The organism is Paenibacillus phoenicis, from assembly GCF_034718895.1.
In the GTDB taxonomy this organism is placed as follows: Bacteria; Bacillota; Bacilli; order Paenibacillales; family Paenibacillaceae; genus Fontibacillus; species Fontibacillus phoenicis.
The window spans coordinates 1-57671 of the sequence record NZ_JAYERP010000003.1 but is presented as its reverse complement, the minus strand read 5'-3'; the positions used below and the strand labels follow the sequence as shown (position 1 = coordinate 57671).

Sequence of the window (57671 nt, the reverse complement as noted above, 5' to 3'; positions counted from 1 at the left end):
CGTTGTAGATGGAGTGAAGCAAGTGATCAAGTTTGCCGATATCCAGCCTTCTAGCGAAATTGTTTCCGGAGTTGACGGCAGTTATTTTGAAGGGATTGGCCAGTCGGAAGAGGGGCTGATCGGCATCTTAAATTTAGAACATGTTCTTGTAGGGTAAGGGGGGAACCCGTATGAATCGTTCGGAAATGATGGGAGTCTTCCTGTCTGAAGCGGAAGAATTGCTCCAATTGCTGGAGATCGAGTTTCTGAATTTGGAACAGCAAGGCGAGTCGCCGCAAATCATACAAAACATTTTTCGGATTGCTCATACATTAAAAGGTTCGTCCGCGGCGATGGGTTTCGAGGAAATGAAGCAACTGACCCATGAAATGGAAAATATTTTAGACAAGATCCGAAATCAGCTTCTGCCGGTGACGCAGCAGGTTGTGGATGTGTTATTTCAATGCTTGGATTATTTAAACGGGTTGAAAAGGGAAATTGAACAGGAAGGGGCTACAAAAACCAATATCGATGCGATCGTGCAGCAATTGCGGCTATTGGGCAATGGGACGGAAGAGACCTTCGAATCGAAAAGCGGGATGTTGGAAAGCAAAAAACAGAGCTTAAAAAAGTGGATTTGCAAAGTTCGTTTATCCGAGCATTGCGAGATGAAGCTTCCTCGGGCACACCTTGTGCTGCATCATCTTAAGAAATGGGGAGACGTTATTTCGACGGAACCGGAATTGGACAGCGTCATCGAGGAAAGTAATCTCCATGAAGTTTCCTATATCGTCGAGACGAACGGGGATTCCGAATACCTAGAGCATTCGTTGAGCCAGCTTATGGATGTGGAAGCTGCTGAAGTGGCGCCTTTTTCAGATGAGAACTTGGCCTTGGCCGATGCTTTCATGCCACGGACAGATGCCGACAAGGAGGCGGGGCAACAAAACCCGATCCCCGGCCCGAACAGCAAAGAAGAGAAGAAAATAGGACAAACGATTCGCGTCGATGTGGAACATTTGGATAGCATTATGAATCTGGTCGGCGAATTGGTCATCGACCAGACAAGAATCGCCCAAGTCGGAAATTTGTTGCGCGATCGTTACGCTTCGGATGAAACGATCGATGATTTGGAGCTGATTTCCAATCATGTCGGCCGACTAATCGGAGAACTTCAAGAATCCGTGATGAAGACGCGAATGCTTCCCGTCGAGCGGTTATTCAACCGGTTTCCAAGGATGGTGCGCGATTTATCCCGAACGTTGCACAAGGAAGTGAATCTGCTGCTTGAAGGGAAAGAAACCGAACTGGATCGGACTGTCATCGAGGAAATTAGCGATCCGTTGATTCACCTGATCCGAAATGCCGTAGACCACGGTATCGAAGAAGCGGAAGTTAGAAAAAAACTAGGGAAATCCCTTAAAGGGATGATCAAAATTAGGGCATCCCATCAAGAAAATCAAGTGGTGCTGACGGTAGAGGATGACGGGGCGGGAATCAACGCGGAGAAAGTAAAAGAATCCGCCATACGCAAACAATTGATTACTGCGCAAGAAGCCGAAACGATGTCTCAGCAGGAATTGATTCAACTTATTTTTCTTCCCGGTTTTTCGACAGCCGCCTCTGTCAGTGATATATCCGGCCGCGGAGTCGGGATGGATATTGTCCGCAATCATATCGAGAAATTAAACGGATTAATCGATGTGGAAACCCGTTTAGGCGAAGGGACGAAATTCACGATTAAGCTGCCTCTCACTTTAGCTATTCTTCGGGGACTGCTCATTAAGCTGCAGGAAACGACTTTTGCCTTGCCTATGAACAGTGTGATCGAAATCGTTCGTATATCGCACAAAGAAATCCACTCCGTTAAGGGACAAGCTGTTGTCAAAATCAGAGAAAAAATTGTTCCGCTCATCGCTCTGCACGATCTGTTTGGCATGCCCGGCGGCAGAAGAAAAACAAAACATGTATTTATCGTCGTTGTCGGACTGGCGGAAAAACGGCTCGGCTTGGTTGTTGATGAATTGATCGGCAGCCAAGAAATTGTAGTCAAATCGATCGGTTCTTATGTCGGACAGGTCGAGGGCGTTTCGGGGGCAACGGTGCTGGGCGACGGAAGCGTAGCGTTGATCCTGGATGTAACCGGCATATTCAAAGCGGCAAATAACCTTAAGTCTATCGAATCCAAACTTTTGAATGTGCGGGAGGGATGATCCGTTGACAGCTCCCCAACAAATCCAGCAATTGGTTACCTTTCGAATCGAAACGGAGGAATTCGGGCTTCCTATTGCGGATGTATATGAAATCATTTTTGTCCCTGCCATCACCCCGATTTCGCAAGCGCCAAAATCGATCGTCGGAGTGATTAATCTCCGCGGGGAAGTCATACCGGTCGTCGATCTTAGAATTCAATTTTTGAAAGAACCGGTGAAGTCGAAAAAACAGCGCATTATGATAACCCGCTTCCAAGAAAGAGCGATCGGGTTATTGGTCGATGAAGTGAAAGAGGTGCTGCGGATCGATGAAAACAGCTTGGAGCCGGTTCCCGACACGCTTGTGACCGCACAAACGGCTTATATGCGAGCCATCTGCAAAATGGATCATCGTCTCATCGTTTTGCTTCATCTGGAACATTTGATAGATATCATGGAAATGAATTCTATCATCCGTGAAATTGATCATAAGGAGGAGAACGTTCTATGAGCACTTTGAAGAAAAACATGGCTTACAAATTTATGAGAGCCGCAGGCGTTTCCGAAACGATTGAAGCGGCTATCGCCGATTCCAAAAGGTTAGAACAAAATTTGCAGGATCTGGCCGCAATTGCGGAACAGATCTCTTATGGGACCAGCCAGCAGGCGTCAGGCATGGAATCCACATCCGGCGTTATTGTGGGGATATCGACATCCATTCAAGGGGTAAGTAACCATTCAGATCGTCTGGCGGCTTCCGCCAGTGAAATCTCGGAGGCTATCCAAGAGATGGTCGCTTCCGTACAGCAGGTAGCCGGGAACAGCGAGAGTACGGCAAGCTCGGTAGAGCAAATTTCCGCGTCGATTGAAGAAATGGGGCAATCGATCAAAGGCGTGGCCGGCAATGCGGCGAGCCTGACCGCTTCAGCGGAAGAAACATCGAATGCCATTCAGGAGATGGTCGCCTCCATTCAGCAAGTAGCCGGGAACAGCGAGAGTACGGCAAGCTCGGTAGAGCAAATTTCCGCATCGATTGAAGAAATGGGGCAATCGATCAAAGGCGTGGCCGGCAATGCAGCGAGCCTGACCGCTTCGGCAGAGGAAACATCGAACGTCATTCAGGAGATAGTCGCTTCCATTCAGCAAGTAGCCGGGAACAGCGAGAGTACGGCAAGCTCGGTAGAGCAGATTTCCGCGTCGATTGAAGAAATGGGGCAATCGATTAAAGGCGTGGCCGATAATGCGGTGAGCTTGACCGCTTCGGCGGAAGAAACTTCGAATGCGATCCAGGAGATGGTCGCTTCCATTCAGCAGGTTGCCGGAAATGCTGCAAGCACGGCAAGTTCGGTTGAACAAATCTCCGTCTCCATTGAGCAGATGGGTAAATCGATTCGCGGCATTGCTGCCAATGCAGATGAGTTGGAGCAAATCGCCGGTGATACCTCCGCTTCGATTCAGCAAATCGCGGCCTCGATTGAACAGGTGGCTCAAAATGCGCAAAACGTGAATTCACTGACAAGCCAGGTTCAAACGGATGCCCAAAATGGCCAAAAGGCGGTTAGTCAGTCCCTCGCGGGAATGAAAGAAATTGCGAGCGTCGTTAAGCAGGCCTCCGGCGTCATGAGCAATTTGGGAAAAAGTTCGGAAGAAATCGGAAGCATCATTGAAGTGATCGATGATATTGCCGAGCAGACCAACCTTCTGGCGCTTAACGCCGCAATTGAAGCTGCGAGGGCGGGCGAACACGGAAAAGGGTTCGCAGTTGTGGCCGATGAAGTGAGAAAACTCGCTGAAAGGAGCGCAAAAGCCACCAAGGAAATTGCCCAATTAATTAAAGGGATCCAAAGCGAAACAACCGATGCCATTAAAGCGATCGAAATCGGCATGGTCAAAGTCGAACAAGGAAATAAATTGGCGGATGAAACAGGCATAGCCATCGAAAAAATCGTAACCGGAGTCGAGAAAATTACGAACGAAATCAGACAAATTACGACGGCCACCGTTGAACAGGCTAAAGGAAGCGAACAGATTGTTAAAGCCGTAGGCGCATTAACCAATCAAGCGGAGATGATGACGCAGGCGACGAAGGAACAAGCCGCCGGCGTCGAAGAAATCGTGAAAGGCGTTGTGAACGCCCGTGAACAGGTGCGCCAGATCACCGTAGCGACCGGCGAACAGGCCAGACAAGGTGAAAATATCGTAAGAGCGGTGGAAAATGTAGCAAGTCAAGCAGCGATGGTGACGCAGGCGACGAAGGAGCAGGCCATCGGCGTCGAAGAGATCATCAAGGGAGTCGTGAACGCCCGTGAACAAGTGCATCAAATTACCGTAGCGACGGGCGAACAAGCTAAGCAAGGTGAAAATATCGTAAGAGCGGTGGAAAATGTAGCAAGTCAAGCAGCGATGGTGACGCAGGCGACGAAGGAGCAGGCCGCTGCCGTCGAAGAAGTCGTTAAAGGTGTCGTGAACGCTCGCGAACAGGTGCGGCAAATCACTGTAGCGACGGGCGAACAGGCTAAGCAAGGTGAAAATATCGTAAGAGCGGTGGAAAATGTAGCAAGTCAGGCCGCGATGGTGACGCAGGCGGCGAAGGAGCAGGCCATCGGCGTTGAAGAGATCATCAAGGGAGTCGTGAATGCCCGCGAACAAGTGCGTCAGATTACTGCAGCTACAGTGGAACAAGCAAAACACGGACAGGATATTGTAAAAGTTGTCGGTAACCTTACAAAACAGGCTGCCGAAATTACGGAAGCGGCGAAATTTCAAACGAAAGAAACAAACAACCTTGAAAAGGCGATATCCGAAGCAAAGCGCGCTGCTGAGCGGAATATTCAAGATGTGGGAAGAATGGTTGCAGTGGCGAGAGAATTGGCAGACCAATCTTCCACAATAAAAAATTCACTTCGTATTTTAATATGAACCATGGAGAGGACGCTAAAGGCTTAGTCCAAGAGCTGCTCATATAGGAGTTGCAAGATGAAATGAATATGGAGTACTTAAGCGAAATTCAGGATCATAAGATGCGCCTCAAAGATTTGGCGCAAATGATTTATGATCTTTGCGGACTGAATTACTTGGACAATCTTCCGCTACTGGCCTCGAAAGTCTCAAAGAGACTATCCGGTCTGAATATGACGTTCGGGGAGTACATCGAATGCTTAACAAGGAACCCGCAAGAATGGGATCACCTTGTTGAACTCATTACGAACAACGAAACCTATTTTTTTCGTGAAGAGAGTCAGCTCAATGAATTGAGCCATGTGATTCTTCCCCAATTCCGTGATAAAAAATGTATTCGGATTTGGAGCGCCGCGTGCTCCACGGGAGAAGAACCTTACAGCTTGGCGATGACCATCGCAGAATCAGGCATTGTACCGCTAAAGTCTGTACATATCATTGCAACCGACATTAATCGAAAGGTTCTGCAAATCGCAAGACGCGGGTGGTACCCTAAGAATTCGTTATGCTTCCGCCGGACTCCTAAGGAGATGTTGGACAGGTATTTTATTCCGCAAGATGATGGATTTCAAATCAAGGGCTTCATCAAAGACAGGATTGAATTCCGGTATGCGAATCTCTTAAATGACCAGGATTTGGCGCCGGTCGAAAAAGTCGATATCCTTTTTTGCAGAAATGTGCTCATTTATTTCGATTCGGAAGCCACGCGACGGGTCATAGCGAAGTTTGACCGTTTATTAAATCCGGGGGGCTATTTATTTCTGGGACATGCCGAAACGCTCACAGGCATGAACACCAATTTCGAGACGATTCATGCTCATTCGACATTTTACTACCGAAAGCGGAGCAATGATTCGGGAGTTCATCATTTGGACGAGACTTTATCACAGGGAGGCAAAGCGAATTGAGTCGGTACGGTGTGCTCATCGTCGATGATTCCGCCTTTATGAGGAAGGCGATCAGCACCTTGTTCGAGAAGGATCCTGATTTTTTTATCGTGGGAATCGCCCGCAACGGCCTTGAAGCCATCGAAAAGATAGAGCGTTTCAAACCGGACGTCGTTACGATGGATGTGGAAATGCCGGAGATGGACGGAATCACCGCCTTGGAATTCATCATGAAGCATCATCCGGTATCGGTCGTGATGCTGAGCGAACTGACCAGCAAAGGAGCAGAAGCAACGCTAACGGCGTTGCAATTGGGCGCGGTAGATTTTTTCCCGAAAAGCTCTTTGATCAAGGACCCGATCGATCCGAAAATGATAGACGATTTTCTGATGAGGGTAAAGGCCGCCGCCAGCGCGAAATTGCCGATCAGAAACCATATTGCGTCTGCGAAAGAAATAGCGGCAGAAAAAAAGAGAAAGGGGGCCGCTGCCGTTGAACTGCTTATGATCGGATGCTCTACAGGCGGACCGTCGGCTATCCAATCCATTCTGCCCCGGTTTACAACCGACTTTCCTGCGGGAATTGTCGTTATCCAGCATATGCCGCCGGGATTTACCAAACCGTTGGCGGACCGTTTCAACACCATTTGTAATTTGCAGGTGAAAGAAGCGGAGGATGGCGATGTTGTGAAGCCAGGGGTTATCTATATTGCGCCTGCGGGGTATCAAGCCTTGTTTCAAAAAACAAATGACGGAAAGACGATTCTCAAAATCGTAGAGGATGACGGCAGATTGTACAAGCCGTCGATTGATGTTTCGCTTCAGTCCGCAGCTCCGATTTACCGCGATCGCTTGTTGGCCGTTATTCTTACCGGAATGGGGTCGGACGGGTTAATCGGCTGCGGTGAAGTGAAGCGGCAACAAGGTCATGTGATCGTTGAATCCGAAGAATCGTGTATCGTCTATGGGATGCCTAAAGTGGTTTATGAGGCGGGATACGCCGACCGGCAAGTCGCTTTGCCTCATATTTATCAAGAGATCCTATCTTTTATTTAGGACGATTTCTGTTCATGACTCGGTAACATTGCAAGGAGGTTCTAAATATGGAAAAAGAAAAGGAAATCCTCACACCTGAAGAAATCGAGGAAATCATCCGCAAATTGGAGCAAATCGATACATCAGATTCGGCGGGAGTGGAGTGAAATCGTTCAAGATCAACGTTGATCGGTACGTATAAAAATGTGATTTTTCGCCCGCCGGGATTTCCGGCGGACGAAAACAATCGCATCAATTCCGTTTGCTTAAAACATCCACGGCCAAAATGGCGTTGGCCACTTGTTCTGCCGTGATTTCACGGGAAAGGTTGTTCATCGTTTCATTCGGCGCCGTGGCGGCCTCGCCGACTTTCAGCAGCTCCTTAAAAGTCACATTCTCCAAATGCAGTTCCTCTAAAGTTGTCGGTAGACCGAGCTCCCGGTAAAAGTTAATGTACTTAACGATCTCCTCTTCGGGGTGAAGCTCAAGCACCAACTGAACAAGCGTTCCGTAAGCTACTTTTTCGCCGTGCGTTAAATGATGGATTTCGCCGGACAACACCGTCAATCCGTTATGAATCGCATGCGCGCCCGCTAGGCCGCCGCTTTCAAACCCAAGACCAGATAGCAGCGTATTGGCTTCGATCACCGCTTCGACGTGCTTGGTCACCAACCCTTTTTGCACGGCTTTATAGGCGGGAATTCCGTATTGGAACAATGTTTCTTCGCATGCCTTGGCGATGGCTTGCGCGGCGATGCTAGGTTTCCCGCCGGACATCGCGGTGCCGCCGCTTTTGACCGTAGCGCGCACTTCAATCCATGTCGCCATCGCGTCGGCAATGCCGGAAGCGAACAAGCGGGCCGGAGCTTTGGCCACGATGGCGGTGTCGACCAGGACGAGATCGGGATTTTTGTTGAAGAACCGGTAGGACTCGAACACGCCTTCGTCGCTGTAAATGACGGAGAGAGCGCTGGTCGGCGCGTCGGTCGAAGCCGTTGTCGGGACAATCACCACTTTAGTCTTAAGCTCATCCGCCACGACTTTGGAGGTATCCAGCGTTTTGCCTCCGCCTATCCCGATGACAAAATCAACCGATTGCGCTTGTCCTTCCTCGGCAATACGGCGTATTTCATTAACGGAGGCTTCGCCGTTGAATAAAACAAAATGATGTTCAATCTGCTCCGACGATAAGCTTTGGGTCACCGTTTCTTGGGTAATGCGCCAAACGACATCATCGGCGATCACGAGCGGTTTACGTCCCAACGCTTTGACGTATTTCCCCAAATCCCGCAAAGCGCCTTGACCTTGGATATACTTGTTGGGTGAAACAAAAACGATGTTTGCCATGTAGCTCTCCTCCTGCAACATTATAAATTCATCTTTCATTAATATCGCCTGCGCTTGGAAGAATATGCATTTTTAACATAATAACATAACAGACGGGGAAAGGCGCCCTTTAGAAAAGAGTTTATAAAATTTTAAATAAATTGCTTGAAAAATCTCCCTTCTCCCATTACAATCCTAATTGATAATGAGTTTCAATATCATTTAGGACAAACAATAGGGGGAGAAGGGGAATTATGTTGAAATTCAACAAAACGTTTCTAAGTATGATCCTTATTTTGATGATCGCCGCTTTGGTCGGCTGCGCAGCCGGCGGACCGGCAAAAGGGACTTCCGATACCGGCAGCCAGGCTGGCGCAGCCGTCGATTCGAATCAAGCGAAGAGCGGCGGAACGGACGCGGCTGGGGAAGAGATCCGGGTCGTCAAGCACGCCATGGGCGAAACGGAGATCAAAGGAACGCCTAAAAGGATCGTAACCTTGTTCCAGGGAGCCACCGATGTGGCCGTTTCGCTTGGAGTGAAGCCGGTCGGCGTGGTGGAATCCTGGGTGCAGCAGCCTATCTACGAATATTTGCGGGCCGATCTGGAGGGCGTAGCGATCGTCGGTCAAGAGACGCAGCCGAATCTGGAAGAGATACATAAACTTCAGCCTGATCTGATCATCGCCACGAAGACGCGGCACGAGGATGTTTACGAACAGTTGTCGCAAATCGCACCGACGGTCATGACGGAAACGCTTTTTGACTGGAAAGAAACGCTGAAGACGGCAGGTGAGGCGTTGAATCTCAAGGACAAATCCGATCAGTTGCTCGCCGATTGGGATGCGAGAGTAGCCGACTTCAAGCAGAAGATGGGCGACCGCTTGCCGATCGAGGTAACGATCACCAATTTCAGAGCTGATCAGGTACGGATTTTCTATATGGGCTACGCGGGGAAAATTCTCAAAGAGCTTGGCTTTACAAGACCTCCCGGACATGATCAAGACATCTGGGGCGTTCAACTCGCTTCCAAAGAGAGCATCCCGGATATGAATGCCGACATCATCTTCAACTTCAATTCCGGCACCGATACCGAAGCGATTCAGAAAAACTATGAGGAATGGACGAAGAGCAAGCTATGGGCCAATCTGGACGCAGTTAAGAACGGCAAGCTCGTTCAGGTGGACGAAGTGGTGTGGAACAGCGCCGGCGGCTACAAGACGGCCAATATGCTGCTCGACGATCTGTACGAATATTTCAAGCTGAATTAATCGCAAGCAGGAAGGCCTGCCTTGAGCAGGCTTTTTGCCGCATTTTAAATGACGAAGACGAAAGAGTGAGGAAATGTTTCCGCTGTTTGTACGGGAGAAATCGAAGCTGTTGGGGCTGGCGGCGCTGCTCGTTCTGCTTGTTGCGTCATGTGCCGCCAGCATGATCTTCGGCCGCACGGAAATTACGATTTCCACGGCGGTGGAGGCGTTCAGGAATTACGACGAAGAATCCGTCGAACATATCGTACTGCATACCGAGCGGCTGCCGCGGACGGTTATTGCCGCCGTCGTAGGGGCCGGCCTGGCGGTTGCCGGAGCGCTCATGCAGGCATTGACCCGCAATTCACTGGCGTCGCCGAGTGTGTTCGGGATTAACGCCGGAGCGATTTTTTTCATCGTGCTGGCGGTCGTGCTGCTGTCGGTGTCCTCGTTAAAAGCGATGATGTGGTTCGGCTTTGCCGGAGCGGCGATTGCGGCGGTGATCGTCTATGCGCTCGGCTCGATCGGGCGGGACGGCTTAACGCCGATCAAAATCGTGCTGGCGGGCACGGCGATTACGGCTTTGTTCTCATCCTTCACGCAGGCCGTGCTCGTTCTGGACGGGACGGGGCTAGAGGATGTGCTGTTCTGGCTGGCCGGCTCCGTCAGCGGGCGGACGCTGGAGATGCTCTATCCGGTTCTGCCGTATATGGCTTTGGCGGTGCTAACTGCTCTCTTCATGGGCCGGGCGATCAACCTGATGTTGACCGGCGATGATATTGCCAAAGGCATGGGGCAGAACGTCGTGCTGGTCAAAACGCTGATGGGGGCCGTCATTGTGCTTCTTGCCGGAGGTTCGGTGGCCGTCGCCGGCTCGATCGGTCTCGTCGGACTCATCGTGCCCCATATGATGCGCGCCCTGGTCGGGAACGACTATCGCTGGCTCATTCCTTACTCGCTCGCAGGGGGAGCGGTGCTGCTGCTATGGTCCGATGTAGCCGCCCGGTTGGTCATTCTGCCGGACGAACTTCCGCTTGGCGTCGTGACCGCCTTGATTGGCGGGCCGTTCTTCATCTATATCGCCCGCAAGGGGGTGACGAAGATATGAAGGAAACGATCATGGTTCGCAGCAAAAAAGATACCGTATCTTTCCTGATCGAGCGCAAGGCGGCGCTCGCCATTGCCGTGCTAGCCGTCCTGGTTCTGCTCGCCGCTGTGGCCGGACCAAGCCTAGGCGGCGACATCCTGTCTCCGCTGGAAGTGCTCCGGACGATCTTGAGGCTAAACGCCGGGGAGCATGATTTCGTCGTGCTCACGCTGAGACTGCCGCGGGTGCTGCTGTCCCTGCTTGTCGGCGCGGCGCTGGGCATGTCCGGCGCCATCCTGCAGGGGGTCATCCGCAACCCGCTCGCATCTCCGGATGTCATCGGCATCACCGGAGGCGCGGCGGTGGCGGCGGTCGGTTTCGTCTCGCTGCTGGGAGGCGCGCTCAGCATCAAGCTGCTGCCGGCGTTCGCGGTTGCCGGCGCCATTACGGCTTCGCTGGTCATTTATGCGCTGGCTTGGAAAGAGGGGGTCACGCCGATTCGCCTGGTGTTGATCGGGATTGGCATATCGGCCATCACCGGCGCCGGCACCACGTTTATGCTGATCCTAAGCCCGTTCTACACCGCCGGGCAAGCTTACATTTGGCTAACCGGCAGCGTATACGGCGCTTCCTGGGCGGATGTTTACACCATTCTGCCGGTGATCGTGCTTATCGTGCCGCCGGCCCTTTGGCTTGCGCGCAGCCTGAATGCGCAGGCGTTCGGCGACGACCTGGCCGCCGGGCTTGGCGTTGCCGTTCAGCGCCACCGTCTGGCGCTGCTATTTTGCAGCGTGCTGCTCGCCGGATTTGCGGTATCCGTGGCCGGCACCCTCGGATTCGTCGGCCTGATCGCACCGCATATCGCCAGAAAGCTGGCGGGCCGCATGTTCGGCAGCGTGCTGCTCGTGTCGGCGCTGCTCGGGGCTCTGCTTGTGTTCAGCGCCGATTTGATCGGACGGACCGTATTTGTGCCGCTGGATGTTCCGGCCGGGGTGTTCACGGCGGGAGTGGGCGCGCCTTTCTTTTTGTACTTGCTGTTTAAGAACAGAAACCAATTTTGAATAGGGGGAGAACCGTGAGTATTTTGGAAGCGAAAGACCTTACTATCTCCTATGGAGCGGAGCCTGTGATCGAAAATTTGAACTTGACGATACCGAAAGGCCAAATCTCGGTCCAGATCGGCAGCAACGGCTGCGGTAAGTCCACGCTGCTGCGCACCATTGCGCGCCTGCAGAAGCCCCGTTCGGGCACGGTGCTGCTGAGCGGGGAAGAGATCGCCAAGCTGCCGAGCAAGGAAATCGCCAAGCGGATGTCCATTTTGCCGCAAGGTCCTTCCTCCCCGGAAGGCTTGACGGTGAGCCAGCTCGTCAGGCAGGGAAGATACCCGCACCAGAGCTGGCTGAAGCAATGGTCGCGCGAGGATGAACGGATGGTTCGCCTGGCGCTTCAGGCCACACGCCTGACGGAACTCGCGGACCGACCGGTGGACGCGCTGTCGGGAGGGCAGCGCCAACGCGCCTGGATCGCCATGACGCTCGCCCAGGGAGCGGAAACGTTGCTGCTCGACGAACCGACGACCTACCTCGATATGAGCCATCAGATCGAAATCCTCGATTTGCTGTTCGAATTAAACGAGAAGGAGCGTCGCACGATTGTGATGGTTCTGCACGATCTGAATTTGGCCTGCCGCTACGCCCATCATATCGTCGCGGTCCACGGAGGGTCCATTTACGCCCAGGGACGGCCAGAGGAGATCGTGACCCGCGAGATGGTCCGCACCGTCTTTCGGATGGACTGCGAAATTGCTGTCGATCCGCTGTTTGGCACACCGCTGTGCATTCCACATGGAAGGGGCAGGAATGTTCATGAAGAACAACGCTATGGCCACCTGGCTTGAGCCGGAGGAATTTCAGGTGCTGTCCGACGAGTACCGCTTAACCCGAGAGCCTTCCGCCGACCGGACGTTCTCCATTCCGTTTACCGACCTTTTAAATCCGGAGAGAAGCGAGGCTTATTTTCGCGGCGTAAGCGGCATTTTCGAGACCGACTCGCAGTCGGCGGCCGTCTCGCTTTTCGCCAAGCGGTATGCCTTTCTCGTTATCGCTTCCAATTTATACGCGATGTCTTGCTTCAATAAGGGATTGAACCTGGAACTGGAGAACGGCTGGATCGAGTCGTGCTATCAGGGGCAGGCCTGGCTGCCCAAGGCGCGGCTGAAAGACTGGCAGGCCAGCGAGCCGCAAGCGGATCAGCGCAGCGAATGGCGCGATCTGATCCTTGAACGGATGTTTGCCGGTAATCTGTCCCGGGTATGGAACGGCGTTTCCAAAACGGCGCGGATCTCCAAAGCGCTGTTATGGGAAAACACGGCCATTTATGTCTATTGGTTGTATGAGAAAAAATTTGCGGAAGGAGCGGGGCCCGAGCAACAGCGGCGGATGAAAGAGGATTATCATTATTTGCTTCACGACGCGCCGCCCCGCCTGTTCGGCGAATCCCGCAATCCGCTCAAGCGGTTCGACAGTCCGAAAGTGTTCAGGGACGGTTACGACAAGCCGCTAAGAGTGCGTAAAACCTGCTGCCTTTATTATTTGACGTCGGATGAGCCGGGCGATTACTGTTCGACGTGCCCCAAACGGACTTAATACGCCTTCTCCATCAAAGATAACCGCTACATCACTGCCACGCCGACGATATCGGTACCCGCTTAGAATCCCCTTGTCAGAATATGAATATCGGCTTTCCTGCCGCCATATCAAAAAGCATGTTCTGCCGTTTCCGCGCCGTCGGTCTAGCGCAACCCGCATGGCCGATGGCTTTCGCTTCCGCATTCCTTTTCTGTGCAAAAGATGAATATTTTCCCTTTAAATATAAATATTGACAATTTTAAATCAGGTCACGTAAGATAGTTTTATAAATGATAGTGATTATCATTATCATCAAAACAATCCGACGGGCTTTCACAAACCCTCCTTAAGTCAACAAAGGCAAAGCTCGCCGGATAGGAAGGAGGGGTTATCATTGACGTATCCGACCGGGAGCCGAAATGCGCTTAACCGGCTGCTGATCAACAAAGCCAGAGAAATGGGCATCGGCTGCCGGCTGCTCCTTGCGGGGTGCGAGGATTTTTTGGAGCTGAGCTATCAGGGCAGGAGCATCGTGATCAACAAAACGAGATCGCATCGGCTGTCCTTGATTGCCGGGCTGCTGGCCAAGAATAAAGAGGCTACAAATTTGCTGCTCTCGCAACGGGGGCTTCCCGTGCCGCCTTATATGGTCGTTTCGGAAACGGGGGCGGAAGCGGTCCGGTTCCTGCAAACTCATTTGTCCGTTGCGGTCAAGCCGCTCGACGCAAGCGGCAGCGCCGGCGTCACGTTGGACGTCCGGACCGTGCCGCAGCTTGAAACGGCTATCCAAAGGGCGGGAAGCTATGGCGGTAAGGTTATGCTCCAGCGGTTTGTGCCGGGGGCGGATTATCGCGTCCTGGTGATCAACTACCGCATCGCGGCGGTTACCGAGTATCGCCCTGCCTTTGTGACCGGCGACGGCGCTTCATCGCTCAGGGAGCTGATCCGGCGTCTGAACGAAACCCGAATCCGCCAAAGCGAGATCGGCGAGATCGAGGCGTTTGCCGAAATCAAAACCGATTCAAAGCGCTTGCTGGCGGCGCTGGACCAGCAAGGCGTGGCGCTAGACGATATCGTTCCGGCGGGATGTCTGGTAAAGCTGCAAGATATTCGCAACGCTCCGGCCGGGGAAATCAGCGAAATTTATGCCGACCGCACGGATTTGATCTGTCCGGCTAACGCGGCTATGGCCGTTGAAGCCGCCAAGGCGCTGCAGATTGACGTCGCCGGCATCGATATTCGCTGCCCGGATATCGCCGTTCCTGTCACCGAGGCGTCCGGCGGCATCCTGGAAGTCAATGCGCTGCCCGACATGATCCACCATGTTGTTCCGTATGAGGGCGTTTCGCGCGATGTCATCCGCATCTATTTGGAATACCTGTTTGAAGAGGCGCTTACTTGGAATCGATAGACGAGAATAAAGGAGCGTAGGCCCGATATGTCAGCAAAGGTCCGCAATGTACAAAACGAATATTTAAGGCGGCAGGAAGCAAAAGAGTCCAATGCCCGCACGTATCCCCGGCATTTTCCGCTGGTTATCAGCAGCGCGAAGGGCATCACGGTGACGGATACGGAAGGCCGGACGTACTATGACTGCCTGGCCGGCGCCGGCACGCTGGCGCTGGGGCATAATCATGAAGTGGCGCTGGAGGCGATCCGCAGCGCGCTTGAGCGGCAAATCCCGCTGCACACCCTCGATCTCGCCACTCCGCTCAAGGTGGATTTTATGGAGGAAGTGTTCTCGTTATTGCCCGAGGAATTAAAGGATCGCAGCAAAATCCAATTTTGCGGCCCGACCGGGGCCGACGCGGTAGAAGCGGCGATTAAGCTGGTCAAACATGCAACCAAAGGCAAATCCGTGCTTGCCTTCCATGGCGGCTATCACGGTTCGACGCAGGCGGCCTTTTCCTTATGAATACCGCTGTCCGTTCGGGATGGGCGGAGGGATGACCGCGAAGCTGAGCGCACGGTATATCGAAAACTTGCTCGACGACTGCGAAAGCGGCATCGCCGCGCCTTGCGGCGTTATCGTGGAGACGGTGCAGGGCGAGGGAGGAGCGATTCCCGCCGATCTGGAATGGCTGCGGGAGCTAAGACGCATTACGGCCGAACGAAACTTGCCGCTGATCATCGACGAGGTGCAGACGGGGATCGGCCGCACGGGGCGGATGTTTTCGTTCGAGCATGCCGGGATCGTCCCGGATGTCATCGTTTGCTCCAAAGCGATCGGCGGCGGCCTGCCGATGTCCCTGGTGATCTACAAGGAGGAGCTGGATGTGTGGCAGCCGGGCGCGCATACCGGAACCTTCCGCGGCAACCAGCTTGCCATGGCCGCGGGATTGGCGACGCTTCGCTATATCCGGGAGCATGACGTGCTCCTTAACGTGCAAAAACGCGGCGAGCAGTTCATGGCAAGGCTTGGCGCCCTGAAAGAAAAATACGCGGCGATCGGCGACGTTCGCGGCCGCGGGCTGATGATCGGGGTGGAAATGGTCGACACCGCCGGCCCGAAGGACCGTCTCGGCCACTATCCGCCGCATGGAGAACTGGCTGCAGCCATCCAACGAAGCTGCTTTCAAAACGGCTTGATCGTGGAGGTTGGCGACCGCCGCTCCGCCGTTATCCGCTTTCTTCCTCCGCTTACGATCACCCAGCGGGAGACGGAGGAAGTGCTGGACATCTTCGAGCGGTCGGTAGCGGAGGCTTTGGCCTCAGCCGCCGTAGCGTCCGCTCCATGCTGAGCGCGGTTAATATGTGAAGCAGTTGGACTATTTTATTTTTCCAGGAAAGAAGGTTGGCATCATTGTTGGGGACGGAAAGCAAGCTTCGGCCGGAAAGCCTGAAGCAAGCGAACGAGCATACGTGCAAGCTGTTGCTGAACTGTTATATCCGCGAGCTGGGACGCGAAAGACGCAGGCACATCGATCTGAATGCCCGCACGCTGGACTATGCCGTAGTATTTCCGGCAAGCGGGGTTACCGTTTTCGGCAAGCTTGCTTATTATTCCGCCGCAGGAGAGCATGAATATCACAGTATGCGCTGGCTCGGCGGGAGCGGGGAGGAAGGCGCCGTCGGGTACGAAGAGCTGGTGCGCTGGATCGTCGGCGAGCTTACGGAGAACGAAGGCCCGTTAACGGGCGGGCTATGGATTACGGCGGAGAAGAAACGCAGCTTTGTGGAACAAGTCGGAAATAGCTGCCGCAACCTGGCGTTATTTATCGAACGGGCGGCAGAGCATGGCGTGTTCGACTACCGTTCGTCGGAGCAGGCGCTGATTTACGGGCATCCGTTTCATCCTTTTCCCAAGAACATGTCCGGATTTACCGAGCGGGATGTGCTGCTTTACAGTCCGGAGCTGCGCTCCTCGTTCCGGCTAAGCTATTTTGCCGTAAGGAGGGATGTGTACCGGGAGGAATGGGTGTCAGAGGGCGGAAAAGTGCCGCCGCATGAAAGCGTGCAGGACCATCTGCGGCACGTCCTTGGCGGCCAAAGCGGCGAATACGCCCCGCTGCCTGTACATCCTTGGCAATACCGGCACGTGCTGGGCCTCGCCAAGGTTCGCGAATATATCCGCGACGGGAAATTGATCCCCTTAGGCAGCCTGGGGCCGCTCGCTTATCCGACCACTTCGGTGCGCACGGTCTATATCCCCGAGATGAACTGCAATATCAAGCTGCCTTTGAATATGCAAATTACCAATTTAGTCCGCACCAACAGCGGCGAGCAAATGCGCAGAACGCTAGATGCTTCCCGCTATTTGCTGCGGCGGGGCGGATTCGGCCCGGACTCGCCCGCGGGTATCGCTTACGAAACGGGCATTGGCACGTGCCGCTTCGAGGAGGAGGAGCTGACCCGGCAGTTTACGGTTGTCTACCGTCCGATCGAGTTCGATCCATCTTGCACCTATGTGCTGGCCAGCCTGGTGGAAGCGCCGCGGCCGGGAAAACCGTCGCGCCTCATGACGCTGCTCGGCGGCGGCGAGGTTCCCATCGAGCGCTGGTTTGAGCGCTATCTGGAGCTGTCGATGCTGCCGATCGTGCGCCTCGCCGGGGAGCAAGGCATTCATTTCGAGGCCCATCTGCAGAACACGCTGCTCACCGTGCAAGGCGGCATGCCGGCCGCCTTCATCATCCGCGATCTGGAAGGCGTCAGCGTCGAAATCGACAAGGCGCATGCGAACGAGGAGGAGGCTCCGTCCCCGCCCGGTCCCCTGTTCTATCCGAGGGAAGAGGCTTGGAAGAGGACGGGGTATTATTTTTTCGTAAACCATTTGGGCTTGCTCATTCATTCCATAGCTCGGGACGTGAACGCTTCGGAAGAGCAGTTCTGGGGAATCGCCCGCGACATGCTAATGCGGGAATACACTAGAAGCGCTAATCCTTTCGCCAAGCATTTGCTGACGGCCGAAACGTTTCGGGCCAAGCGGAATATGCTGAGCTGTCTTGCGGGTAACGGCGAAACGCCGTCTTATGTGGAAGTGAACAATTTGCTTAGAAGAGAGGGTGAGCCATGTGGAGACTACGATCCGTTTGCCTGACCACAAACCGGCGGGCTATGCCGACGTGCAGGAGAGAATGATGCGCCAGACGCTTGAGGCGTTATGGTTCGAAGGCATCCTGGACTACGCGAAAAACGGGGGGATTTGGCGCACGCACGGCATCGGCGCGGACGGACAGCCGGTCGTCTATACCTGCGAGGCGGAGGAGAAATATTCGTTCGGCCGGGTGAAAATCGCTAAGGGATCCATCCGAAGAGCAGGGGAGCCCTGCGCCGATCTGCATCTATTTCTGGAGGAGCTGGTGCTTAACCGCCTGCAGGGAGAGCGGATCGGCTCGTTTGTCCGCGAACTGCTGGAAACGCTGGCCAAGGACAGCCAGTGCAGGGCCGTGCTGCCGGAGCGCATCCCGGACGGCGACAAGCACTACGATGCGCTGGAAAGCCATATGACAGACGGGCATCCTTACCACCCCAGCTACAAGTCCAGAATCGGCTTTACGCTGAAGGACAATTTGGCGTACGGTCCCGAATTCAATCAGCCCATCCGCCTGTTCTGGGTCGCCGTCAAACGGGAGCTGACCGATACGGCGCTGGCTGCGGGCTCTACGGCGGAAGATTTGTACCGGCCGCATTTGACGGAACAAGATATGGACCGGTTCGGCCGGATTTTGCGGGAAGAGGGCGACGGAAGCTTGTATACGTTCATCCCCGTCCATCCCTGGCAGTGGGAGCATCGGCTCGAATCCGTTTTCACCCGCCAGCGGCAAAGCCGCGAGCTTATTCCGCTCGGGTTGTCAGACGGAGTATACCGGGCGCAGCAATCGATCCGCACGCTGTCGCACAGAGAGCACCCGCAGGCTCCCTATCTCAAATTGTCGCTTGGCATCACCAACACCTCGACCGGCCGCATTTTGGCGCACCATACGACGCAAAACGCCCCGTTGATCAGCGACTGGCTGGATGGCCTGATCCGCGAGGACGAGCTGCTGCAGCGTGAGCGATTCGGCATCCTTAAAGAAATTATGGGGGTGTCCTTCCGGTACGATAGGCTGCCCGCGGTTCAGTACGGCAGCGCCTACGGCTCGCTCGGAGCGATCTGGCGGGAGAACGTATCCGTTCATTTGCGGGACAAAGAGGAGGCTTGGCCGCTAAACGCGCTGACGCTGGTGCAACAAAACGGCGTGCCTTTCATCCAAGACGCCGTTCGGCGGCACGGGATCGGAACCTGGAGCGAAGCGCTCGTCCGAACGCTGACGCTGCCGATGATCCATCTGCTGTATGCGCACGGCATCGCCTTGGAATCTCACGCGCAGAACATCATTCTCGTGCTGAAGGACGGGCTGCCGAAGCGGATCATCGTCAAGGATCTGCACGACGGGGTGCGTTTTGTCCCGGGCAGGCTGCGGCATCCGAAGCGGGCGCCGAAGCTGCATCCCGAGCCGGAAGCGCACCGCAAATTCAACCGGTATTCGTTCATCCACGCCGAGACGATGCCGGAAGTGCGGGATTATGTGTATGACGCGTTCTTTTTCATCTGCATGAGCGAGATCGCCTGGACCCTGGAGACGTTCGGGCTTGCGGAGCGGAAGTTCTGGAGCCTGTGCGCGGCGGTCATCTTGGAATACCAGCGGCAATATCCCGAGTATGGGGAAAGTTTTCAAGGCTATGACCTGTTTAGCACCGACGCGTTGGTGGAGGAGATGACCAAGCGGAGGCTGTACGGCGACGGCGAGCTGTATTTCCGCAAACCGCTCAACCCGCTGCGGCTGGCGAGGGAGAGTCTAGCGGCGTTATGAGACCCAATGCGCTTAAGCTGAAAATAAACCGTAAACAGCCGGTGTTCGGCCTGTTCGTCTCCATTCCGCATCCCGTGATCGTGGAAATGATCGGCCATGCCGAATACGATTTCGTCATTATCGATTGCGAGCACGCTTCTACGAACATGGAAAGCGTCGAGGAGCTGATCCGCGCCGCCGAATTGATGGGCGTGACTCCGCTGGTCCGCGTTTCGGGTGTGAACCGCTCCGAAATCTTGAAGGTGCTGGACTGCGGAGCGCAGGGCATCGTCATCCCTCATGTCGAGCGGCGGGAGCAGGTCGAGGAAGCCGTCCGCTGGGCGTATTACCACCCGCTTGGAAGCCGCAGCCTCAATAGCGGCCGGCCGGGTGCGTTCGCCAAATATTCGCTGACGGAGTATATCCGGGAGGCCAACGAAGCGGTCATGGTGGTGCCGATGATCGAAAACATGGAAGGTATTAGGCAATGCGAGGACATTTTAGCCCATCCGCAGATCGGGTTTGTGCTGGAAGGCGCGGCGGACCTGTCGCAATCCCTCGGCTTGCCGTGGCAAACCGGGCATCCGGAGGTGCGGCGGGAGTTGGAGCGGCTGCATGCGGCCGCGCAGCGTCTCGGGGTTCCGTACGCCGCGGTTGCGAGAAGCAGGGAGGAAATGCGGATGTGGGCGGAGCGCGGGGTGCGCATTTATGTGCTGGGAGATGACCGAAATACGGCGTTTCGCGCCTATATGCAAAAGCGAAACGACTACCGGGATATGGGAGATTGGACATGAAAGCATACGTGCGGGAAGCGATCAACAGGCTGCAAGCGGAAAGCCGGGAGCCGTTTTGCGCTTATCTGTATGACCTGGGCGGCATTCGCGCGCATGTGCGAAGGATGCGGCGGTATATGCCGGAACGGACGGGGCTGTTTTACGCGATTAAAGCCAACCCGGACCGGCGCATTATCGAAGCGCTGCTGCCGCTGATCGACGGATTTGAGGTAGCCTCCGCCGGCGAGCTGCTCAAGGTCAGGGAGGTGAGCGGCAGCGTTCCGGTTCTGTTTGGCGGCCCCGGCAAAAAGGAAGCGGAGCTGGAGGCGGCCATCCGGCATAATGTTTCCTATATTCATGTGGAAAGCCTGCTGGAGCTGAGAAGGCTGATCCGGCTTACACAAGGGCGGAGCGAGCCGGTCCGGATTTTGCTGCGCATGAACCTGAGAACGAGCGCGTTGCCGCAGACCCAAATTACGATGGGCGGCCGTCCGACCCCCTTCGGGCTGGACGAGGAGCTGCTTGATGAAGCGATCGCCGTTATACGGGAAGAAGGGCGGGGCGCGGTTAGGTTATGCGGCTTTCATTTTCACTCGCTCTCGAACAACTTGCGGGCGGAGCTGCATGCCGAAATGATCGAGCTGTATTTGCGAAAAGCGGAAGAGTGGATGGAACGCTACCGTCTGGACATTGAGATCGTCAACGCGGGAGGTGGCTTTGGCGTCCCTTACGATGACGCTCCGGCGTTCGACTGGGCCTTGTTCACTTCCCTGATCGCACGAAGCGAAGCTAGAAAAAGGCTAGCCAGAGTTCAGTTGTGGTTCGAGCCGGGCCGGTTTCTCGTAGCAGACCACGGTTATTACGCCGCGGAGGTGATCGATATCAAGCCTTCGCATGATCGGCATTTTGCTGTGCTGAGGGGAGGGACCCACCACAACCGGCTGCCCGCTTCCTGGGGGCATAATCATCCATTTGCTATCTTGCCGGCGGAGCGTTGGGCGTATCCTTTCGCCAGGCCAGAGATCAGGCGGGGCAAGGTGACGCTAGTCGGCGAGCTTTGCACGCCCAAGGACCGGCTGCATGCGGATGCCGAAGTCGAGCTGCTGCGCGTCGGCGACATCGTTGTGTTCGAGAAGTCGGGCGCTTATTGCTGGACGATCTCGCACCACGATTTTTTGGGGCACCCGCACCCGAAATTTTATTATTTAGCGGAAGGAAATGATCATGCATACCATGCGAACATGGACAATTGAATCAGGACGGCAGGCGGCGGAGTTACGGATTATCGGCGATTTGATGAACGCCTTTTTGACGGAGCGGTTTTTCCGGCTGGATGAGGGGACTTTCGGGACGCTGTCGGCCGCGCCCGAGCAGATCCGGCGGTTATACGGCGGGTATGGCGATAATGGAGCGATTCGCATTTTTGCCGGGGAAATCGCGTTTTTGGTTGAAGACAGCCCCAGGCTTGGCGTTCAGTGGGTGCAGGATTCTCCGATTTTTAAACGCGCGTCCGACGGAAGCTGGGCTTTCATCAACTCTTCGGCGGAGCTGGCGAAAACGGTGCTGCGTGCGGTGTTGTCGGAGGAAGCCTACAGCCATCCGGGGGTTACAGACTTTTTGACCGGCGTGGAGGTGGCGGCCCGGCAGCTTGCGTTGAGCCTGAGCCCGGAATGCGCGGAGGGGCTGCTGGCGTTTGCTCCGTCCTCGGCTTACGAGTGGTTTATCAAAGGAGAACGAATCGCTGCGCTGCGCGATCGCCCGTTCCATCCGTCGGCCAAAGCGAAAATCGGGTTTACCGAGCAGGACTGCCTGAAGTATTCGGCGGAGTTCGGGGAGCCGATCCGCCTGCGCTGGGTAGCGGTGCGCGCCGATTCGGTCGTACGGGGGTGCCCGGAAGGGCCGTTGTCCTGCCTGGATCTGCTTGCGGCTGAGCAGCGGGCCGCCGTGGAGGACGAGATGCAGCGGCGGGGGCTTAGGCCGGACGAATACGTGCCTCTGCCTGTGCACCCGTGGCAGCTTCAGCAGGTGATTTTGTCCCGCTTTATCCGGGAAATCGAGGAGGGGACGATCGTGGTGCTGGATGCGGAGGCTGGTGAATTTCTAGCCACCTCCTCCTTGCGTTCTCTTGCTCCGCCATCCATCGTGGAGGTGGGGAGCGGAGCGGACGTTAACGCTGTGGCCGCTGTGGCGATGCTCAAGCTGCCGGTCAGCGTGCTGTCGCTGGGCGCCGCCCGCTATTTGCCGGTCGTGAAGCTGCTGAACGGCTTGGCCGGGGAGAAGCTGCTGCGTCAGGCCATAGCTTGCGACGACACACTGCCGGGCCGGGTTTTCCTATGCGAGGAGCGGCACTGGTGGGGATACATGCCGGCATCGATGGGGCTGTTCGACGACCATCCGCGCCATTTGGCCGCCCAGCTTCGCCTATACCCGCCGGAGCTTTTTGAGGCGGAACGCAAGGTGATTCCGATGTCCGCGTTTGGCGTCCATTTGGGAGGCCGGCATATTTTGTCGGAAATCCTGGGCAAGGAGCTTTCCCGCGAAGAGGTGTTCAGCTTCTATAGCGACCTTGCGCACCTGTTCTATGACGTGGTGATGCGGCTGTTCAAGATCGGAATCGTCCCGGAAATTCACGGGCAGAACTGCTGCCTGGTTCTGGAGCGCAATCAAGTGAAGGGGCTGCTGCTCCGCGACCACGATTCGGTGCGCCTGCATCAGCCGTATCTCGATAAGCACGGCATCGGCGATCCCGGGTACCGCATACGGCCCGGCTATTCCAACAGCCTGTACAACGAGACGATTCACAAGCTGATTTTTTACGTTCAATCGCTGGGGACGCAGGTCAATCTGGCTTCGATCATGGAAGCTTTGTCCTGCGCGTACGATCTGCCGGAGTCCCGGTTGTGGACGATCACGGAGCAGGCCTGGAAAGAAGCGCTGCAAGGGGCGGGGCTGCCGGAAAGCGACCGCGCCGAGCTATACCGGGCGATCTTCGAGAGCGGAGAGTGGCCGGTGAAGCTGGTCGTTCGACCGCTGCTGGAAGCGGACGGGGTGCCCGGTGCGATGCCGTCGGGAAAAGGAACCGGGCATAATCCTTTCCTTAGAGGACGGTTGTAGGAACAAAGTTTTTAGACTGCAAGGAAGTAATTTTCTTGCAGTTCCATTTAAGGCGAAGACCCATGCGGAGGGATAATGATACTTCCGTCCAGCCACAGTTCAGCGCAATGGGGGCGGCTTGCAGCGATCCTGGAAGAGGTTTGAAGCCTATGAGGACGGCTAACCACTGTCCGCCGGATAGGGTTAATGGAGGAGAAGCAACCAAAACAGAGGCGGAAACAGAGATGCGCACACGTGATAATGTTTGTTGCGCATCTCTGTTTTTCAGCTTTTCTGGATTATTGGGAGGTTTTTATGAACCATAAACTCATCCGGTACAGCATGCAAATCGCTATGATAAAACAATTACTGGCAGTATCTTTGATTACCGGGACAACATCATGGCTCTCGAAGTAGAAGTAATTAAAGCAAGTAGGAAAATATCCGATCGCAACGCCGGAAAGTTATCGGATGTTTTTCGCGTCGCCCCTTACGCTCGCGTAAGTACCGACACCGAGGAGCAATTGAGCAGCTACAAGTCGCAAGTCGCCTATTACACCGATCTCGTTAGCAAACGAAGCGACTGGGTGCTGGTTGATATTTATGCAGATGAAGCCATAACCGGTACTCAGGTTACAAAGCGCGAGGATTTCCAGCGCATGATTAACGATACCTAAATTAAAGCCTTGATGTAAAACTGATATAAAAATTGATCGGAAATAAGCTCAAATGAACGTAAGACGCCTTAGAATTCCTAGGCGTCTTTATTATTGTCCCTTAGCTGTTTTAGGGTTTATGGAATGTTTCGAAATTATCAGTTACTTCCGGTTACGACCAGACTGTTTTCCAAAAAATCAAAGTTATGAAATATGAGTGTTATTTTCCTTACGAGGTATTAATAACATAACCATTAAGACGGCAAAGCTCCGAAAAAAATTGGAAGTAAGAGAGTAAGAGTCAAGGACTTCGAAAGAGTGACTCCAGCTATGCTAGATCCGATTGGGCTGCCTAACGACATTAACATTCCTCCTAAAGAAACGACGCGTCCATACATTTGAGGATCCGTTCGCCTTTGGCGGAGCGAATGGAGATTAATATCGACAAGCCCCTGCTGACTACCGATGATCAATAAGCCACAAATGATCAGGATTAAATTCGTGGAGATCGCGACCAATGCGAAACCGCCTAAACTAATGAACATTCCAAGTGCTAAATTGTTTCTTTCACGTCCTTGCGAATTGTATCGTCCGAAGAAGAGGTTAGACGCCAAGGAAGCACAACCAAGAATTGTCCAAAGCCCACCGACGGCTGCCGCTTCCCAATGAAGTCTTTCTTCTACTAGAATGGGAAGGCCCACATAGAAAACCCCAAAAGTCATTGTGTAAAATGGCATAGCAAAAGAAAGACCTCTCAAGGAAGGGTTTTTCAAAAGGAAACGTAAACCTGACCAAGCACCTTGTAGCAATTTAGTTTGTTCGTTACTTGAGTTCTGCGGTGCATTTTTTATGCCAGTTCCACCGATGGCACCCAACATCCAGAATAGAGATATTCCAAACATCGCGTCATCGGCACTAAGAAAACCGGTTAAGAGACCAATAATTGCTGGTCCCATAATCACGGCTGTTTCTTGGATAATGCCGTCCAGGGCATTGGCTTGATCCCAGTGGTTGGCGGGAACGAGAGCGGGCAACAAAGCTCGATAAGCGGTAGTTACTAACGGTCGAATCAAACTTAACAATGTGACGATTACCATCAGAATCCCAAAATGAAGAACACCAAGAAGGGACAGAGCGGGGATCAATGCACATAATAAACCAGTTAGCGTTTGACCAATCGTAATTATTTTTCGAGGATCGTATTTGTCAATCAATACTCCAACCACCGGGGAGATGATAACACCAGGTATGACACTAAATAGTACAGCTAAACCTGATAACTCAGTTGAATGATCATATTTGTACAAAACAAATAGAACTAAACCAGTACTCCACATCCAACCGCCAAGTTTGGTAAATACGAGACCTGTCATGTATCGTAACATGCTAGGTATTTTTAGAACTACAAGATATGAGTTTAACATTTAACCCTCCTAGCTCAAATAGTAATTGAAAAATAGCTTACTATACGTCTTGCGGAAGCCCCACCGTGTTAACTTTAATGAGATCCAATGAAGTAATTTACTTTCATTTCACAGTTTCATAACTGGTAAAAAAGATGCAAGTCATATGCAGGAAATCAGTAAAAAAGAGAGACATGCTTCCATGTTTTGTCATCTGTATTGATTAGTGTAGTTTGCAACTATAATTAGTGTAATATATTTCTAACTATATTTAATTTAAGATTTAGAGATAAAATATATCAATAAATCATAATTATTCATCTCGAATAAAATCATAAGCAGTTTTGAATCCCTATGTTTAGACGGTCATAAATCAGATAAAGTACAAATGACTTTGAAAAACGGGCTTAAATCTGTTTCTTTGTGGAAGAAGGGTGTACAGGCTCGCTCCCATGTTGCGAGGAAGAATTAGATCAGCAAAGAGTTTTTTCATACAGCCACTACTTACAGCTGGACCTCTGTCAAGATAGTAGACACAGAATTCACTGATTTATCGCATTAAAGTGGTATTGGCGTTCAAAATCAGCTGCGTGTTGCACCCATTTTTCATTGGGCTTGCTGGCCGTAAACTCTTGGTTCAGCACATTGTCCTGCACGGGTAGACTGTGTTTGGAGTTGGTGGTCGCTTTGTACTTCTTGACTGTCCGGGACCGCCACTGCTGCTCGTTCATGATCCGCGTCACCGTTCGCTCGGAGATCGCTGCGAGATACTTTCAATACGCTGCACATCGTCTCCAGTCGGTACTCAAAGCGGTGTTCGTGGATGAACGTATATTTCACCGACGGTCTTTCGCGAAGAAGTGCATTGCTTTTTTTAAGATTTCGTTCTCCTCTTGCAGATCTCGTATTTGCTTTTGCAACTCCCTGAGCTGATGGTCTTCGGACTTAAACGCTTGCGCCGCAACGATCTCCGGTTCACCACTATACTTCTTCATCCAGCCGTATAGCGTGTTGTCCTTGATCTTCAGTTCGCGGGCGACTTCACACTTTAGTGATCCAACGATTTGCGGATGAAGTGCTGATTCAGAAACCACTTCCGAATACGTTTTGACCGGAAAAGGCGCAAGGAGAATTACTCCCTGCGTCTTTTTCGATCTTCTTCTTAAGGCAAAATATGGATTCGAACCAACCCCATGCATTTGCTTGCCAAAATCGCTGAACAACATCCAGAATCGGAACTGGTTGGGATTGATTACTGGGGGGAAAGGAAAGCGCAATGGCCGACTAGTTGAAAATGGCACAGGCCCATGGGAGCTATTTAAGTCTATTTTTGCGGGGACGGCCCGTATTTTTGCGCGATGTGACGGAGGAAACTCCGGTATAATGGAACGAGACTAAGAGACAAGGCTAAGAGGGGTATTGTCCATGAGCGATAATCAGAGTTTTATAGCAGGCGGCAGAGAAGAAATGTACCGGATTGTTGCCGAGCATACATCCGATACGATTGTGGTGGTCGACAGCGAAGCCATCGTCCGTTACGTGTCACCTTCCATCCTTACGCAGAGCGGCTATAGCGTGGAGGAATACGAGGGGATGGACGCTTTCGCCCTCATCGTACCGGAGGATCAGGAGCGGGTGAGGCAATCGCTGGTTCAGACCGTACAAGGCCGAACGCCGGTCGATATTGGCTACCAGGTGCAGCATAAAGACGGTCGCATTCTGGAAGTGGAGACTAAGGTTATGCCGGTGCTGCACGGAGATGGAAACGTCAACTACGTAGTAGCGGTGGTAAGGGATGTTACGGCGCGCAAACGGGCCGAGCGTCTGCTCGAGAACATTCTGGACAACGTAAACGCCGCGGTATGGTCCACGGATAAGGACTTCACCCAATATACTTTCATCTCTGAAAGCGTGGAGAAAATCAGCGGCCTGCCAAGGCAAGAGATTATCAGGAGTCCGATCCGCCTGCATGACCATATCCATCCGGACGACAATGCGCTCCTGATGGGCGAAGTGAGGGAAAAGCTCGACCGGGGATTGCCGGTGCGCCAGGAGTTCCGCTGGATCCATCATCCCGGTGAGCCGCGCTGGGGGCAGCTGATTATCCATCCACACCTGGACAACGAAGGAGCGGTGGAGCGGTTGGACGGCATCATGCTTGACATCACGGACAAGAAGCGCGCCGAGCTCGCGCTGGAGGAGAGCGAGCAGAGGTACAAGTCTTTGTTTGAGCACAACTTGGACGGAGTTTTCACCATTGTGCTAGAGGGGCTTTATTTTGCGCATGCGAACAAGGCATTTGAGCAAATAACGGGCATCCAGCGAGAAACAATGACCAATCAGTGCTTCATGGGGATGATTTTCGATGAGGACCACAGTCTGGTCTACGAAACGCTGTTCGAAGTTATGGAAGATGGCACACCCCGGGACGTCGAATGCCGGCTTGCGGACATGACAGGCGGAGAGCGAATCGTGAGCATTACGTTTGTGCCCATTTTCTTGTCAGGCCAGCTAAACGGAATTCATGGCATCATCAAGGATATTACGAGGCGCAAGCAGGAAGAGCGGGAGCTGATCCGGAGCGAGGAACGCTCCAGTTTCCTGCAGTCAAGCTTGAATCGCCTATCCAAAGACCTCGCGGGCGTCATGAAGGTATCGGAGCTGGAAGACAGGCTGATCGACGAGGTGCAGGCCGTACTCTGCATCTCCGAGGTGGCGATCGTCGAAGCGAAGGATGAACCGTCTTGCGTATCCGAACCCTCAGGCGGGGAGCGTGACGCGAATACGATCCGGATTCGCATAGGCGAGAAGCCGCAGCCGGTATGGCTGTCCATCGGACTGAACCGTCCGCTGCCCGAGGCTGAGAAGAGATGGCTTGATACGGCCGTTCGTTATGTAACGATCCTATACGACAACCTGTACCGGACTGAGGATCTGATGAAACGGATGGAAGAGATGATGACAAGGGGCGAAACGCCGAGATGGATGCTCCGGCTGCTGTTCAAGCTGTCGGAGAAGGAGCGGGCGTCGCTGTCGAGCGACCTGCATGATTCGGTGCTGCAGGATCTGATCATCTGGTACCGGAAGCTCGAATCGCTTCGTTCGTCCAATTCGTTCGACACCAGTACCGGCTCAGAATTGGCCGAAATCGAAGAAGGGCTGCTTGATGCGATCCATCAGATCCGGATTACGTGCAACGAACTGCGGCCGCCTTTTCTGTTGAAAATGGGGCTGGTCGAGTCTCTGAAAAGCTTGTTCGCCTATTTGCGCATGTTCGCTAACTACGAAATTGAGTTTCATGCGGATGAGATGGCCGGCTCGCTGGACGAAGATCAAATTCTCGGCGTTTACCGGATCGTCCAAGAGCTGCTGAACAACGCCACCAAGCACTCAAGGGCGTCGAAGGTGATTATGTCGCTGACGGACGAGGACAGTTGTTTTACGTTCCGTTACTCGGACGACGGCGTAGGCGTGCGGCTGTCGCGCTTGGAAGGTTCATTCCAGCACATGGGCATTGCTGGCATCGAGAAACGGGTGCAGAGCCTTGAAGGCAAGGTCGATTTCCGGTCGGCGCCCCGCAAGGGCTTCCATGTCACCATACAGTTCCCCAAGCATATGAACGAGAGGTGAAAGATATGAATATCCTGCTTGTTGACGACCACCGCTCGGTGGTCGAAGGGACCAAAATGCTTATCGAATCGGAACCGGACATTAACGTCACGATCGAGACAGATGTATACCTTGTGCCTGATTTGGTGCGCCTCCATCAATTCGACGTCATCCTGTTGGATCTATACATGCCGAACATCAACGGCGCCGATCTGACGCGCAAGCTGCTGGATTGCGTGCCGGGCGCGGTCATCCTCATCTACTCCGGTTTTGAAATCGCGCCGCATTTCAATCTCCTCATGGAGGCCGGCGTATCGGGCTTCATTTCGAAGACATCCACTCGCGAAGAGCTCATTCTGGCCATCCGCTGTGCAGCTAGGAAGCAGGCGATCATCCCGATGCAGCTGCTAAGGCAGCTAAGACGACAGGAAATTCAGGTCCAGGGAGACGCGGAGCACGAGCCGACCACGATCACACGGGAGGAGGACCGTCTTCTGCGGGAGCTCGCCAAGGGCAAGAGCAACAAGGAGATCTCCAAAACGCTTATGGTGAGTCAGCGCTCTCTTGAATATGGACTGACGGAGCTGTTCCAGAAGCTTCACGTCAACTCAAGGGTTGATGCCATTCGAAAGGCGAAAAGCCTCGGCATTTTGCCTGCGGAGGATTTGTATTGAAAGGTGTACTCTTCTAGTAAGATCCGGTAATCGGCAATAGAGCGGAGTTTTCCAGACCGCACCGCCCATCAATAAGCGGTGCGGTTTCACATTTTTTGGGTTGTTTTTGCGTGCGGCGCGCAATGGATTGCGTGGCAGGCCCCTAACGTATGCGCGGCGGCTCGCAACCCTTGCGCGTTGACTGCGGCTCTCCTGCGTTAAGATGAAACCGAGCTTACATGAAACAGGAGGCCAGCCATGAACCCCTTGCGACAATTCCTGCCCTATGCAGGCAAGCAAAAAACACTCTACCTACTAGGTTTCGCCGGAAGTCTGTTCCGGTTCCTGATTCCGCTCTCCGTGCCGCTCGTGGTCAAATACCTGTTCGACCAACTGCTGCGCAGCCAGACGCTTACCGATTCGGACAAAATGGAACAGCTGTTCCTGATCGCAGGCGTAATGATCGCCGTCTTTTTCGCGGTACGGGCGCCGATGGAGTACGTCCGGCAGTACTTCATGAACAAAGCGAACAACCGCATCATCACGGCTCTGCGGAAAGACGTGTTCGCCAAGGTTCACGCTTTGGATACGAAATACTTCGCTGACAATCGCAGCGGGGAGATCGGTACTCGGTTCTTCGACGATATTGAGAAAATCCGGGGCTATATGACCGCGGTATTCTCGAACGTTTGGATCGAGATGATCGTGCTGCTCTTCGTCACGGGAATTATGTTCTCGCTTAACCCGGTTCTAACCTTGCTGGCCGTGCTGCTGGTCGCGATCCAGTTCACCCTCTCCCACATCCTTTCCCGTAGGGTAAAAGGCACGACTCGTCAGATGATGGGCTGCCGTTCGGCGCTGAGCGGCTTCGTCTTTGAGCGCATCCAGGGTGCTATTCTCGCCAGGCTGTTTCAGTCGGAAGAGCGGGACATCGAGCAGCTTGAACGCCATCTGGAGCAGTTCGAACGGATGACAGACAAACAGGCCGGAGCGCATGCGATATCGCTGGCCGTGGTTAATGTGCTGAGTGACATAACGCCGTTCCTGGTCGTTGCAGCCGGAAGCCTCTTCGTCATTGACGGCCGCCTTTCGCTGGGAAGCCTGATCGCCTTCTTCGCCTATGTCGACCGCATGCGGGCGCCGGTGGCTGCACTGGTTCAGGCGATTCCCGTGGTCGCGGAGGGCAGCGTGGCGCTTCAGCGAGTCTTCGATTTTTTGGCTACGCCGGTGTGCATCAAAGAAAAGGAGCAGCCCGCAGTCCTTGCCCGGCTGTCCGATTCGATCGTGTTTGACCGCGTCGCATTCTCCTATGACGGGAAGGAGAGGATTTTGCATAACATGTCGTTTGTGCTCCGCAAAGGAGGGACCTACGCTTTCGTGGGCGAGAGCGGCGGGGGGAAAAGTACCGTGCTGCAGCTGCTGACCCGCATGTACGACGTCGACGCGGGCCGCGTGCTCATCGATGACAAGGATATCCGGGATTACTCGCTTGCAAGCCTCCGGAGCCAGATCGGCATCGTCACGCAGGATAATTTCCTGTACAGCTCGTCGGTGCGGGACAATATCGCCATTGCGAGGCCAGACGCGACGGAGGAGGAGATTGTGGAGGCTGCGAGGAGGGCATTCGCTCACGAGTTCATCAGCGCGTTGCCGTACGGGTACGGGACGGAGGTTGGCGAGCGGGGCGCCAAGCTGTCGGGCGGGCAGAAACAGCGGATCGCGCTGGCTCGCGTGTTCCTGAAGGATTCATCGCTCATTCTGCTGGATGAAGCGACAAGCGCGCTCGATAACGAAAGCGAAGAGCTCATCCAATCGTCGATCGAGCGATTCTGCAAGGGCAAGACGATTATCATGATCGCACACCGGCTTTCGACGGTGGTCCATGCGGACCGGATCTTCGTCGTCCGCAAAGGTACGATCGTCGAAAGCGGCAGCCATGAGGAACTGCTTCAGAAGAACGGTTATTATAAGGAGCTCTATCTGAAACAAAATCCTGCCGGCATGGCTGCAGAGCGCGGGGAACCTTCTGACCGCGCGGCGGAACCGGTCATGGCTGGTTGAAACATACTTTCAAGGAGAATGAAGGAAATGCCGCCAGGAGCCGGTTGGTTCGCTAGAAGGAGTGAACATCCCTCCCTACGATCCCAATAAGCCTACGGCAGCAGTCGTCCTGGCGGATTCAACGACGGAAGACTTTGATTTTCTTATTCCGTACACCTTATTGTCGATGACAGATGCTTATAATGTTTACGCCGTCGCACCGGACACAAACGTGAAGACCATATCAGGCGGACTGGATGTAATCCCGCATTACTCCTATCAAGAACTGGATCATCTATTGCAGAAAAACCCTGATATTATCGTGGTCCCTTATATGCCGACAATAAATGCCCCGAGCTATAAACCGACTCGCGAATGGATTCAGAAATATTCCGGCAGTCCATTTGCCGACATTTTAGGCTGCATACGAGACGAGAAAAATACCATTATAACCGATGCTTTCGGCAAAACCAGCGTAAGGGGAGTCTACGCCGCAGGAGATACGGCGGCCGCCGCTCCCTCCCAGCTCGTCATCGCCGCAGCGATCGGCAGTCGTGCGGCCATCGGGGTTAACGAAGATCTCTCGGAGGAAACCTTTTACCGAAGCAATTGGATCGAGTTAATTTTATAAGCGTGAGGATTTAAAACGAAAGAGCGCCCTGCAGCTGGGCGCTTTTTGTGTTTTGCCGCGTATGCTCGTACATTGCGCGATCACCGCAAAAAGAAGCCATTTCCAGTACCAAATTATGCGCGTCACTGCTCAAAAATGGCGCGTTTGGCCTGCTCGCCACCCCTTATGATGGGATTAACAACCCACTATGAAAGGTGTAGATCCGTATGCATCATCATGCAGCTAAACTCTCATCTGTGTCAGACAATCGATCGTTTTTTGCGAATCGGGTTATCCGCTCCATTCTTTTCTCCGCCGTCTTTTTGCAGCTTGGAATCTGGATTCGAAATTTTGCAATCCTCCTCTTCGTAACGGAGCAGACGAATAAGGATCCGATCGCCGTCTCCTTGATCTCTGTAGCCGAGTACGCCCCAATTTTCATCTTCTCCTTTATCGGAGGGGCTTTCGCGGACCGGTGGAGGCCTAAGCGTACCATGGTGGCTTGTGATCTATTGAGTGCAGCCTCCGTCTTTATCGTTCTTCTTGCCTTGATAGTCGGCGGCTGGCAGGCTATTTTCTTCGCCACGCTCGTATCGTCGATTCTGTCCCAATTCTCACAGCCGGCCGGCATGAAGTTATTCAAGTTGCATGTGCCGGCATCTCAGATGCAGAAGGGAATGTCCCTGTATCAGACGATCCAGGCTGTTTTCATGATATTAGGTCCTGTGCTGGGAACGCTCGTTTACTTCTACTTCGGCATTCAGACGGCCGTCGTCATTATGGGGATTTGCTTTGTGTTATCCGCAGCCGTGCTGACGACTCTTCCCAAGGATCGTACTGTGCCGTCGGTGCAGCCGACGAGGTTGACTCAGGACATCAAGTCCGGCTTGCAATACGTGATGGCGAACAAGATCTTCCTCTACATGGCAAGCTTCTTCCTGGCTGCGGGTCTTGCGCTTGGACTTATCAACCCGCTCGGCATCTATGTGATAACAGAGCATTTGGGCCTTAAAGCGGAGCATCTGCAGTGGTTTACAACAATGAATGGCGTCGGCATCATTCTCGGCGGCATGCTCATGATGGCATTGTCCCGGCGTATGCCGCCCCGTGTCATGCTGTTGATTGGATTCGTATGCAGCGGCGCGGCGGTCGCTCTTATCGGCACGACCACATCGATCGGAGTGGCTTTCACCGCTCAATTCGCTGCGGGACTCTTGGTTCCCTTCATCCATATCTCCTGCCAGACGTTGATGATGAGCCATGCAGACGAAGCTTACGTCGGCAGGGTTAGCGGAATCATGAGCCCGATTTTTATTGGCGGGATGGTACTGACCATGAGCATTGTCGGTATTCTTAAAGCCAGTCTTCCATTGGGAGTTATATATGGACTGTCCGCCGTTCTTTTTCTAGCCGGTGCAATAGGCGTCGTCCCGTTGCTGCGCCACAAGCAGCCTGCACCTTCCGCTGCAACGGCTCACTCTGGCGCATTTCACCATTAATTGATTAATTTATTGGAGGGATCACACGCGATGATCAAATTGAACAGAGTGTCCAAAGTGTTTGCTTTGGAAGCAGGGAACTATACCGCACTCAAGGAGAACGATCTTCATATCAAGAGAGGCGAGTTCATCGCTATCATGGGGCCCAGCGGTTCGGGCAAAAGCACGTTGCTGCAACTGATAGGCGGTCTGGACCTTCCGACCTCGGGAGAGATAACGGTCGATGGGGTACGGTTGAACGTTCTCAACGAGAAGCAAAGAACGTTGTTTCGCCGTACGAAAGTCGGCTTCGTGTTCCAAAACTATCAATTGCTGCCCATGATGACGGTAGCCGAGAATATCGGCCTTTCGCTCTCTGCCAATAAGGCTCCATCGTCGGAGATCGCCACAAGAGTCAACCAACTGCTCCAAGATGTAAATCTGGAAGGCAGAGCTTCACAATTCCCTTCGCAGTTAAGCGGAGGTCAGCAGCAGCGCGTTGCCATTGCTCGAGCTCTTGCGATGAAACCTCAACTTATTCTGGCGGATGAACCGACAGGTAATCTGGACCAAACGAACGGTGTAGGAATTCTGAATCTCCTCTCGCGTTTAAACAAAGAAGAGGGGATCACTGTGGTGATGGTTACCCATGACCGCAAGGCCGCGGAGATAGCGGATCGAATCGTCATGATTCAGGATGGAGAAGTCGTACAGGGAGGAGAAAGCCGAGTATGAAATCGCTGCAATTCGCCTGGCGCAACTTAATGCGCCGTAAGCTCAGAACGCTGCTGACTTTCCTGTCCATTATCATTGGGGTGGCGTCCACGTTTGCGGTGACCGCTTCCGTAGATACCGCCAAAAGAACGTTCCCGCTGTATTTAAAAGCAGCCTTCGGCAAGGCGGATTATATCGTCTCGGGTACTGAAGCCTATATGCCGGAAAGCGTGTACAAAGACTTTGAGAAGCTGAACAATACGGCCTCGATCGCCGTACTTAAGCACACGACCAAGCTGCACCTGGAGCAAGAGGGAATAACCGACATTCAGAAAAGGATTGTGCTTAGCGGTTACACGCGATTGGATACGCCGCTTACCCACTTCCAAGTCGTCAAAGGGAGCTTGACGGCCGGCGGCGCGGTGATTACCGACAGGACGGCCAGAGTGTGGAAAACCGATGTTGGCGATACGATATCTTTCGATACCGACAAGGGTATCAAAAGCATTCAAGTATCCGCTATCGTCAAATATACGGCGGAGCTGATGGGGCCGTCCGGCTGGATGATGGCGAAGTACCATCATTGGGCGGCAGCCGTGCCGTTGCCCGTTCTGCAGGATTGGTTTGGACTCGCCGGCAAAATCCAGGAGGTGCAGATCAAGTCTCTCGATGAATCCAATATCAAATCGGTAGAGCAGCAAGCGGATGAATTGGTCAAACGATATGGGAACATGTACATGCAGCCTGTCGTGGTCGATTTCGGTTCGGTAAGCGACTCGGGCACTTTTTTCCTGGTGCTGTATTTGGCAGGGTTTCTCGGCATAGCGCTAAGCGGGTTTATCATCTTTAACAGCATGTACGTCAGCGTTAAAGAACGTAAGAAGGAATTTGCCGTTCTCAAGACGATTGGGTACTTGACCGAGCAATTGCGCGCTTTTGTCCTTTGCGAGGTACTGATCCTGGCCATCTCCGGAACAGCCATCGGTCTATTGTTGGGATACGGCTTCGGCAACGTTCTAACGATGCTAATCTATATGATATTCAGTGTTCATGAAGATACAAACCTGGTGCTGCTTAAAGGCTTCGCGATAGCTGTGCCGGCTGGCATCCTGGTCCCGTTAGCCGCGGCTCTTATCCCGATTCGGCAAGTAGGGAAGATCAGCGTGATTGAGGCGCTCATACCCAAGCACACCAAGACATCCCCCGGAATGGGGCGGCTTGCGGCGGGATGTGCGTTGATCGCCGCAAGCTTCTTCATCAAACATCTGCTTCTGATCGTACCTTTGTTGATCGGAATCGCACTTGTCTATCCTTACTTGTTCAACCTGTTGATGTTCCTTCTGCAGCCCATCTATCGTCGGATATTCCGGTTGAGCGGGCAAATGGCCGTAAGCAATGCGAGACGCAACCTGGCCCGCAATGCAATGACCTCCGTCATTCTCTGTTGGGGCATTGCGATGGTCGTGCTGATGAGCTCCATGAATTCGGCATTCATTCAGTCTTATGAGAAAGTCGTCTTCGCCTCGTACGGCGGCAACCTGGATATTACGTTTCATCACACGGAAGAATCGGATCTTGAACGGATTAAGAATATTCCGGGAGTGGCTGATGCAAGGGCGTATACGGTGTATTCTGCCATTTGGAACCTGAACGGCCAGCAGCGCAAGCTCCCAGTGGTCGGAGCTGGGGCGTGGATCGACCGGTTCCCGTTATTCACGGGGTCCGGCACATCGCGCAGCGAATTGGTCGGTAAGCTAAGTCGGGATGAGATCATTCTGGATAAAGCCGCCTATGCGGCTTGGGGCGGCAAGGTCGGGGAGACCATCGAGCTTGAAACGCAGAAGGGCCAACACGCCTTCAAGGTTGCCGCAGTCGTCAGCACCATGAAGGACGGCGGGTACGGCGCTTTTATGCAGGAAGATTCCTTTAACGATTACTTTGGAATCCTAAACGCGAAAAATGTGCTTGTGCTTAATGATCATGCTGCCTCCCCGTTGCAGATTAGAGAAAATATATTTGGTCAATTCGGGGAAAGGATCGAAGAGATGTTCGGTCCGGAAGATATCGTAACGATGGTGGGTTCCATATACACCGGCACGTTCAGTGTGATAAACGGTCTTGTGATCATATCCATCATCATCTCGGGCATGGGAATTACGAATACGCTGCTAATCAATATTATGGAACGCATTCGAGAGCTTGGGATGATGCGTGCAGTCGGGGTTACAAGGCGACAGGTGGTCGGGATGATCATGCTGGAAGGCTTCGGCATCGGACTCGCCGCTTCCGTAGTCGGCTGCATTTTCGGAATCTTATTAGTGTATTTGACTTCGACGTTTGTTGAGATCAGTTACCTGACCTATCGATTCGAATTATCGTGGATCATCATTCTGTGCATCGCCCTATTCGGAATATTAGTCAGTTTGGTTTCCAGCTTCACTCCGGCATCCAGGGCGTCCAAAACCCCGTTAAGCGAGGCGTTAAGATATGAGTAGAACGATCCTATATTTGCTGCTTTTCTTAATAATCGTGCTGTTATCCGCTTGCGGAACGAACACTTCGTGGGAAGACGAGAAAGTCGCTCCCGTCAGCCCAATCCTGTTATCGGACGAGGTGCAGGCGACATGGACAGTTGGCGGCAACGAATCGTCGGGGTCCGAAGAGGGTAAGCGAATTCGGATCGAGATCAAGAAGAAGGACGGAACGCCGATCGACCGATTTAAAATCAATCATGAGAAACTCCTTCATCTCATCGTTATCAGTAAGGATTTGTCCTATTTCAATCACGTACATCCCGAGTATATAGGAAACGGCGTGTTTGAAATTGCGAACGACTTTCCCGCTGGCGGAGAATACAGGCTGATCGCTGACTTTAAGCCGGAGGGCGCCAATTCCATGTCGAAAATGGAATGGGTTCAGGTTGAGGGCCAGAGCGCAGAGCCGGTTCCAGTCGAGGTGGATGCAAACCTGAGCAAGGTGTCCGAGGGGATACAAGTCAAGCTTACTATGGATCAACCGGCGGCAGGTGAAGAGCTTACGCTGAAGTTTTCCTTTGCCGATGCTGCGACAGGACAGCCAATTACCGATCTACAGCCCTACTTAGGGGCAATTGGACACGTGGTGGTCCTCTCGCAAGACGGTGAACAGTATCTGCACGTGCATGCGGATGAAGGCCAAGGGGAGGGGCCGGATGCAACTTTTGAGACATCGTTCCCGAGAAGCGGAATCTATAAGATATGGGGGCAGTTTCAAAGGGACAATCAAGTTTTTACGGTATCCTATGTTGTGAACGTTCCGGTATAGTCAGTGCTAGTATGGTTTACCCTAAGGCTTTCTGGTTTCCAGCATCAGCAAACCCAATAAAACGAGCAAAAGTGGTACAAGTGTTTTTTCATCTGACACTTGTAGGTTAACGAAAACCACCATAACGTTTCGCATGAAGACGTTGAGCGATCAGCGTCTTTTGTCGTTTCAGCGTTGCTTTCATTTTCCCCGGCAGGTGCCTTCGGAGGCAACGCGAGACGGATGTCTCATATTGCAGCAAGCACTGAATTTGGCTAGCCAAATTCTCTTGTTAGGGGATCGTGTTATTCGTGGCGACGAAAATCGCTTTAGGAAGCTTGTGTTTGAAAGGGGTGATCGGAATGCGGATCATCGGTGGGTTCTTGCTAGGCAAGAGTGGATTGAGGGTATCTGACATCGCGTTAGGTACGATGATATTCGGTGATCTCTGTTGGGGATGGTGTAAATTATTCGAAGGAAGAAATGATGACCCCCGCATTATTGGAGGTGTTTCAGCATCAATTCAAAATAAATCTGATTTTGGAAAATCGCAGATGGGGATTTTTTCAGAAGATTTGGTTCTCCTGATCAAATTATTTCTGTCAAGGAGGAAGTGACCAGATAGACACAAGAGGGGCGGAGAACCCCTCTTTTTTTGTTAGTCTAGTGAGCTGATCTTCTGGGCAATCAATTTCGTCATGGCATGTTTGTGAGGAATCCCTGAGGAATGGCAGTCGAACACAATTTCTGAGCTATCTTTGATCAGCCAGTTGTGATAATGGGAGAGCAATTCACCAGAGTACCATTTATAGGCATGGGGCTCTTTTTCGGGAGGTGGAGCGATAAACGGTTTATGTACGAACACATTCAAGACGTGCAGGCCGTTTTCATTCGTGAATTGCTTATAATTTTCAAAGATGTCTTTACGATACTCCGGTTTGATGTAGTGAAGCACCCCGCTGGAAAAGATGATGTCGTAATAAGTATCTAAACGGTAATCTAAAATATCTGCCTTAAAGACATGAACATGAACGCCGGCTTGTTCAGCAAGTTTCCTCGTTTTCTCAATTCCGGCATCCGAAACATCAAAGGCGCTGACATCATATCCATTTCGTGCAAAGAAGACCGCGTCTTTCCCTTCGCCGCATCCCACATCCAGTAATTTTAAGTGTTTGGTTGGCGGCATAAGTTGTAAGACCTGATAACAGGCTTGATTCGGCACAGTCCCCCAGTAATATTCTTGCGTCTTATACGCATCCTCATAAATCGTAATCCGTTTGTCTTGCGAGGCATAGCCCAGAAGTTTGTCGATGCTGACTTCCAGGGTTTTGGATAACGGGGGTAAGAGCGATATATCAGGCATCGTCTGGGCATTTTCCCATTTGGATATGGCTTGAAAAGAAACCCCGAGGATTTGTGCCAATTCTTCTTGCGTAAGCCCCTTCTCTTTGCGGTAGATACTTATGTTTCTCGCCAATTGTTCCTTCATGTTATCTCACGCTCCTTCATGTACCCCATTGTAGGGGCGCCGCCCGGAATGAACAATAACCTCCTATTTGAATTTTTCTCAGATTCAACTACCCGTTGAGAAAAAAATAAGGTTTGGGGGCGTCCAGGTAGTCGGAAGATTTATTTAGGACTTAAGCACCATTGGAATTATTTTCATATTTTTGTATGATCAAAATGTAATATATTTCTTTTATTTAACAATATATGAAAATATAGAATAGAAAGCGATTACAATTTTGTGGCTCATATCCGGAGTGAGTCGCAAATTATTTATACTAGGAGGTATTCAAATGATTAGTAGAAAGGTCTCTATTAAAGCCGCATCACTTATGGTCGCTTTAGCCGTATTCCTATCTACATTTTTCGCAGTTCTTCCAGCGAGTGCAGCCTCCAGAGGAGCATGGGCTCCAAATACTTCCTATGCAGTCAACGATACCGTAACTTATAACGGAAGTACTTATACTTGTATTCAAGCGCATACTTCCCTCGTCGGTTGGGAACCCCCGGTTGTTCCTGCTTTATGGTCGTTAAGCGGCGGCGGCGGTGGAACTACACCAACCCCACCACCAACAACCCCGCCTTCCACAGTAACGAAACCAGCGGAAGTTCCGAGCCGCATCTGGACCTATGTGATGAATGCGGATAATGCCTATGGCAAAGGCGGAGATTTTGCTTTATTGTTAAGCGCCGTGATCAAGAAGGAAAGCTACTTTGGAGATGGTTTATCGGGCAGTCCCTCAGCCGGCGACGGATTGATGCAGGTTGAACCCAACACGCGGAATGCGTATTTATCTCAATTTAGTGCGAAATATGGCCATGCCTATAATCACAACAGTGAGCAGGATCAGGTATATATGGGTGCACTGATTTTGAATGAGAAGATTGTTCGATTCGGCAGCATCTATAACGGCTTATTGCACTATAACGGGGGAGATTATTGGTATCCGGGTGCTACGGATTCCTATGGCCGCCCGATTCTGGCCGACCAATATGCAAATACCGTTTACGCTCAGTATAAGAGCTATGGCGGCAGATACTAAGGCGTAGAGGATAACAAGATCCACCTAAACGTCTGGTTTGGGTGGGTCTTGTTTTTGTTTTTTTAATTACCTATAGCCGCTTCCAAGGCTTCTGCACCTGGCCGTCATCATGCCTGAGGGCGACTTCTTTCTCCTTCAACGCTAACCCAGCTTCGATCCTGCTACTTTTCCCGGAGCTTGCATGCATGACCATTTGAAGAAAGTGGGGATGATTATATAATAGATAAGGTATTATAACGAGAGGATTTGAGGTTGAAGTGAACCGAAATTTTTGGCGTGATTTACCGCGGCCTTTTTTTATACTTGCACCAATGGAAGATGTGACGCATGTGGTGTTTCGTCATGTCGTGAGTCAAGCAGGCAGACCGGACGTCTTCTTCACGGAGTTTGCCAATACGGAGAGCTATTGTCACCCGGAGGGGAATCATAGCGTACGCGGGCGTCTGCTCTTTACCGAAGATGAACAACCGATCGTGGCGCATATATGGGGCGATAAGCCGGAGTATTTTGCAAAGATGAGTATCGGTATGGCGAAGCAAGGATTCCAGGGGATCGATATCAATATGGGGTGCCCGGTTCCGAATGTGGCCACCAATGGGATGGGGAGTGGCTTAATTCTCCGTCCTACGGTTGCCGCCGAAGTGATCCAAGCCGCCAAGGCCGGGGGATTGCCTGTAAGCGTGAAGACGAGACTTGGTTTCAACGAGGTGGAGGAATGGCGGGATTGGTTGACCCATATTTTGAAGCAAGACATTGTGAATCTGTCGATCCACCTGCGCACCCGAGAAGAAATGAGCCAAGTTGCGGCCCACTGGGAATTGATTCCGGAAATTAAGGCGCTTCGAGATCAAGTGGCACCACAGACCCTGCTTACGATTAATGGAGACATTCCGGACCGGCAAACCGGTTTGAAGCTGGCAGAACAGTATGGGGTGGATGGGATCATGATTGGAAGAGGGATTTTTAAGAACCCATTTGCCTTTGAAAAAGAGCCGAGAGAGCATAGCACTACCGAATATCTTGATCTGTTAAGACTGCATTTGGATCTCCATGATCAGTATTCTGAACAATTGGAGGCGCGTCCGTTCAAGGCGCTGCAACGTTTTTTCAAGGTTTATGTCAAAGGGTTCCGCGGGGCAAGTGAATTAAGAAATCAGTTGATGAGCACAACGTCAACCGATGAAGTGCGGAAGATGCTAGATGAGTTTGCTGAGCAGACGGTCAGTGACTAGAGTGAGCCTAAAGCAAAAACAGGTCAATTATGGTAGAACACCCATGCTCTGAAAGAATGTGCCGAATGGCGTCAATCTCTCGTCCACCCACAGATCGAGCTTCTGAATGACACGGTCAACGGCTCCTCGGTCGGAGATCCGGTGCGTTATTCGTGCGATCTCCAGATTTTCCACCACGGATGCGGCGCATGTTTGATAAATTTTACCAAGGCGATCCCTCCCGTTCCATGACGGGGACCGGATTGGGACTAACCATTGTCAAGCGCATTATCGATCTGTGCGAGGGGACAGTTGAGGTAGACAGCGAACTTGGAGTAGGCTCGGTATTTACGATTCGGCTGACTCTTGGTATAGATCTCCAATCTAAGGGACCATAAAATGACGCCCCACATCACTCTCAATTTCAGGGTGAAGGGGCGTCTTCGTCTGTTCACTTCTCATTTCAGCAGCGGCAAAAAAATCTCATCCACGATCTCCTCCATGGTCGCCATGGAGACGGGTTCTAAAGTAATCAACCACTCATGTCTCACGAGATCTACAGGCAGCCTTGTAATGCGCGGCGTAATTTTCTCAGGACGGATTTCCCCTCTCTCTGCCGCTCGGTTCAAAAGGATCGTCATGGCGTTGGTTCTTCGGAAATTGAGAATATCGGAGAAGGGGATGCCAGATAATACGGACATGAGGCCATGAATCGTTTTGGGCCCAATTTGATGCAGAATCTCATTTAACTGATTGAGCAAGAGGAGCACATCGCTGCGCAGTTTCCCGGTATCCGGGAGTTTCTCCGAAACCGCCGGCAGATGATTTAGGATGGCTGCCAGGACAAGCTCTTCCCGATTCGGCCAACGCCGATAAATGACAGGCTTGCTGGTTTGAGCACGAGCGGCAACTCCTTCAATCGTAAGGTTATGAAAACCAACCTCCATCAATTCTTCCCACGCGGCTTGAATTATGGCCGCCTCCAATTCAGATCCTCGTCTTCTCGTCGTTCCTTCGCCTTCATTAATTTTATTCATAAACGAACCTCCAATAAAATACGTTGAGTTTCTTATTTGTTTGTTATATTATAAACTCAAATAAGAAACTTTCGGTTTCTAAATAGATGAGGAGTGGTACACATGAGTAAACCAGGCGAACTTGCAGCAGCTCAATCGAAAATAGATCCAGCTGTGATGAAAGTGGCATGGATTCTGCTGGTTGGGATGCTTGCCCCTTTATTCGATACTACCATAATGAACGTCGCCATCGATACCCTTGGCACTGTACTGCATGCTCCGGTTACATCGATCCAGTGGGTGATGACGAGTTATTTGCTCGCCATTAGCCTGGTGATTCCGATTTCCGGCTGGTTGGTCGATCGTTATGGCGGTCAAAACATGTGGATATTGGCTTTAAGTTTATTTTTAGTCGGTTCTGTATTATGCGGCTTGTCTTGGAATGTGGGAAGTCTCATCGCTTTTCGAGTGATTCAAGGCTTGGGCGGCGGTTTGATGATGCCCATCATGCAGACGATGATTGTACGCGCAGCGGGCGGAGCGAACTTAGGCCGGATCATGGCGATTGTAGGTTTGCCGGTTCTGATCGGTCCAATTCTTGGCCCCGTATTAGGCGGGGTGATTATCCATAATCTAGATTGGCGTTGGATTTTCTATGTCAATCTTCCGGTGTGCTTGATCGCGCTGCTCTTATCTGTAAGGGGGCTGCCCAAAGATGATGTCGCAAATCATCCGCAGAAGCTAGACCTCTTAGGTTTAATTTTGTTGTCTCCGGCTCTCGTGCTCATGATTTATGGACTCACCAAAGTCAGCTCGGAGCATGGTTTCTTCAAAAGTCTTGTCCTTGTCCCGATCGCGATTGGACTGCTGTTTATGATCGTCTTCTGCTGGTATGGGCTAAAGAAATCGGATCACCCGATCGTCGACCTGCGAATATTTAAGAGCAAAACTTTTTCAGCGTCCTCTTGTCTGTTGTTTATTTCAGGACTCTCTTCCTATGCAGGCATGTTGTTATTGCCGCTCTACTATCAACAGGTTCGTGGTCAGAGCGTGCTTGCTTCAGGGTTACTATTGATTCCTCAAGGCGTCGGGATGTTAATGACCCGCTCCTTGGCAGGGAAACTGACGGATACCATCGGCTCCCGATGGGTGGTTCTCGGTGGTACCATTCTGACGCTGCTCGGAACCCTTCCCTTTGCCTTGGGGGCAGCCGATACCAGCGAGGTTCTGCTGGCGATCTCCCTGATTGTCCGCGGCGGAGGACTTGGGGGCCTGATGCTCCCCATCATGGCAACCGCCTATGAGGGATTATCTAAGGAATTGATTCCGCATGCCAGCAGCGCGACCCGGATCCTCCAACAAATTGGGGGTGCGTTTGGAGCTTCTGTTTTTGCCGTCATCTTACAGAATCAAATTAACGCCCAATCCGTTCACGATATCTCAACGCTGAATACAGCTTTTAACCATACCTTTATGTGGTCAGTGGGCTTCACGATTGTATCGCTTGTGTTTATTTTCTTCTTGCCTCATAAGAAAAGAGCCTAAACTCAAGAAGACACTCGGAATTCTTCCGGGTGTCTTCTTTATTTCAAACAGCTGATAGTCTAAAACTCACCCCCGCGAACCTTCGAAAATACCATGGTATCCCTTAGCGAACCATCAACCGCACATGCATCGTTACGTAGAATTCCTTCCAATCTAAAGCCCAAGCGTTCGGCTACTCTTGCACTCCGTGTATTACGTGAGTCACATCTGATCTCAATACGATTGGCTTGCAGCTCTTCTAAGGAAAAACGCGTAATGGCATTTACGGCTTCGGTTACGTAACCTTGTCTTTCAAAAGAGGTACGCACCCAATATCCAATTTCAAATTTACGTGCCTGCCAATCGATTCGATGGAGACCACTGCTGCCAACGATTTGACCTGTATTCTTATGTACTAGAATAAGCCTCAGATCTTTACGTTCTAGGAAGTGCAATCGGGCTCGTCGTATGTCTGCCTCGGATTGTTCGATCGTTGAGATGCTTTGTGCCCAGGGCATCCACGGCCGTAATTGCTCAATACTCTCTTTAACAGCCTCATTTATGGCCGCTCCATCTCCCCATAATGGCGCACGGATCAATAAGCGCTCACTTTCGAAGCTTTCAGGGAACTCTATTAATATTGGATCCATATTTGTAGTGCCCATTATCTCCACACTCCCAGAAAATATTTCCAATCAGCATATCATATGCATTGATTTTTACTCAAGTGGAAGTTAATCATGATGACTAGGAGATGTCATTCTAGCAAAATTGAGTTATAGTAGGTAATGCAATCGGAACATTCGAAAGGGCAGTCATCATGAACAAAGCAAATTCCTTCTTCCTTCGCAAGAACGAAGAATTAGGTGTTGAATTAAATGAAATCCAGAAGCAAGCGGTCCTTCAAACAGAGGGACCCTTGCTTTTGTTAGCTTCACCGGGATCGGGGAAGACCACAACGATCATTATGCGGATCGGGTATCTGATCGAGGAGAAGGGGGTTCCTCCCAGAAGGATCAAGGCGGTAACGTTTAGCCGCGCTTCGGCGAACGATATGAAGGAGCGGTTTAAAGCCTTTTTCCCAGAGCTGACGCCTGTTGATTTCTCCACGATTCATAGCCTGGCTTACGAGGTGGTGCGAGAGCATTTCCGTGCGACCCAGACGCCGTTCCAGATCATCGAAGGCGATATCGACGCGGCCCAGCAAGAAACCAGCGGTTCGGAGCAATTCCCGCTACACAAGAAGATCATATTGCGGAATCTCTTTAAAGCGATAGCCGGAGAGAATATTACGGATGACCAGTTAGATGAGCTGACGACCTATATTAGCTTTATCAAAAATAAAATGATCCCCTCCGAGCAATGGTCTAAGGTCAAAGTAGAGGTGCCCCATGCCGAACGGATCTTGCGGGAGTACGAGCTCTTTAAGCAGTCTGGCACCCGGTCGCTGCTGCTTGATTATGACGACATGCTGGTGGTTTGCGAACGGATTCTGGCGGAGAATGAAGGGGTGCTTCGCAGGTATCAGGGGCGTTATGATTATGTCCTCACAGATGAGAGCCAGGATACGTCCAGGGTGCAGCATGCGATTATCGAGAAGCTGGTGCATAAGCATCGTAACTTATGCGTCGTTGCCGACGATGATCAGAGCTTGTACAGCTGGCGAGGGGCGGATCCTGCGTATTTGCTGAACTTCAAGCAAGTCTATCCGGAGGCGGCGATTTTGTTTATGGAGCAAAATTACCGCTCTTCCCCGGATATCGTGGACGTCGCCAACACGTTTATCCAGCGCAATCAGGACCGATACCCGAAAAAGATGTTCACCGAGAATCCCCCGCATAAGCCAATTGAGATTCGCTGCTTGGACGATTACGGCGATCAGGCCAAATATCTGGCGAAAGAGATTCAGCAGATCGAGAACCTTGCCGAGGTGGCGATCCTTTATCGGAATAATTCCTCATCCATCGCTTTAATGAACGAATTTGATCGTGCGGGCATTCCTTTTTATATGAAGGATGCGGATAACCGGTTCTTTTCCCATTGGGTTGTCGAGGATATCCTGAATTTCATGCGGATGACGTTCACGGATAAACGTCCCGATATTCTGGAGAAAATCCATCTGAAATTTAATGGTTATATCAGCAAGGAGCAGATGGCGGCGCTGCTCAAGATCCAGAATGACGAATCGGTCTTTGATAATCTGCTGAATCGGGTGCCGTTGAAGGATTATCAAGTGAAGCAGCTGCAGATGTGCAAGGAAACGTTTCAGGAAATGAAGGGGATGCCGCCGCTGCATGCCATTCACGTGATCCGCGATCGCTTGGGCTATGAGAAAGCCCTTGAGAAGATTTGCGAGTGGAAGGGGTTCCGCATGGAATATCTGATCGGCATCCTGAACACGCTGGAGGAAATTGCGGCGGGGCTACATACCATGGAGGAGTTTGCCGCCAGATTAAAATACCTGGAGTCTGCCTTGCGAACGGCAAGGTCCAAGCGAGGGCAAAATGCCGTCACCTTCTCGACAATGCACAGCTCCAAGGGCCTGGAGTTCGAGCGAGTGTATATGATCGATCTTGTTGAGGGGATCATCCCGTCTAAGGCGGATAAGGAGAACGCGGAAATGATGGAGGAGGCGACCCGGCTGTTTTATGTGGGGATGACCCGGGCGAAGAAGCATCTGGAGCTTCTGACTTACAAGAAACGGGATGGGGTAGAGGTGACGGAGTCGAGGTTCGTGGCATCCGTCAGGTACATCCAACTTCCATCCCAAGCGTCCGCGGCTTCATCCGTGGCTTCGCCACCCATGCCCGCTCTATCGCAGGACAACCCCAACGCCATCCGAAATCTGGCCGAGCTAAGGGAAGGGGAATCCATTGTCCATCGGGCTTTCGGAAAAGGCATGATCGTTCAAGTGAACGGGGAACGGGTTCATATCCGGTTTGAGACCGGGGAAAAAGCCTTATCAACGACCACCTGTCTCCAAATGGGCTTGTTGGAGCGAGCAGAAGGTGCATCATAGCGATCGCCACCCCAATCGCACCGGCTATACACAAGTATACCGCTAAGAAATAAGCATCTGCTTAAACAGGTTTAAGCAGGAGAGACGCTGATCATTTCAGCGTCTTTTTTTTATCAACCGCCCTGCAAGAATAATCAATTCCAGGAAATGTACTGCCAATCCTGAATTTCCTTCATTCTACCCGCCTGCAAAAATAAGCGATTGCTGGAAATTGACGGGCATCTTAGAGTGATTACATCGAACATCAAAGGGAAAGGAGAGGGAAACATGGCTTCCTCCTTGGAACCGATTACAAAACGGACAACGCCTGTAACCAGGGCCCGCAGTCACCGGCTGCGACAAATTGGGAAAATCCTGATCCGGGATAAATTCCTTTATGTGTTGGCACTACCGGGCCTGCTGTACTTTCTGATCTTCAAATACGTTCCGATGTGGGGAATCATCATCTCATTTCAGAACTATTCGCCTTATCAGGGGGTGTTGGCCAGTCCTTGGGTGGGACTGGAGCATTTCCGGCGGTTTTTCTCCAATCCTGATTTCTTTATGTTGTTTCGAAATACGCTCGCAATTAACACGTTGTCGCTCATCTTCTTTTTTCCGCTGCCCATTCTACTCTCCTTGATGCTCAACGAAGTGAGGCAGCAGGCTTATAAGAAAATTGTACAATCCATCGTTTATCTGCCGCATTTCTTATCTTGGGTCATTATTGTAGGGATTACCTTCATTTTGTTCTCAACGGGAGATGGAGCGGTTAATCAAATGTTGGTGAGTTTGGGCTTTGAGAAAATCGATTTTCTCACCAGTAAAAATTATTTCTGGGCCATGCTCACCGCCCAATCCATCTGGAAGGATGCCGGGTGGGGAACGATTATCTTCTTAGCAGCGATGGCCAGCATAGATCCGCAGCTCTACGAGGCGGCCAAAATCGATGGGGCGGGCCAGTTCCGCCAAATGTGGAATGTTACGCTGCCCGGCATCCGCTCGGTCATTGTGATTTTGCTGATTCTGCGCATGGGTCACATTATGGATGTCGGCTTCGAGCAAGTGTTCCTCATGATGAACGGGGCCGTCTCAGAGGTGGCCGACGTCTTCGATACGTATGTGTATCGTCTAGGCGTGAAGCAGGGACAATTTAGTTACAGTACGGCCGTTGGTTTATTTAAGTCGATGGTGGGATTGATTCTCGTCATTGGGACGAACAAGCTGGCTAAGAAGTTTGGCGAGGAAGGGGTGTACTAACCGGATGAGTTATCGCAGCCGTGATCGGATGTTTCAAGCCGTTAATGCCATCCTGCTCGGCATCATCAGCCTGATTACGTTTTTTCCGTTATACTACGTGTTTGTCGTTTCGTTTACGGAACCGTCCGCGTACCGTTCCAGCGAACTTCAACTGTTTCCCAAACAGTGGAGCCTGGATTCTTATAAATACTTAATGTCCACCAATGCATTCTTAAACGCTACCGGCAACAGCGTCTTTCTGGCGCTGGTTGGCACGGCGCTTAGCTTGTTAATTACCTCTTGCTTGGCCTATGCGATTTCTCGTAAGCGCTTGCTGGGGCGGAAAGTCATCATGCTGCTGATCTTACTGACCACGTTGTTTAATCCTGGCATCATCCCGCCTTATTTGCTGGTCCGTGACCTGCACCTGATCAATAGCATTTGGTCCCTGATTCTCCCGGTGCTGACCAATGGGTGGTACGTCCTCCTGATGAAAGGATTTTTTGACAGTATCCCAACCAGTCTGGAGGAGGCGGCCCGAATTGACGGCTGCAATGATGTCAGCGTGTGGTATCGCGTCATTCTTCCCTTGTCGCTGCCTTCGCTGGCGGCATTTGGGTTGTTTTACGCCGTGGCTTATTGGAACACCTTCTTTACGGCGCTTCTTTATATCAACGAGTTCTCCAAGCAGCCTCTCCAAGTGTTGCTGCAAAATATGCTCATCGATGCTTCAACCGCTGCCGGGGGTTCCGTTGCGGCGGAAATGATGTCCGAGCAGCGAATTCCGCCGGAGACGCTGAAAATGGCGGCCGTAGTGATCGCGACCGTTCCGATTCTACTCGTGTATCCCTTTTTGCAGAAGCATTTTGCCAAAGGGGCCATGGTGGGTTCGGTCAAGGAATAGTCTTATCTATTTATTCGAATAGGGAGGTCAATGCGTCATGCAAAAAAAGAGTTTCGTCTTGTTGAGTGTCACCTTGCTCGTGAGTCTGTTGCTATCCGCTTGTTCAGCTGGCACGAAGTCGGGATCCAGCGGTTCGGAGGGCTCGACCAAGCCGCTGGAGGTAAGCATTATGACCATGTATTACACGCCGGAGCCTCCGGGACCGGATAATGTGGTCGTCAAAGAATTCGAGAAGCGGACCAATACCAAGTTGAATATCACCTGGGTCTCTCCCAATAACTATGGGGATAAAGTGAATGTCACCTTGGCTTCCGGCGATATTCCGGATCTCATCCTGCTGGATGACCCGTTTAATGCGCAAGTGCGGGGGATGGTGGCGCAAGGTGCCTTCTGGGATCTGACCCCGTATCTTCAGGACTACCCGAACTTAATGCAGTACCCCAAAGAATCCTGGGAAAACACGAAGCAGGCTGACGGTAAAAACTACGGCATCCCGCGTCCGCGCCCTACCGATGGCGGAGGGTTCACTTACCTGCGTAAGGACTGGCTGGATAAGCTGAAGCTGGACGTTCCAACCACGACCGACGAGCTCTATGAAGTGCTTAAAGCGTTCGTTGAGCAAGACCCGGACGGAAATGGGAAGAAGGATACGATCGGGTATATCGGGTTTGTGGATCAAAACGGGATGGCCAATTTCGGTCAGCTTCAGAACAGCTTCACCCAAGTGAACGGCGAGTGGAAGTTGATCGACGGCAAGCTGGTAAACGTCAACCTGTTGCCTGAAGTCAGAGAGAGTCTGGTTTGGCTGAATCGGGCTTATACGGAAAAGCTGATTCCGGAGGATTTTGCCGTATTAAAAAATACGCAGTCCAAGGACTTGCTCAAATCGAATCGCGGCGGCGGGTTCCAGGATACGGTGGAGGCGGCTTGGGAGCCTACGGAAGAGCTGCGTAAAACGATTCCTGAAGCCGACTTCCTGCCCTTGGTTTCGCTGAACGGGTATTCCAATAAAGACAGCGGATTTTTCGGGATGTTTGCGATTCCCAAAACCGTTCCCGAAGACAAAATGAAGCAGCTGCTGAAGCTGATGGATTATGGGGCAAGCCAGGAAGGAAGCGACTTGGCCAACTTCGGCTTCAAGGATGTGCACTATACCGAGGAGAACGGCATCAAATTAGCGACGCCGCAAGCCCAGAAGGATATTGTCGCTCAGCAGGCGCTGGGTCAAATTTTTCTGAAATATGATCCCTACCTCCGGGCTTATCGTACAGGAATGCCGCTTGATGTCCTGGAACGGAACAAGAAAATTATCGACGAGAAAGCGAAAATCAGCATTGGGGATCCGGCGATCGGACTGTATTCGGAGACCAGCACCTTAGTAGGGACGGAGCTGCGCAAGAAAATTCAAGATATGAAAACCAAGGTGATGATGGGGAAAGAACCGATCAGCGCTTGGGATGAATACGTGGAGAAATTGAAGGCGGATCCGGATTTGCTCAAAATTACCGAAGAGATGAACGAAGCCTATCAGAAACGTGCAAAAAGTGAATAATGACCCAGCCCCCGAGACCAAAAATATGGTTTTCGGGGGATTTTCCTCGTTTCCATCTATAGTAAGATAGGGAGTACCAATGGAAACTACGGAAAGGCGGGGATTTATGAAGAAGAGCCATTTTTTTCGAAGAAGCTTATTTTTGGTGTTATGTGTCACCAGCCTGCCCACCGTGATTATAGGGATTACGTTCTACATCGCTGGCCGTGCCTATATGGAAAATGAAATCACGCGTCATCATGACGCTTTATTGGTGAAGACAATTGATCGAATGAACGAAAATTTAGCCCAACTGGAGCTGGCTGCGACGCAGTGGTCCTTGGACAGTCGTCTGGACGGAAGGCTCGGAGAGATTGATTTAATTGACGAATATAACGTGACGCATAACCTTTATCGTTTTTTGGGGGTCATGAAAGGAGCCTATCCTTTAATTGACCAAGTCTATTTGTATTTAGACCGGCAGAAGCCGGTGATCGTATCGGATATTGAAGGGATCGTCCCAGTGACCGATGTCCGGCAACAGAAGCAATTTCACGGGTTGCTGCAGCAAGGCAGAGCGGAGTTTTGGCAGTTCGACTTAACGAAGGTAAACGGAAAAGGGGCAGGCCCTTATGTGGCTCTCGTCCATAAGCTGCCGAGTATCGGCAAGCCATACGGCGCGCTGATTTTTTATTTGGATCAGTCGAAGCTGGTGCAAATGGTGGAAGGCATGTCGGTTGATAATGAGGGCGCTTCCTTTTTGATGGGGAAGGATGGCTCGCTGCTGGTCTCCCCGTCGTCCCTGAACCGGAAGAATGCGGAGCTGGAGCTTGCCGTGCAGGAGAGCGTCATGCTGAGGAAGGAGAAGACCGGCTCTTATCTATTTGAATGGAAAGATAAATCCTATTTGATCTCTTACGGGGAATATTCCCGCTTAGGCGAACCTTGGAGATACGTCACCACGATGCAGCTGTCGCAACTCACCGCGCCGATCGTGATTATCTCCCGAATTATTTTGGGGATGGGAGGCGTCGGGCTGATCGTGGCTTGTCTGTTCTCCTGGATGGCTTCGCATCGGCTCTACCGTCCAATCCGCCGGTTGGTTCGCCTGGTCAAAACGCAGAAGCCGGACCCCGGGTCTGAGGTAGGAGATGAATTGGACTATATCGCCAACCAGTGGAACCATTTGAGCGAAGAACGTAAAGCCTTGGAGACGAAGCTGAAGCAAGCGTATCCCTCGCTGAGGGCCGCTTTTATGATGCAGCTGGTGCAGGGGCATGTTTACTCGCTGAAGGAGCCGGAAATCCGTGCAAGGTTAGAGACCTTTGGATGGTCATCGGAATCGCAGTGGTTTGGGCTTATGCTGGCGCGGGTCACGGGGGTGTCCAAAGCAGACAACCGTTTTATGGAGAACGATGAATATCTGGTCTCCTTCGCCGCGGCCAACATCGCACAGGAAATGGTGCGAAGCCGGGGCATTCAGGCGGAAATTATCCATTTCCATGACCTCACCGTGGGGATCCTGCTCTCTTTTCCGTCCGAAACAAGAAAACCGCATGTCAAGGAAGAGCTGTTCAGCTTGGCGGAGGATTTAGTCCGTACAATCAGTTCGCTGCTTAAGATGCAAACGACGATTTGCATTGGCCGGTTAACCAACGAGATCAAGGATATTCCGGAAATGCTGCCGTTTCTCCAGAACGCGATTCTTTATCGGGATCTAAAGGAACAATGCCAGGTGCTTGATTTAGAGGAGATTCTGCCCTATACGCCACAAGAGGTTCATTATCCCTTTGCTTTGGAGAAGGAACTGCTTCAAGCGTTGCGGATGGGGCAATGCGAGCAGGCGATGCAGCTGATCGAGGCATTTATCTCGGAGCTGGTCCTGCATTCGGGCAAAGAGAAGCTGCTGAAGGAAGGCGTGATGCAGGTGCTGGGAAGCATCATGCATACGTTATTGGAGACCGGCTACCAGCCTCACCAGTTATACGAAGGTGACAACCCGTTTGAGCAATTAAATCAAATTCGGGAGCCGGAGCAGATCGTGCGTTTTTTTCAACAAAAAATCATCCTCCCGTATGCGCAGAAGTTAAGCGAGGATCAGACGGCCCGAGCGAAGCCGCTCATCGAACAGGTGACGGCAATGCTGAAGGATCAGTTCGCAGAAGGGATTTCGCTCGAAGCGTGCGCGCATCATTTTAATACAACGCCATATACGCTTAGCCGCTTGTTCAAACAGGTGACCGGCATGAATTTCATCGATTATTTAACGGCCCTCCGGATCGATAAGGCGAAGGAACTGCTCAGCGACTCGGATATGAAAGTGAATGAGATTGCAGAGCAGGTTGGGTTACAACCTTCCTATTTTATTCGGCTATTTAAAAGGTTTGAACAGATTACGCCGGGACAATACCGTGAGAAAATCATGAAATAAAGTAAAAATTTCATATCCCTCACTGCATCCTTTTTCATTATAATAGAGAAATATAATAAGATTTGGGGGTCGTCATGAAAACAACACAAACTCAGCTAGGCCAAGGGCGGAATGAGCGTTTCTCTTCTGCCGGTTTTATCTTGGCTGCGATTGGCAGTTCCGTAGGTCTCGGAAATATGTGGAAATTCCCGTATATTACGGGCGAACACGGAGGGGCTGCCTTCTTCCTTCTCTTTATTATCTGTTTGATCTTGATTGGCTTGCCTCTGCTGTTGGCGGAGCTGGCCATTGGGCGGGCAGGACGCGGAAGTGCGTCTACCTCCTTTGTTAAAGCCGGCGGTCCTAAAGTGTTTGGCCGTCTCGGGCTGCTGCAAGTCATCGCTCCATTTCTCATCCTGAGCTTCTATGTCATCGTTGCCGGCTGGACGCTTCATTATGCTGTTCAGTCCTTCAGCGGAAGTCTATATGTCAATTCCGACTATAGCGGGCAATTCGGCTCGTTCACCCAAGGCCTGATGCCGCTCGTATGGCAAGCGGTGTCTGTGCTGGTTACCGCCATTGTGGTAGGGAAAGGGATCTCCGGCGGCATTGAAAAGTTCAATAAAGTGCTGATTCCGGGTCTTGTTGTTCTTCTGATCATTTTGATGATTCGGGCATTAACCTTACCGGGAGCTGGGGAGGGCGTCTCCTTCTTCCTTCAACCGGATTTCTCGAAGCTGAGTCCGGAGGCGGCTTTGGTTGCGCTGGGACATGCCTTCTTCTCGTTATCGCTGGGGATGGGGATTTTGCTCACCTACGGGGCTTACGTAGATAAGCGTCAATCCCTTGGCACGGCCACGCTGGCGATCGGGGCAGGGGACTTGGTCTATGCGTTTATTGCGGGGTTGATCATTTTCCCGACGACCGCTTCTTTTGGCTTAGAGTCCAACGCCGGGCCGTCCTTGGTCTTCATCGCGCTGCCGGCTGCGTTCTCGGCTATGCCGTTTGGCGCCTTCTTCGGCGGGTTGTTCTTCATCCTGCTGGCGATTGCAGCATTGACCTCTGCGGTATCGCTGCTGGAAGTGCCGGTTACCTACGTGATGGACCGTTGGGGCTGGGGCCGCGGAATGTCCGTGACGATCATCAGCGTCCTCGTTCTGTTGGTCGGGCTGCCCTCCGTCTTGTCCTTTGGCGTCGTACCTGCTTTGATGGACATGGGCGGGAAGAACTTCTTCGACTGGCTTGATTTCATTACCTCGAATATTTTGCTGCCGGTGGGCGGCTTGATTACGACCCTCTTTGTAGGGTACTTTTGGAAAAATGCCGCGGAAGCTGCCGGGCTCAAGTCCGGTTGGTTCCGGTTATGGCTGTTTATGGTTCGGTATATCGCGCCGGTACTCGTCGTGCTTGTGCTGTTGCATACCACCGGAGTGATCAAGTTTTAGGAAGTTTAAGCAAGGGGCGCGGTCTATCGCGTCCCTTTTTTTGTTTGACTTATTTACAAAGCTTGCTATATATTTAGATAGCATGCTCTGTAAAAGGTGGTGAAGGGATGCAGCATGAAAGCAGAAAACCAATCCTGATATCTTCTTTGAAGATCATCGAGAATCAGGCTAGCAAAATCGGAGATCTTCACCTGAAGGAAGTTGGATTAACGCATAGTCAAGCCAACTTGATCTTATTTCTGGCTCATCACGCGGATCGAAAAATCCGCCAGCGGGATATTGAGGTTGCTCTCAATTTAACAAACCCAACGGTGAGCGGATTGATTAAACGGCTGGAACAGAAACAATTTATCGTACGATCTGAAGATCCGGAGGATTCGCGAGCGCGGATTATTTTGCTGACGGAAAAGGCGAAACTATTGGTGGATCAGATCTTTGAACATATACATCAAACAGAAACCAAACTGCTTGAAGGGTTTGCTGAGGAGGAAGTGAAGCTCGTGTCGAGCCTGCTAAGACGAATTGCCGAAAATGCGCTCAAAAATTTCTAACCCGGGGACCTGGAAGTAGATATGAATGATGGAGGGATGGCAATGGCAAAGCGCTCATCACAGTTTTGAGCGATTTTACGCCGCTGGCGCTCGCAGCCGGATTAGGCGCAGGTATTGGCCGACAGCGTGGCCGAGATCACGAAGATGGCCGCTCAGACTGGAGTTGGCGGATTGTATTGGACCGCAGCCATTTTGGGGATGGGCATCATCGTTGGGGCGCTGGTTCTGATCCCGTTAAGAAAAAAGAGCCCACAAAGGCACCTGAGCGGATTTCGGGTGTCTTTTTTTATCCGCATATGAATCTACCAAAAAGTTAAAAATTAAACATTTCGCAAGCCTAACCTTGCATAAAATGAATTTGAATCGCTTACATATATTGGGTGACTTACAAATTTAGAGATTTGGAGGGTGAAGGATGGCTGCGAAAGTTGCAAAAGGTGCGAAGGCCGCAAAAGCGGCGAAAGGGAAGAGCTATACCGAGGTGTGGCATTCCGCCAAGTTCAAGACGCTGATCTCCCGCAAGAAACGGTTCATTATTCCGTCGACTGTCTTTTTCCTGCTGTTTTACTTCGCGCTCCCGATCATGACCTCGTATTCGGAGGTATTGAATCAGCCGGCGATTGGCCCGATTTCCTGGGCATGGCTGTTCGCGTTCGCTCAGTTTATCATGACGTGGGCGCTGTGCATCCTGTACTCGCGTGTTGCGCGAAGGTTCGACCGGTTGGCGGATGAAATTCGGCGGGAAATGGGGGCGTAACGATCATGGCATTTACTTTATTTTGCGCGATTGTGCTGTTGACGTTGGTCATTACCTATTTTGCCGCGAAAAAAACGAACAACACCAGTGAATTCTACACCGCAGGCGGCGGGCTGAAGGGCTGGCAAAATGGAACCGCCATCGCCGGTGACTATATGTCGGCCGCGTCATTTCTCGGTATTGCCGGGTCGATCGCCTTGGTTGGGTTCGACGGATTCTTTTACAGCATCGGGTTTCTCGTTGCTTATCTTGTCGTGTTGTACCTGGTTGCGGAACCGCTGCGGAATCTGGGCAAGTATACCGTTGCTGACATGATTGCGTCCCGCTTTGCGAACAAGGAAGTCCGCGGCTTTGCGGCGCTGAATACGATTGTGATCTCGATCTTCTATATGATTGCGCAGCTTGTTGGAGCCGGGGCGCTGATCAAGCTCCTGCTGGGACTCGATTACGTCACTTCGGTGCTGATCGTTGGGGTGCTTATGACCATCTACGTTGTGTTTGGCGGGATGCATGCCACAAGCTGGGTGCAGATCACCAAAGCGATTTTGCTGATGGGCGGCACCTTCGTGATCTCGCTGATGGTCTTCGCCAAGTTTGATTTTAGCCTGACCGGCATGTTTGAGCAGATGAAGACCGCAACGCCACTCATGGAAAAGTACTTAAATCCGGGCAACAAATATAACGTGCCGCTGGAGACGATATCGCTTAACCTGGCATTGGTGCTGGGGACGGCGGGGCTGCCGCATATTTTGATCCGGTTCTTTACGGTGAAGGACGCCCGTACGGCTCGCAGCTCCGTGGTTTACGCGACTTGGATCATTGGGATCTTCTACGTGATGACGATCTTCCTTGGCTTCGGGGCCGCTGCGTTCGTTGGCACCGAGGAGATCACCGCCGTCGACAAAGCCGGCAATATGGCCGCTCCGCTGCTGGCTAGGGCGCTTGGCGGCGACTTCCTGTTCGCTTTTATCTCGGCGGTCGCGTTTGCGACGATCCTGGCTGTGGTCACCGGCCTTGTTCTGTCCGCAGCTTCGGCTTTTGCACACGACTTCTACGGACAGATCGTCCGCCGCGGCAAAGCGTCCGAAGGCGAGCAGCTGCGGATGGCTCGCTGGGCCTCGATTGGCGTATCGATCATCTCGATTCTGCTGGCTCTTTTTGCTCAGAAAATGAACGTGGCTTTCCTCGTCTCGCTGGCTTTTGCCGTTGCGGCAAGCGCTAATCTGCCGATTATCCTGTTCACCGTGTTCTGGCGAAGATTTAACCGCACGGGGGCGATATCCGGCATGCTGTTTGGTTTGTTCAGCACGATTATCCTTGTGGCGCTAAGTCCAAACGTCTGGGATCCGGAGCCGGGCAAGGCGATTCTGACCGGAACGGCTCTTTTCCCGATGACGAACCCGGGAATTATTTCCATCCCGCTTGGCTTTCTTGCTGCGTTTGTCGGCACCTTCCTGTCCCGCGAGAAAGATGAGGCGAAATACGCCGAGGTGCTGGTTAAAGCGAACACCGGAGCTTAAGCAAAGGCTAAATTGCAACCTAACGACTCCAATTGGGGTCGTTTTTTTAAGATATCAGAAAGTATAAACTTCGGGGCATTGGCATCCTGATATCGC

The 57671-nt window shown here is 52.1% G+C and carries 47 protein-coding genes and 1 pseudogene (1 of these 48 running past the window's edge); 41 read left to right on the top strand and 7 right to left on the bottom strand.

Going from position 1 to position 57671, the window contains the following annotated elements:
- The 6 genes from U9M73_RS22090 to U9M73_RS22065 form a co-directional block, all read left to right on the top strand.
- On the top strand, positions 1-157 hold the end of the coding sequence (locus U9M73_RS22090) for a chemotaxis protein CheW (RefSeq protein ID WP_323079307.1). 281 nt of this gene lie to the left of the window's left edge; only the last 157 of its 438 coding nucleotides appear in the window; the start codon falls outside the window, past its left edge; it ends in the stop codon at positions 155-157.
- Positions 158-170: 13 nt separating this feature from the next.
- Positions 171-2192: a chemotaxis protein CheA gene (locus U9M73_RS22085; protein ID WP_323079306.1), complete on the top strand. Its 2022-nt coding sequence runs from the start codon at positions 171-173 to the stop codon at positions 2190-2192.
- Positions 2193-2196: 4 nt separating this feature from the next.
- On the top strand, positions 2197-2682 hold the full coding sequence (locus U9M73_RS22080; protein WP_016313413.1) for a chemotaxis protein CheW: 486 nt from the start codon (positions 2197-2199) through the stop codon (positions 2680-2682).
- A complete protein-coding gene (locus U9M73_RS22075) occupies positions 2679-5090 on the top strand; it encodes a methyl-accepting chemotaxis protein (protein ID WP_323079305.1) in 2412 nt (803 codons plus the stop codon). The genes U9M73_RS22080 and U9M73_RS22075 overlap by 4 nt, the downstream gene beginning before the upstream one ends.
- A gap of 62 nt (positions 5091-5152) precedes the next feature.
- On the top strand, positions 5153-6037 hold the full coding sequence (locus tag U9M73_RS22070) for a CheR family methyltransferase (RefSeq protein ID WP_016313411.1): 885 nt from the start codon (positions 5153-5155) through the stop codon (positions 6035-6037).
- Positions 6034-7071, top strand: coding sequence for a protein-glutamate methylesterase/protein-glutamine glutaminase (locus U9M73_RS22065; protein WP_016313410.1), 1038 nt, complete (start codon positions 6034-6036; stop codon positions 7069-7071). The genes U9M73_RS22070 and U9M73_RS22065 overlap by 4 nt, the downstream gene beginning before the upstream one ends.
- Before the next feature lie 231 nt (positions 7072-7302).
- Here U9M73_RS22065 and U9M73_RS22060 read toward each other — a convergent pair whose 3' ends face one another.
- A complete protein-coding gene (locus U9M73_RS22060) occupies positions 7303-8397 on the bottom strand; it encodes a glycerol dehydrogenase (protein ID WP_323079304.1) in 1095 nt (364 codons plus the stop codon).
- A 233-nt stretch (positions 8398-8630) separates the two neighbouring features.
- Here U9M73_RS22060 and U9M73_RS22055 point away from each other — a divergent pair, with 233 nt between their 5' ends.
- From U9M73_RS22055 to U9M73_RS21995, 13 genes and pseudogenes are all read left to right on the top strand, one after another.
- Positions 8631-9644 (top strand): ABC transporter substrate-binding protein, encoded by a 1014-nt coding sequence (locus tag U9M73_RS22055; RefSeq protein ID WP_036625198.1) that lies wholly within the window; start codon positions 8631-8633, stop codon positions 9642-9644.
- Positions 9645-9717: 73 nt separating this feature from the next.
- Positions 9718-10731 carry a FecCD family ABC transporter permease gene (locus U9M73_RS22050; RefSeq protein ID WP_016313406.1) on the top strand — a complete coding sequence of 338 codons (1014 nt, stop codon included), beginning with the start codon at positions 9718-9720 and terminating at the stop codon, positions 10729-10731.
- Complete coding sequence (locus U9M73_RS22045) at positions 10728-11771, top strand: FecCD family ABC transporter permease (RefSeq protein ID WP_323079302.1); 1044 nt, start codon at positions 10728-10730, stop codon at positions 11769-11771. Before U9M73_RS22050 ends, U9M73_RS22045 begins: the two co-directional genes overlap by 4 nt.
- A gap of 14 nt (positions 11772-11785) precedes the next feature.
- Positions 11786-12607 (top strand): ABC transporter ATP-binding protein, encoded by an 822-nt coding sequence (locus U9M73_RS22040; protein ID WP_323079301.1) that lies wholly within the window; start codon positions 11786-11788, stop codon positions 12605-12607.
- Positions 12576-13355 (top strand): IucA/IucC family C-terminal-domain containing protein, encoded by a 780-nt coding sequence (locus tag U9M73_RS22035; protein ID WP_260069709.1) that lies wholly within the window; start codon positions 12576-12578, stop codon positions 13353-13355. The genes U9M73_RS22040 and U9M73_RS22035 overlap by 32 nt, the downstream gene beginning before the upstream one ends.
- A 376-nt stretch (positions 13356-13731) precedes the next feature.
- Entirely contained in the window at positions 13732-14748 is a 1017-nt protein-coding gene (locus U9M73_RS22030; protein WP_323079300.1) for an ATP-grasp domain-containing protein, read from the top strand.
- Positions 14749-14775: 27 nt separating this feature from the next.
- A pseudogene (locus U9M73_RS22025) lies at positions 14776-16078 on the top strand (aminotransferase class III-fold pyridoxal phosphate-dependent enzyme).
- Between the two features lie 53 nt (positions 16079-16131).
- Positions 16132-17874 (top strand): IucA/IucC family protein, encoded by a 1743-nt coding sequence (locus U9M73_RS22020; RefSeq protein ID WP_323079299.1) that lies wholly within the window; start codon positions 16132-16134, stop codon positions 17872-17874.
- Entirely contained in the window at positions 17849-19630 is a 1782-nt protein-coding gene (locus tag U9M73_RS22015) for an IucA/IucC family protein (RefSeq protein ID WP_323079298.1), read from the top strand. Before U9M73_RS22020 ends, U9M73_RS22015 begins: the two co-directional genes overlap by 26 nt.
- Positions 19627-20403 (top strand): HpcH/HpaI aldolase family protein, encoded by a 777-nt coding sequence (locus U9M73_RS22010; protein WP_016313398.1) that lies wholly within the window; start codon positions 19627-19629, stop codon positions 20401-20403. Before U9M73_RS22015 ends, U9M73_RS22010 begins: the two co-directional genes overlap by 4 nt.
- On the top strand, positions 20400-21635 hold the full coding sequence (locus U9M73_RS22005) for a type III PLP-dependent enzyme (RefSeq protein ID WP_323079296.1): 1236 nt from the start codon (positions 20400-20402) through the stop codon (positions 21633-21635). Before U9M73_RS22010 ends, U9M73_RS22005 begins: the two co-directional genes overlap by 4 nt.
- On the top strand, positions 21607-23496 hold the full coding sequence (locus U9M73_RS22000; protein WP_323079295.1) for an IucA/IucC family protein: 1890 nt from the start codon (positions 21607-21609) through the stop codon (positions 23494-23496). Before U9M73_RS22005 ends, U9M73_RS22000 begins: the two co-directional genes overlap by 29 nt.
- Before the next feature lie 380 nt (positions 23497-23876).
- Positions 23877-24152: a recombinase family protein gene (locus tag U9M73_RS21995; RefSeq protein ID WP_323079294.1), complete on the top strand. Its 276-nt coding sequence runs from the start codon at positions 23877-23879 to the stop codon at positions 24150-24152.
- Between the two features lie 233 nt (positions 24153-24385).
- On the opposite strand, the gene U9M73_RS21990 is transcribed toward U9M73_RS21995, so the two are convergent.
- From U9M73_RS21990 to U9M73_RS21980, 3 genes are all read right to left on the bottom strand, one after another.
- Positions 24386-25555, bottom strand: a complete 1170-nt coding sequence (locus U9M73_RS21990; RefSeq protein ID WP_323079293.1) for an MFS transporter — start codon at positions 25553-25555, stop codon at positions 24386-24388.
- Positions 25556-26076: 521 nt separating this feature from the next.
- Positions 26077-26265: a hypothetical protein gene (locus U9M73_RS21985; RefSeq protein ID WP_323079308.1), complete on the bottom strand. Its 189-nt coding sequence runs from the start codon at positions 26263-26265 to the stop codon at positions 26077-26079.
- 105 nt (positions 26266-26370) lie between these two features.
- On the bottom strand, positions 26371-26760 hold the full coding sequence (locus tag U9M73_RS21980) for a transposase (RefSeq protein ID WP_323079292.1): 390 nt from the start codon (positions 26758-26760) through the stop codon (positions 26371-26373).
- A gap of 199 nt (positions 26761-26959) precedes the next feature.
- On the opposite strand from U9M73_RS21980, the gene U9M73_RS21975 reads away from it, so the two are divergent.
- The 9 genes from U9M73_RS21975 to U9M73_RS21935 all read left to right on the top strand — a co-directional run bounded on the left by U9M73_RS21975 (position 26960) and on the right by U9M73_RS21935 (position 38537).
- Positions 26960-29164, top strand: coding sequence for a sensor histidine kinase (locus U9M73_RS21975; protein WP_323079291.1), 2205 nt, complete (start codon positions 26960-26962; stop codon positions 29162-29164).
- 5 nt (positions 29165-29169) lie between these two features.
- Positions 29170-29817 (top strand): response regulator transcription factor, encoded by a 648-nt coding sequence (locus U9M73_RS21970; RefSeq protein ID WP_323079290.1) that lies wholly within the window; start codon positions 29170-29172, stop codon positions 29815-29817.
- A gap of 237 nt (positions 29818-30054) precedes the next feature.
- Positions 30055-31857, top strand: a complete 1803-nt coding sequence (locus tag U9M73_RS21965) for an ABC transporter ATP-binding protein (RefSeq protein WP_323079288.1) — start codon at positions 30055-30057, stop codon at positions 31855-31857.
- Between the two features lie 61 nt (positions 31858-31918).
- Positions 31919-32467 (top strand): hypothetical protein, encoded by a 549-nt coding sequence (locus U9M73_RS21960; protein WP_323079286.1) that lies wholly within the window; start codon positions 31919-31921, stop codon positions 32465-32467.
- 206 nt (positions 32468-32673) lie between these two features.
- Complete coding sequence (locus U9M73_RS21955; protein ID WP_323079285.1) at positions 32674-33945, top strand: MFS transporter; 1272 nt, start codon at positions 32674-32676, stop codon at positions 33943-33945.
- 30 nt (positions 33946-33975) lie between these two features.
- Positions 33976-34659 (top strand): ABC transporter ATP-binding protein, encoded by a 684-nt coding sequence (locus U9M73_RS21950; RefSeq protein ID WP_323079284.1) that lies wholly within the window; start codon positions 33976-33978, stop codon positions 34657-34659.
- Complete coding sequence (locus U9M73_RS21945) at positions 34656-37133, top strand: FtsX-like permease family protein (RefSeq protein WP_323079283.1); 2478 nt, start codon at positions 34656-34658, stop codon at positions 37131-37133. Before U9M73_RS21950 ends, U9M73_RS21945 begins: the two co-directional genes overlap by 4 nt.
- On the top strand, positions 37126-37941 hold the full coding sequence (locus U9M73_RS21940; protein ID WP_323079282.1) for a hypothetical protein: 816 nt from the start codon (positions 37126-37128) through the stop codon (positions 37939-37941). The genes U9M73_RS21945 and U9M73_RS21940 overlap by 8 nt, the downstream gene beginning before the upstream one ends.
- 290 nt (positions 37942-38231) lie before the next feature.
- Positions 38232-38537: a hypothetical protein gene (locus U9M73_RS21935; RefSeq protein WP_323079281.1), complete on the top strand. Its 306-nt coding sequence runs from the start codon at positions 38232-38234 to the stop codon at positions 38535-38537.
- A gap of 41 nt (positions 38538-38578) precedes the next feature.
- Here U9M73_RS21935 and U9M73_RS21930 read toward each other — a convergent pair whose 3' ends face one another.
- On the bottom strand, positions 38579-39409 hold the full coding sequence (locus U9M73_RS21930; RefSeq protein WP_323079280.1) for a methyltransferase domain-containing protein: 831 nt from the start codon (positions 39407-39409) through the stop codon (positions 38579-38581).
- Positions 39410-39719: 310 nt separating this feature from the next.
- Here U9M73_RS21930 and U9M73_RS21925 point away from each other — a divergent pair, with 310 nt between their 5' ends.
- From U9M73_RS21925 to U9M73_RS21915, 3 genes are all read left to right on the top strand, one after another.
- Entirely contained in the window at positions 39720-40469 is a 750-nt protein-coding gene (locus U9M73_RS21925) for a carbohydrate-binding protein (RefSeq protein WP_260069718.1), read from the top strand.
- Between the two features lie 311 nt (positions 40470-40780).
- Positions 40781-41701 carry a tRNA dihydrouridine synthase gene (locus tag U9M73_RS21920; protein WP_050769731.1) on the top strand — a complete coding sequence of 307 codons (921 nt, stop codon included), beginning with the start codon at positions 40781-40783 and terminating at the stop codon, positions 41699-41701.
- Positions 41702-41880: 179 nt separating this feature from the next.
- Complete coding sequence (locus U9M73_RS21915; protein ID WP_323079278.1) at positions 41881-42078, top strand: sensor histidine kinase; 198 nt, start codon at positions 41881-41883, stop codon at positions 42076-42078.
- Positions 42079-42138: 60 nt separating this feature from the next.
- On the opposite strand, the gene U9M73_RS21910 is transcribed toward U9M73_RS21915, so the two are convergent.
- Complete coding sequence (locus U9M73_RS21910) at positions 42139-42717, bottom strand: TetR/AcrR family transcriptional regulator (RefSeq protein WP_260069719.1); 579 nt, start codon at positions 42715-42717, stop codon at positions 42139-42141.
- Between the two features lie 102 nt (positions 42718-42819).
- Between U9M73_RS21910 and U9M73_RS21905 the strand changes: the two genes are divergently transcribed.
- On the top strand, positions 42820-44241 hold the full coding sequence (locus U9M73_RS21905; protein ID WP_260069720.1) for an MDR family MFS transporter: 1422 nt from the start codon (positions 42820-42822) through the stop codon (positions 44239-44241).
- 59 nt (positions 44242-44300) lie between these two features.
- Here the strand turns inward: U9M73_RS21905 and U9M73_RS21900 are convergent, their stop codons facing one another.
- A complete protein-coding gene (locus U9M73_RS21900; RefSeq protein ID WP_323079275.1) occupies positions 44301-44885 on the bottom strand; it encodes a GNAT family N-acetyltransferase in 585 nt (194 codons plus the stop codon).
- 155 nt (positions 44886-45040) lie between these two features.
- Between U9M73_RS21900 and U9M73_RS21895 the strand changes: the two genes are divergently transcribed.
- The 9 genes from U9M73_RS21895 to U9M73_RS21855 all read left to right on the top strand — a co-directional run bounded on the left by U9M73_RS21895 (position 45041) and on the right by U9M73_RS21855 (position 57575).
- On the top strand, positions 45041-47239 hold the full coding sequence (locus U9M73_RS21895; protein ID WP_323079273.1) for an ATP-dependent helicase: 2199 nt from the start codon (positions 45041-45043) through the stop codon (positions 47237-47239).
- 267 nt (positions 47240-47506) lie between these two features.
- Positions 47507-48478, top strand: coding sequence for an ABC transporter permease (locus tag U9M73_RS21890; RefSeq protein ID WP_323079272.1), 972 nt, complete (start codon positions 47507-47509; stop codon positions 48476-48478).
- Positions 48479-48482: 4 nt separating this feature from the next.
- Positions 48483-49361, top strand: a complete 879-nt coding sequence (locus U9M73_RS21885; protein ID WP_036644887.1) for a carbohydrate ABC transporter permease — start codon at positions 48483-48485, stop codon at positions 49359-49361.
- A 37-nt stretch (positions 49362-49398) separates the two neighbouring features.
- Positions 49399-50913, top strand: a complete 1515-nt coding sequence (locus U9M73_RS21880) for an extracellular solute-binding protein (protein ID WP_260069724.1) — start codon at positions 49399-49401, stop codon at positions 50911-50913.
- Positions 50914-51019: 106 nt separating this feature from the next.
- Positions 51020-53323, top strand: coding sequence for an AraC family transcriptional regulator (locus tag U9M73_RS21875; RefSeq protein ID WP_260069725.1), 2304 nt, complete (start codon positions 51020-51022; stop codon positions 53321-53323).
- A 74-nt stretch (positions 53324-53397) separates the two neighbouring features.
- On the top strand, positions 53398-54747 hold the full coding sequence (locus U9M73_RS21870; protein ID WP_323079269.1) for a sodium-dependent transporter: 1350 nt from the start codon (positions 53398-53400) through the stop codon (positions 54745-54747).
- Between the two features lie 107 nt (positions 54748-54854).
- On the top strand, positions 54855-55298 hold the full coding sequence (locus tag U9M73_RS21865; protein WP_009224567.1) for a MarR family winged helix-turn-helix transcriptional regulator: 444 nt from the start codon (positions 54855-54857) through the stop codon (positions 55296-55298).
- Between the two features lie 415 nt (positions 55299-55713).
- Positions 55714-56055 (top strand): DUF485 domain-containing protein, encoded by a 342-nt coding sequence (locus U9M73_RS21860; protein WP_009224569.1) that lies wholly within the window; start codon positions 55714-55716, stop codon positions 56053-56055.
- A 5-nt stretch (positions 56056-56060) separates the two neighbouring features.
- On the top strand, positions 56061-57575 hold the full coding sequence (locus U9M73_RS21855) for a solute symporter family protein (protein ID WP_323079267.1): 1515 nt from the start codon (positions 56061-56063) through the stop codon (positions 57573-57575).
- Positions 57576-57671: the final 96 nt, after the last annotated feature.

Bases quoted from the DNA above. Each gene is read 5' to 3' on its own strand.
- U9M73_RS22085 (WP_323079306.1), top strand. From the start codon at position 171: ATGAATCGTTCGGAAATGATGGGAGTCTTCCTGTCTGAAGCGGAAGAA.
- U9M73_RS22075 (WP_323079305.1), top strand. From the start codon at position 2,679: ATGAGCACTTTGAAGAAAAACATGGCTTACAAATTTATGAGAGCCGCA.
- U9M73_RS22070 (WP_016313411.1), top strand. From the start codon at position 5,153: ATGAATATGGAGTACTTAAGCGAAATTCAGGATCATAAGATGCGCCTC.
- U9M73_RS22060 (WP_323079304.1), bottom strand. From the start codon at position 8,397: ATGGCAAACATCGTTTTTGTTTCACCCAACAAGTATATCCAAGGTCAA.
- U9M73_RS22055 (WP_036625198.1), top strand. From the start codon at position 8,631: ATGTTGAAATTCAACAAAACGTTTCTAAGTATGATCCTTATTTTGATG.
- U9M73_RS22050 (WP_016313406.1), top strand. From the start codon at position 9,718: ATGTTTCCGCTGTTTGTACGGGAGAAATCGAAGCTGTTGGGGCTGGCG.
- U9M73_RS22045 (WP_323079302.1), top strand. From the start codon at position 10,728: ATGAAGGAAACGATCATGGTTCGCAGCAAAAAAGATACCGTATCTTTC.
- U9M73_RS22035 (WP_260069709.1), top strand. From the start codon at position 12,576: ATGAAGAACAACGCTATGGCCACCTGGCTTGAGCCGGAGGAATTTCAG.
- U9M73_RS22010 (WP_016313398.1), top strand. From the start codon at position 19,627: ATGAGACCCAATGCGCTTAAGCTGAAAATAAACCGTAAACAGCCGGTG.
- U9M73_RS22005 (WP_323079296.1), top strand. From the start codon at position 20,400: ATGAAAGCATACGTGCGGGAAGCGATCAACAGGCTGCAAGCGGAAAGC.
- U9M73_RS22000 (WP_323079295.1), top strand. From the start codon at position 21,607: ATGCATACCATGCGAACATGGACAATTGAATCAGGACGGCAGGCGGCG.
- U9M73_RS21995 (WP_323079294.1), top strand. From the start codon at position 23,877: ATGGCTCTCGAAGTAGAAGTAATTAAAGCAAGTAGGAAAATATCCGAT.
- U9M73_RS21990 (WP_323079293.1), bottom strand. From the start codon at position 25,555: ATGTTAAACTCATATCTTGTAGTTCTAAAAATACCTAGCATGTTACGA.
- U9M73_RS21985 (WP_323079308.1), bottom strand. From the start codon at position 26,265: ATGAACGAGCAGCAGTGGCGGTCCCGGACAGTCAAGAAGTACAAAGCG.
- U9M73_RS21980 (WP_323079292.1), bottom strand. From the start codon at position 26,760: ATGTTGTTCAGCGATTTTGGCAAGCAAATGCATGGGGTTGGTTCGAAT.
- U9M73_RS21975 (WP_323079291.1), top strand. From the start codon at position 26,960: ATGAGCGATAATCAGAGTTTTATAGCAGGCGGCAGAGAAGAAATGTAC.
- U9M73_RS21970 (WP_323079290.1), top strand. From the start codon at position 29,170: ATGAATATCCTGCTTGTTGACGACCACCGCTCGGTGGTCGAAGGGACC.
- U9M73_RS21965 (WP_323079288.1), top strand. From the start codon at position 30,055: ATGAACCCCTTGCGACAATTCCTGCCCTATGCAGGCAAGCAAAAAACA.
- U9M73_RS21955 (WP_323079285.1), top strand. From the start codon at position 32,674: ATGCATCATCATGCAGCTAAACTCTCATCTGTGTCAGACAATCGATCG.
- U9M73_RS21950 (WP_323079284.1), top strand. From the start codon at position 33,976: ATGATCAAATTGAACAGAGTGTCCAAAGTGTTTGCTTTGGAAGCAGGG.
- U9M73_RS21945 (WP_323079283.1), top strand. From the start codon at position 34,656: ATGAAATCGCTGCAATTCGCCTGGCGCAACTTAATGCGCCGTAAGCTC.
- U9M73_RS21940 (WP_323079282.1), top strand. From the start codon at position 37,126: ATGAGTAGAACGATCCTATATTTGCTGCTTTTCTTAATAATCGTGCTG.
- U9M73_RS21930 (WP_323079280.1), bottom strand. From the start codon at position 39,409: ATGAAGGAACAATTGGCGAGAAACATAAGTATCTACCGCAAAGAGAAG.
- U9M73_RS21925 (WP_260069718.1), top strand. From the start codon at position 39,720: ATGATTAGTAGAAAGGTCTCTATTAAAGCCGCATCACTTATGGTCGCT.
- U9M73_RS21920 (WP_050769731.1), top strand. From the start codon at position 40,781: ATGGAAGATGTGACGCATGTGGTGTTTCGTCATGTCGTGAGTCAAGCA.
- U9M73_RS21915 (WP_323079278.1), top strand. From the start codon at position 41,881: ATGCGGCGCATGTTTGATAAATTTTACCAAGGCGATCCCTCCCGTTCC.
- U9M73_RS21910 (WP_260069719.1), bottom strand. From the start codon at position 42,717: ATGAATAAAATTAATGAAGGCGAAGGAACGACGAGAAGACGAGGATCT.
- U9M73_RS21905 (WP_260069720.1), top strand. From the start codon at position 42,820: ATGAGTAAACCAGGCGAACTTGCAGCAGCTCAATCGAAAATAGATCCA.
- U9M73_RS21900 (WP_323079275.1), bottom strand. From the start codon at position 44,885: ATGGGCACTACAAATATGGATCCAATATTAATAGAGTTCCCTGAAAGC.
- U9M73_RS21895 (WP_323079273.1), top strand. From the start codon at position 45,041: ATGAACAAAGCAAATTCCTTCTTCCTTCGCAAGAACGAAGAATTAGGT.
- U9M73_RS21890 (WP_323079272.1), top strand. From the start codon at position 47,507: ATGGCTTCCTCCTTGGAACCGATTACAAAACGGACAACGCCTGTAACC.
- U9M73_RS21885 (WP_036644887.1), top strand. From the start codon at position 48,483: ATGAGTTATCGCAGCCGTGATCGGATGTTTCAAGCCGTTAATGCCATC.
- U9M73_RS21880 (WP_260069724.1), top strand. From the start codon at position 49,399: ATGCAAAAAAAGAGTTTCGTCTTGTTGAGTGTCACCTTGCTCGTGAGT.
- U9M73_RS21875 (WP_260069725.1), top strand. From the start codon at position 51,020: ATGAAGAAGAGCCATTTTTTTCGAAGAAGCTTATTTTTGGTGTTATGT.
- U9M73_RS21870 (WP_323079269.1), top strand. From the start codon at position 53,398: ATGAAAACAACACAAACTCAGCTAGGCCAAGGGCGGAATGAGCGTTTC.
- U9M73_RS21865 (WP_009224567.1), top strand. From the start codon at position 54,855: ATGCAGCATGAAAGCAGAAAACCAATCCTGATATCTTCTTTGAAGATC.
- U9M73_RS21860 (WP_009224569.1), top strand. From the start codon at position 55,714: ATGGCTGCGAAAGTTGCAAAAGGTGCGAAGGCCGCAAAAGCGGCGAAA.
- U9M73_RS21855 (WP_323079267.1), top strand. From the start codon at position 56,061: ATGGCATTTACTTTATTTTGCGCGATTGTGCTGTTGACGTTGGTCATT.